Origin of the sequence: Nonomuraea sp. NPDC050691 (assembly GCF_040654455.1) — a bacterium.
GTDB lineage: Bacteria > Actinomycetota > Actinomycetes > Streptosporangiales > Streptosporangiaceae > Nonomuraea.
Window position 1 is genome coordinate 1 of record NZ_JBFAIA010000063.1, and the last position, 40,889, is coordinate 40,889.

39 protein-coding genes are annotated in these 40,889 nt (G+C 73.4%); 24 read left to right on the forward strand and 15 right to left on the reverse strand.

Annotated elements, in window-relative coordinates; all coding sequences use genetic code 11:
* The first annotated feature begins 30 nt into the window (after nucleotides 1–30).
* A complete protein-coding gene (locus tag AB0H81_RS22685; RefSeq protein ID WP_358377875.1) occupies nucleotides 31–633 on the forward strand; it encodes a maleylpyruvate isomerase N-terminal domain-containing protein in 603 nt (200 codons plus the stop codon).
* A gap of 22 nt (nucleotides 634–655) precedes the next feature.
* Here the strand turns inward: AB0H81_RS22685 and pgeF are convergent, their stop codons facing one another.
* On the reverse strand, nucleotides 656–1,363 hold the full coding sequence (pgeF, locus tag AB0H81_RS22690) for a peptidoglycan editing factor PgeF (RefSeq protein ID WP_358377770.1): 708 nt from the start codon (nucleotides 1,361–1,363) through the stop codon (nucleotides 656–658).
* A 114-nt stretch (nucleotides 1,364–1,477) separates the two neighbouring features.
* Here pgeF and AB0H81_RS22695 point away from each other — a divergent pair, with 114 nt between their 5' ends.
* Together AB0H81_RS22695 and AB0H81_RS22700 are read left to right on the forward strand one after the other, a co-directional pair.
* Nucleotides 1,478–2,917 carry an aldehyde dehydrogenase family protein gene (locus AB0H81_RS22695; protein ID WP_358377773.1) on the forward strand — a complete coding sequence of 480 codons (1,440 nt, stop codon included), beginning with the start codon at nucleotides 1,478–1,480 and terminating at the stop codon, nucleotides 2,915–2,917.
* Between the two features lie 18 nt (nucleotides 2,918–2,935).
* Nucleotides 2,936–3,856, forward strand: coding sequence for a tetratricopeptide repeat protein (locus AB0H81_RS22700; protein WP_358377776.1), 921 nt, complete (start codon nucleotides 2,936–2,938; stop codon nucleotides 3,854–3,856).
* Nucleotides 3,857–4,127: 271 nt separating this feature from the next.
* Here AB0H81_RS22700 and ligD read toward each other — a convergent pair whose 3' ends face one another.
* The gene (gene ligD / locus AB0H81_RS22705) at nucleotides 4,128–5,132 is read right to left on the reverse strand and encodes a non-homologous end-joining DNA ligase (RefSeq protein ID WP_358377779.1); all 1,005 of its coding nucleotides are present in this window, start codon (nucleotides 5,130–5,132) and stop codon (nucleotides 4,128–4,130) included.
* A 344-nt stretch (nucleotides 5,133–5,476) separates the two neighbouring features.
* On the opposite strand from ligD, the gene msrB reads away from it, so the two are divergent.
* Nucleotides 5,477–5,878: a peptide-methionine (R)-S-oxide reductase MsrB gene (msrB, locus tag AB0H81_RS22710; RefSeq protein ID WP_358377782.1), complete on the forward strand. Its 402-nt coding sequence runs from the start codon at nucleotides 5,477–5,479 to the stop codon at nucleotides 5,876–5,878.
* Between the two features lie 218 nt (nucleotides 5,879–6,096).
* Here the strand turns inward: msrB and AB0H81_RS22715 are convergent, their stop codons facing one another.
* The 3 genes from AB0H81_RS22715 to hemG all read right to left on the reverse strand — a co-directional run bounded on the left by AB0H81_RS22715 (nucleotide 6,097) and on the right by hemG (nucleotide 9,985).
* A complete protein-coding gene (locus tag AB0H81_RS22715; RefSeq protein ID WP_358377785.1) occupies nucleotides 6,097–7,041 on the reverse strand; it encodes a hypothetical protein in 945 nt (314 codons plus the stop codon).
* Nucleotides 7,042–7,872: 831 nt separating this feature from the next.
* Nucleotides 7,873–8,574 carry a hydrogen peroxide-dependent heme synthase gene (hemQ, locus tag AB0H81_RS22720; protein WP_358377788.1) on the reverse strand — a complete coding sequence of 234 codons (702 nt, stop codon included), beginning with the start codon at nucleotides 8,572–8,574 and terminating at the stop codon, nucleotides 7,873–7,875.
* A 4-nt stretch (nucleotides 8,575–8,578) separates the two neighbouring features.
* Nucleotides 8,579–9,985 carry a protoporphyrinogen oxidase gene (gene hemG, locus AB0H81_RS22725; protein WP_358377791.1) on the reverse strand — a complete coding sequence of 469 codons (1,407 nt, stop codon included), beginning with the start codon at nucleotides 9,983–9,985 and terminating at the stop codon, nucleotides 8,579–8,581.
* A 227-nt stretch (nucleotides 9,986–10,212) separates the two neighbouring features.
* On the opposite strand from hemG, the gene AB0H81_RS22730 reads away from it, so the two are divergent.
* On the forward strand, nucleotides 10,213–11,235 hold the full coding sequence (locus tag AB0H81_RS22730; protein ID WP_358377792.1) for a DUF4349 domain-containing protein: 1,023 nt from the start codon (nucleotides 10,213–10,215) through the stop codon (nucleotides 11,233–11,235).
* Between the two features lie 21 nt (nucleotides 11,236–11,256).
* Here the strand turns inward: AB0H81_RS22730 and hemE are convergent, their stop codons facing one another.
* Nucleotides 11,257–12,279: a uroporphyrinogen decarboxylase gene (hemE, locus tag AB0H81_RS22735; RefSeq protein WP_358377795.1), complete on the reverse strand. Its 1,023-nt coding sequence runs from the start codon at nucleotides 12,277–12,279 to the stop codon at nucleotides 11,257–11,259.
* Nucleotides 12,280–12,814: 535 nt separating this feature from the next.
* Between hemE and AB0H81_RS22740 the strand changes: the two genes are divergently transcribed.
* The 10 genes from AB0H81_RS22740 to AB0H81_RS22785 all read left to right on the forward strand — a co-directional run bounded on the left by AB0H81_RS22740 (nucleotide 12,815) and on the right by AB0H81_RS22785 (nucleotide 21,244).
* Nucleotides 12,815–13,411, forward strand: coding sequence for a DUF3000 domain-containing protein (locus AB0H81_RS22740; RefSeq protein WP_358377797.1), 597 nt, complete (start codon nucleotides 12,815–12,817; stop codon nucleotides 13,409–13,411).
* Nucleotides 13,412–13,456: 45 nt separating this feature from the next.
* Nucleotides 13,457–14,725 (forward strand): ribonuclease D, encoded by a 1,269-nt coding sequence (locus tag AB0H81_RS22745; protein ID WP_358377799.1) that lies wholly within the window; start codon nucleotides 13,457–13,459, stop codon nucleotides 14,723–14,725.
* Between the two features lie 80 nt (nucleotides 14,726–14,805).
* Complete coding sequence (locus tag AB0H81_RS22750) at nucleotides 14,806–15,951, forward strand: Gfo/Idh/MocA family oxidoreductase (protein WP_358377800.1); 1,146 nt, start codon at nucleotides 14,806–14,808, stop codon at nucleotides 15,949–15,951.
* Nucleotides 15,948–17,111 carry a dihydrodipicolinate synthase family protein gene (locus AB0H81_RS22755; protein ID WP_358377803.1) on the forward strand — a complete coding sequence of 388 codons (1,164 nt, stop codon included), beginning with the start codon at nucleotides 15,948–15,950 and terminating at the stop codon, nucleotides 17,109–17,111. Before AB0H81_RS22750 ends, AB0H81_RS22755 begins: the two co-directional genes overlap by 4 nt.
* Nucleotides 17,108–17,974, forward strand: coding sequence for a sugar phosphate isomerase/epimerase (locus AB0H81_RS22760; protein WP_358377806.1), 867 nt, complete (start codon nucleotides 17,108–17,110; stop codon nucleotides 17,972–17,974). Before AB0H81_RS22755 ends, AB0H81_RS22760 begins: the two co-directional genes overlap by 4 nt.
* A gap of 308 nt (nucleotides 17,975–18,282) precedes the next feature.
* Nucleotides 18,283–19,170, forward strand: coding sequence for an MEDS domain-containing protein (locus AB0H81_RS22765; RefSeq protein ID WP_358377809.1), 888 nt, complete (start codon nucleotides 18,283–18,285; stop codon nucleotides 19,168–19,170).
* Complete coding sequence (locus AB0H81_RS22770) at nucleotides 19,167–19,295, forward strand: hypothetical protein (protein ID WP_358377812.1); 129 nt, start codon at nucleotides 19,167–19,169, stop codon at nucleotides 19,293–19,295. The genes AB0H81_RS22765 and AB0H81_RS22770 overlap by 4 nt, the downstream gene beginning before the upstream one ends.
* Nucleotides 19,296–19,405: 110 nt before the next feature.
* Nucleotides 19,406–19,921: a pyridoxamine 5'-phosphate oxidase family protein gene (locus tag AB0H81_RS22775; protein ID WP_358377815.1), complete on the forward strand. Its 516-nt coding sequence runs from the start codon at nucleotides 19,406–19,408 to the stop codon at nucleotides 19,919–19,921.
* Between the two features lie 100 nt (nucleotides 19,922–20,021).
* Entirely contained in the window at nucleotides 20,022–20,759 is a 738-nt protein-coding gene (locus AB0H81_RS22780; protein WP_358377818.1) for an SDR family NAD(P)-dependent oxidoreductase, read from the forward strand.
* Between the two features lie 269 nt (nucleotides 20,760–21,028).
* Nucleotides 21,029–21,244, forward strand: coding sequence for a hypothetical protein (locus AB0H81_RS22785; protein ID WP_358377821.1), 216 nt, complete (start codon nucleotides 21,029–21,031; stop codon nucleotides 21,242–21,244).
* Nucleotides 21,245–21,340: 96 nt separating this feature from the next.
* On the opposite strand, the gene AB0H81_RS22790 is transcribed toward AB0H81_RS22785, so the two are convergent.
* Both AB0H81_RS22790 and AB0H81_RS22795 read right to left on the reverse strand, forming a co-directional pair.
* On the reverse strand, nucleotides 21,341–21,577 hold the full coding sequence (locus AB0H81_RS22790; protein WP_358377824.1) for a DUF6289 family protein: 237 nt from the start codon (nucleotides 21,575–21,577) through the stop codon (nucleotides 21,341–21,343).
* 241 nt (nucleotides 21,578–21,818) lie between these two features.
* On the reverse strand, nucleotides 21,819–22,514 hold the full coding sequence (locus tag AB0H81_RS22795) for a helix-turn-helix domain-containing protein (protein WP_358377827.1): 696 nt from the start codon (nucleotides 22,512–22,514) through the stop codon (nucleotides 21,819–21,821).
* Between the two features lie 38 nt (nucleotides 22,515–22,552).
* Between AB0H81_RS22795 and AB0H81_RS22800 the strand changes: the two genes are divergently transcribed.
* Together AB0H81_RS22800 and AB0H81_RS22805 are read left to right on the forward strand one after the other, a co-directional pair.
* Entirely contained in the window at nucleotides 22,553–22,879 is a 327-nt protein-coding gene (locus AB0H81_RS22800; RefSeq protein ID WP_358377830.1) for a rhodanese-like domain-containing protein, read from the forward strand.
* Between the two features lie 195 nt (nucleotides 22,880–23,074).
* Entirely contained in the window at nucleotides 23,075–23,431 is a 357-nt protein-coding gene (locus AB0H81_RS22805; RefSeq protein ID WP_358377833.1) for a response regulator, read from the forward strand.
* Here the strand turns inward: AB0H81_RS22805 and AB0H81_RS22810 are convergent.
* Nucleotides 23,409–24,062: a response regulator transcription factor gene (locus AB0H81_RS22810; RefSeq protein WP_358377836.1), complete on the reverse strand. Its 654-nt coding sequence runs from the start codon at nucleotides 24,060–24,062 to the stop codon at nucleotides 23,409–23,411. The two genes, AB0H81_RS22805 and AB0H81_RS22810, sit on opposite strands and share 23 nt — an antisense overlap.
* Nucleotides 24,063–24,107: 45 nt before the next feature.
* On the opposite strand from AB0H81_RS22810, the gene AB0H81_RS22815 reads away from it, so the two are divergent.
* The 3 genes from AB0H81_RS22815 (at nucleotide 24,108) to AB0H81_RS22825 (ending at nucleotide 26,875) form a co-directional block, all read left to right on the forward strand.
* Nucleotides 24,108–25,568 carry a CHASE3 domain-containing protein gene (locus tag AB0H81_RS22815; protein ID WP_358377839.1) on the forward strand — a complete coding sequence of 487 codons (1,461 nt, stop codon included), beginning with the start codon at nucleotides 24,108–24,110 and terminating at the stop codon, nucleotides 25,566–25,568.
* Nucleotides 25,569–25,658: 90 nt separating this feature from the next.
* Nucleotides 25,659–26,627 carry a PrsW family glutamic-type intramembrane protease gene (locus AB0H81_RS22820; protein ID WP_358377842.1) on the forward strand — a complete coding sequence of 323 codons (969 nt, stop codon included), beginning with the start codon at nucleotides 25,659–25,661 and terminating at the stop codon, nucleotides 26,625–26,627.
* On the forward strand, nucleotides 26,624–26,875 hold the full coding sequence (locus tag AB0H81_RS22825; RefSeq protein WP_358377845.1) for a TetR/AcrR family transcriptional regulator C-terminal domain-containing protein: 252 nt from the start codon (nucleotides 26,624–26,626) through the stop codon (nucleotides 26,873–26,875). The genes AB0H81_RS22820 and AB0H81_RS22825 overlap by 4 nt, the downstream gene beginning before the upstream one ends.
* On the opposite strand, the gene AB0H81_RS22830 is transcribed toward AB0H81_RS22825, so the two are convergent.
* A complete protein-coding gene (locus tag AB0H81_RS22830) occupies nucleotides 26,812–27,960 on the reverse strand; it encodes a pentapeptide repeat-containing protein (RefSeq protein WP_358377848.1) in 1,149 nt (382 codons plus the stop codon). The genes AB0H81_RS22825 and AB0H81_RS22830 overlap by 64 nt on opposite strands.
* Before the next feature lie 336 nt (nucleotides 27,961–28,296).
* On the opposite strand from AB0H81_RS22830, the gene AB0H81_RS22835 reads away from it, so the two are divergent.
* The gene (locus AB0H81_RS22835; RefSeq protein ID WP_358377851.1) at nucleotides 28,297–28,545 is read left to right on the forward strand and encodes an alpha/beta hydrolase; all 249 of its coding nucleotides are present in this window, start codon (nucleotides 28,297–28,299) and stop codon (nucleotides 28,543–28,545) included.
* 259 nt (nucleotides 28,546–28,804) lie between these two features.
* Here the strand turns inward: AB0H81_RS22835 and AB0H81_RS22840 are convergent, their stop codons facing one another.
* The 5 genes from AB0H81_RS22840 to AB0H81_RS22860 all read right to left on the reverse strand — a co-directional run bounded on the left by AB0H81_RS22840 (nucleotide 28,805) and on the right by AB0H81_RS22860 (nucleotide 36,661).
* Nucleotides 28,805–31,573, reverse strand: a complete 2,769-nt coding sequence (locus AB0H81_RS22840) for a PEP/pyruvate-binding domain-containing protein (RefSeq protein ID WP_358377854.1) — start codon at nucleotides 31,571–31,573, stop codon at nucleotides 28,805–28,807.
* Between the two features lie 246 nt (nucleotides 31,574–31,819).
* Complete coding sequence (locus tag AB0H81_RS22845; protein WP_358377857.1) at nucleotides 31,820–32,866, reverse strand: alkaline phosphatase family protein; 1,047 nt, start codon at nucleotides 32,864–32,866, stop codon at nucleotides 31,820–31,822.
* Complete coding sequence (locus AB0H81_RS22850) at nucleotides 32,863–33,720, reverse strand: sugar phosphate isomerase/epimerase family protein (protein ID WP_358377860.1); 858 nt, start codon at nucleotides 33,718–33,720, stop codon at nucleotides 32,863–32,865. Before AB0H81_RS22850 ends, AB0H81_RS22845 begins: the two co-directional genes overlap by 4 nt.
* Before the next feature lie 400 nt (nucleotides 33,721–34,120).
* Entirely contained in the window at nucleotides 34,121–35,113 is a 993-nt protein-coding gene (locus AB0H81_RS22855; protein WP_358377863.1) for a LacI family DNA-binding transcriptional regulator, read from the reverse strand.
* A gap of 411 nt (nucleotides 35,114–35,524) precedes the next feature.
* On the reverse strand, nucleotides 35,525–36,661 hold the full coding sequence (locus tag AB0H81_RS22860) for a hypothetical protein (protein ID WP_358377866.1): 1,137 nt from the start codon (nucleotides 36,659–36,661) through the stop codon (nucleotides 35,525–35,527).
* A gap of 280 nt (nucleotides 36,662–36,941) precedes the next feature.
* Between AB0H81_RS22860 and AB0H81_RS22865 the strand changes: the two genes are divergently transcribed.
* The 3 genes from AB0H81_RS22865 to AB0H81_RS22875 all read left to right on the forward strand — a co-directional run bounded on the left by AB0H81_RS22865 (nucleotide 36,942) and on the right by AB0H81_RS22875 (nucleotide 40,795).
* On the forward strand, nucleotides 36,942–38,105 hold the full coding sequence (locus tag AB0H81_RS22865; protein ID WP_358377878.1) for a thiolase family protein: 1,164 nt from the start codon (nucleotides 36,942–36,944) through the stop codon (nucleotides 38,103–38,105).
* Nucleotides 38,102–40,195: a 3-hydroxyacyl-CoA dehydrogenase NAD-binding domain-containing protein gene (locus AB0H81_RS22870; protein ID WP_358377869.1), complete on the forward strand. Its 2,094-nt coding sequence runs from the start codon at nucleotides 38,102–38,104 to the stop codon at nucleotides 40,193–40,195. Before AB0H81_RS22865 ends, AB0H81_RS22870 begins: the two co-directional genes overlap by 4 nt.
* 225 nt (nucleotides 40,196–40,420) lie before the next feature.
* Nucleotides 40,421–40,795 (forward strand): SSI family serine proteinase inhibitor, encoded by a 375-nt coding sequence (locus AB0H81_RS22875; protein ID WP_358377872.1) that lies wholly within the window; start codon nucleotides 40,421–40,423, stop codon nucleotides 40,793–40,795.
* Nucleotides 40,796–40,889 lie beyond the last annotated feature (94 nt).

Sequence of the window (40,889 nt, forward strand, 5' to 3'; positions counted from 1 at the left end):
ACGCGGCACGGCGCACCTCCATGTCGCCGAATCCGCTCCTCAGGTTCAGAACAATGGTCGACACCGGCCCCTTGGTCGTCGTCTCGGGCTCCAGCGCACGAGCGGGCCCGCAGCCCTGAGCAGACGCGGCGCGACTGGCGCGCCCAGGCCGACGCGCTCTGCCGGCACCTCGCCGCTCTGGCCCCTGAGACGCCGGCGACGCTCGACGGCATGGAGACGGCGGTGCGCGACCAGGTGCTGGCCCGCACCCTGGAGACGTGGATCCACGCCGACGACGCCGCCAGGGCGGCCCGGCTGCGGCTGCCGCACCCGGTGCCGGAGCACATCCAGCCGACGGCCGACCTGTGCGCGCGGCTGCTGCCGTGGACGATGCTGGTGTCGGGGCTGGACGGCAGCGGCCGGGCGCTCCACCTGACGCTGACGGGGCCGGGCGGCGGCGAGTGGCACGTTCCCCTCGGGGTCGCCGACACCGATGCGCGGGAACCGGAGGCCCGGATCACGGCGGACGTGGTGGAGTTCTGCTTCCTGCTGGGCGGCCGGGGCGAGCCGGAGTCGTTCGCGGCGCAGCTCGAGGGCGACCTGGGGCTGGCGCGCGACGTGCTGCGCACCGCTCCCGCCCTGTCCGGGCCCTGACGCCGCCCGGGACCCGGCGCGGCTAGGCGAGCCAGATGAGACCGGCGAAGCGGCCGCCGGGCTGTTCGCGGCGGTGCGAGTAGAGCTCCCGCGACTCGATCGTGCAGCGCGCGTCGTGGCGCACCTCCGCGACGCCCGCCGCTCGCAGCTGCGCCTCGATGCCGGCGCGCAGGTCGAGGGCGGGGGTGTCCCAGGAGGTCGTGGACCAGGTCGCGGGCACCCGGGAGGCGACGCGCTCGCGCAGCTCGGCCGGCACCTCGTAGCACCGCCCGCAGGCGCCCGGCCCGACGATCGCCGTCATCCGCTCCGGCGCGGCGCCCTTGGCGGTCATGGCCTCGACCAGCGCCGTGGCCACTCCTGCCTCGGTGCCCGGACGGCCGGAGTGGGCGGCCCCCACCATCCGCGCCTCGGGGTCGCCCACCAGCACGGCCGGGCAGTCGGCGCCGAGGGAGGCCAGGGCGAGGCGGGGCTCGGTGGTGAAGACGCCGTCCAGCGGGGGCGGGTCGTCGCCGAACGGCTCGCTCACGTACGCGACGTCGGCGCTGTGGACCTGACGCATGAACACCACGGCCCGCACGCCCAGCTCGGCGGCGACGCCCGCGCGGTTGGCGCGGACGGCCGCGGGGTCGTCGCCGACCATGCCCCCGAGGTTGCGCGACCCGTACGGCGGCGCGCTCACGCCCCCGTGGCGGTCGGTGAACGCGACGTGGACTCCCGGCGCCAGCTCCATGCCCTTGATCCTAGGCCGCGACGAGCGCCGGGGGCCGCCGCGGCCGCCCGAGGCGATCGCCGGTCCTCGCGAGCGCGCTGGCACCCCAAGTCAAGCAAGCATATGCTTGGTCGAGTGAGCGACTATCGCAACCTCATCGGCGGCAGGCTCGTCCCCGCGGCCGACGGCAGGACCATGGACTCCGTCAACCCCGCCACCGGGGAGGTGTGGGCCCGCGTCCCCGCGAGCGGCCCCCAGGACGCCGAGTCGGCCGTGGAGGCGGCGGGCAAGGCGTTCCCCCGCTGGTCGGCCCTGCCCGCCCTGGCCCGCGCGCACGTCCTGCGCCGGGTGAGCGCCGTCTTCACCGAGCACGCCGAGGAGCTGGCCCGCCTGGAGACCCGCGACAACGGCCGGATCCTGCGCGACACCCTCACCCGGGACCTGCCCGGCATGGCGCACCTGTGGCAGCTCGCCGCGGGCCAGTGCCTGGACGCCGTCAAGGGCGACACCGTGATCCTGGGCCCCGACGCGCTCGGCATGACCCGGCGCGAGCCGTACGGGGTGGCCCTGTGCGTCATCCCGTGGAACTCCCCCATCTCGACCTTCTCCGCCAAGGCCGCCTACGCCCTGGCGGCGGGCAACACCGTGATCGTCAAGCCGGCCGAGCAGGCCGGCGTGTCGGTGCTGCGGCTGGGCGAACTGCTGGCCGAGGTGTTCCCGCCCGGCGTGCTCAACATCGTCAGCGGCGTGGGCGAGGAGGTCGGCGACGCCCTCGTACGGCACCGCGGCGTGCACAAGATCAGCCTGACCGGCTCCACGGCCACCGCCCAGGTCATCACCCGGGCCTCGGCCGACGCGCTCAAGCCGATGACGTTCGAGCTGGGCGGCAAGTCACCGAACATCGTCTTCCCCGACGCCGACCTCGACGCCGCCACCCAGGGCCTGACCGTCAACTCGATCTACACCGGCAACGCGGGACAGGTCTGCGTGGCCGGCTCCCGCATGCTGATCCACCGGTCGATCTGGGACGAGATGCTGGAGCGGATGGAGCGGGTCGCGTCCGGCCTGGTCCTCGACGACCCGCTCGACATGGACACCACGATGGGGCCGATCGTGTCGCGCGGCCAGTACGAGCGGGTCACGTCGTACCTGGAGCTGGCCGAGAAGGAGGGCGCCGAGCTGGTCTTCGGCGGCCGGAGGGGCGCCGAGGTGGTGCCGCACCTGCCCGGCGGCTACTGGGTGTCGCCCACGCTGTACACGGCCACCGACAACGGGTTGCGCGTCTGCCAGGAGGAGATCTTCGGGCCGGTCGCGGTGGCGATCCCGTTCGAGACGGACGAGGAGGCGCTGCGCGTCGCCAACGACTCCCCGTACGGGCTGGCGGCCGGCCTCTGGACACGTGACCTGGGACGGGCCCACCGGTTCGTGCGGGACCTGCGGACCGGGACCGTGTGGGTGAACACGTTCCGGCAGATGCCGCCGGGCCTGCCGTTCGGCGGCGTGAAGGACAGCGGGTACGGGCACGACGGAGTCCTGGAGTACACCCGGGAAAAGGCCGCCGTCATTCAGATTTAGTCAGATAGATTCCCGGCCATGAGCGAGGGGATCATCAGCGAGGGCATCGACGCCGAGCCGGCCGGGACGGGCGCCCCGGCGCCCGCGGAGCTGTCGGAGGAGGCGGCGCGGTCGCGCGCGTCCGTGCTGCGCAGCCGGGCCGAGTCGTACATGGCGCTGTCGCGCCACGACGCCGCCATCGCGGACCTGACCGAGGCGGTCGCCCTGGACCCGGACAGCGCCCGGGCGTGGCGGCTGCGAGGCGAGAGCCATCGGCTGGTCGAGCGGTACGACGCGGCCCTGACCGACTTCGACCAGGCGTTGCGCCTGGAGCCCGACAGCGCGTACGCCCTGGGCTCGCGCGGCCAGGTGTACGCGGCGCTGGGCCGGCCGGAGGAGGCGCTGACCGACTTCGACCACGCTCTGACGCTGACGCCCGAGTCGTTCTGGGTGCTGGAGGGCAAGGCCGACGCCCTGGCCGACCTGGGCCGCATGGAGGACGCGCTGGACGTGCACGCGCGCATGATCGCGCTCAACGAGGACCAGGCTTACCCGTGGCTGGCCCGGGCCGAGCTGTACCAGCGCTTCCAGCTGTACGCCGAGGCCATCGACGACTACACCCGCGCCCTCGGCGTGGACCCGGGCTACGTGCGGGCGCTCAGCAGGCGCGGCGAGGCGTACCGCATGATCGACCGCTTCGACGAGGCGCTGGCGGACCTGACCCGCGCGATCGAGCTGGACCCGGACAACGACCGGGCGCTGGGCAGCCGGGGCGCGGTCCTGAGCGAGCTGGGCGACGACGAGGGGGCCCTGCGCGACCTGGACCGGGCGATCGAACTGGACCCCGATTACGTGTGGGCGTTCCGGGTGCGCGGCGAGATCCTCCAGGATCTGGACCGCCACGAGGAGGCGGTCGCGGACTTCACCCGGGCGCTGCGGCTGGAGTTCGGCGACTCCTGACACCTCCCGGGCTCCTGACGCCTCCCAGAAGGGGAGAACTCCACCTCTTGGGAGAAGTTTGTCCTCCTCGATAGAAGGTCTCTCAACCCAGGCAAGCCTCCATAACCCTGGGCGCTGGGTTACCTTCCAGGCACGCGCCCGCACTCCGGGCGCGGCGGAAAGGCCGCACGGCCGGTGGAGCACGACCGCCCCGGCGATCGGAGGGGGCCGGCCGTGCGGAACGACGCTCGGCGCGACCAACCGCTGTCGCGCGGAGCGGCGCTCGCGGCGATCAGCCGCCGTCGGGGCGGGCCTTGCTGGGCTGCACGCGCCGCGGCTCGCCGGGCATCTTGGGGTAGTTCGGCGGGTACGGCATGTCGCCGCGGCCGTCCTCGGCGTACCGCTCCAGGAGGGGCTCGATCGAGTACGCCCGGTCGTCGATGGCCGCGTGCACGTCGCCCATCTTGGCGAAGCGGGCCGGCATGGTGCGGACGTCGAAGTCGGCCGGGTCGGCGTCCTCCAGCTCCTCCCAGGTCAGCGGCGCCGAGACGGTCGCGGCGGGCCGGGCCCGCACCGAGTAGGCGCTGACGACCGTGCGGTCGCGGGCGTTCTGGTTGAAGTCGACGAACACCCGCTCGCCCCGCTCCTCCTTCCACCACGCGGTGGTGACGAGGTCGGGGGCGCGCTCCTCGACGGCCCGCGCGAGGGCGACGCCCGCGTGCCGCACCTCGACGAAGTCCCAGCGCGGCTCGATGCGGACAGCGATGTGCACGCCGCGGTTGCCCGAGGTCTTCACGAACCCGGTCATGCCGAGGTCGGCCAGCACCTCGCGGGTCAGGAACGCGGCCCGGCGCGCCGCGTCGAACCCGAGCCCCGGCTGCGGGTCGAGGTCGACGCGCAGCTCGTCGGGATGCTCCACGTCGGCGGCGCGCACCTGCCACGGGTGGAAGTCGACCGTGCCGAGGTTGGCGCAGTACGCGACGGCGGCGACCTCGGTCACCCGCAGCGAGTCGGCCTTGCGCCCGCTGGGGAAGGTGACCGTCACGGTCCGCAGCCAGTCGGGGTGCTTGGGGGGCATCCGCTTCTGGTAGATCGCGTCGGTGTGGATGCCGTCGGGGTGGCGCTTGAGGTTGGTCGGGCGGTCCCGCAGTGCCCGCAGCACGCCGTCGCCGACGCTCACGTAGTACTCGACCAGCTCACGCTTGGTGACCCCGATCTCCGGGAAGTACACCTTGTCGGGGTTGGTGACCTTGACGGTCCTCTCCCCCACCTCGAGCTCAATGTACGGCGATGCCATGCCCCCGAACCTACCCCCGCCGACCGACAAAGCCGGTGACCCAGGTGGGCGGGTCCGTCCCGGAGCCCGCCTCGGTGGCGGGACCGAGGGCTCGACGGGACGGACCGCAAGATCACCCGCCTGCGCGGCTCGAACGGGCGCTGGCGCGCCGCCCGGACGAGCGCGGACCGTACCGCGCGGCGCCAGCACGGGCGTGGGCTGTGCCGCTCGGGTGATCCGGCGAGTGATCCCACCCTGAGCAGGAGGCGATGACACCCCCTTGCCTACAAAGACGCGAATACCCCCCAGAACGGATGCTTCCCCCAACGGAGATCTCTTTTTGCCGCATCTCGTACGCTTGACGCATGGACAAGGTGGTCAAGAGCGAAGCCGAGTGGCGGGTCCAGCTCTCTCCCGAGGAGTTCCACGTCCTCCGGGAAGCCGGCACCGAGCGGCCGTTCACCGGGGAGTACGTCGACACCAAGACCGAGGGCGTGTACTCCTGCCGCGCGTGCGGCGCCGAGTTGTTCCGGTCGGACACCAAGTTCGAGTCGCACTGCGGCTGGCCGAGCTTCTTCGAGCCGTCGGACTCGGACGCCGTGCGGCTGATCGAGGACCGCGGCCACGGCATGGTCCGCACCGAGGTGCGCTGCGCCCGCTGCGACTCGCATCTCGGCCACGTCTTCCACGGCGAGGGCTACGCCACGCCGACCGACGACCGCTACTGCATCAACTCCGTGTCGTTGCGGCTCCAGCCCAAGGAGTGAAGGGGCGCCGACAGCGCGTACCGTCCGTGCGGCACGGGTAGGAGCGCGTGGTGACCCTAGTGCATCTGCGTCACCGGTGGGTGACGGTCGAGGCCATCGGCCGGGTCATCACGCAGCGCTGCCATGTGTGCTGGAAGACCCGCGTCCGCGTGCGCTGATCGGCCTCGGGGTCGCGGGGGTTCAGGGCACGTCCCGGCCGGGAACCCGGGGTCGGCCGTTCAGCCGGGGTCGGGGTGCGTGACGCGGCAGCTGGTGTCGCCGGGGCCCAGGATGTTGGCCAGCACCGGGTTGCCGTTCTCGCCGAACCTCGCCTGGACGAACACCACGGGGTGCGCCGCGCCTGCGCGGCGGAGGTATTCGAGGCCCCGGCGGCAGAGGGTGAGGGCGGCGGCGGAGTTGGCGGCCGACTCCGGCAGGTTCGTGTAGATACGGAGATATCCGCCGATGGTGCGGATGTCTGTGAGGTGCCGCGCCGCGCTGTCCCCGGAGCCCCACCGGGCGCGGAAGTACTCGGCCGCGGTCTGACCGGCGGTTCCGGTGCCGCCCGGCCCGGGCGTCGCGGAGGCCGCCCCGGCCGCCGGGGTGCGCTCGGCCGGCCGGGCGGCCGGGGCCCTGGACGCCGACGGGCGGGCCGGACTCCTGGACGTGGACGTGGACGGGACGGCCGGGGTCGCGGACGTCGGCGAGGTACCCGGACGGATCACCGACCGAGGGATGAGGGTGGTCGCCTGGCGGGCGAGGGTATCGGTCGCCGGGTCCACCTCGGAGTCGACCGCGGGCGATGAGGATGGGCCAGGCCCTCGCGGGGCCACGGGCGGGGGCGCCGCGAGGGCGGTCGAGCGGGCCGCCGCGTGGGCGCTCGACCGGGGCGCCGCCTGGGCGGTCGAACGGGCCGCCGGTTCCTCGCCCGTCACGGCCGGAGCTCCTCCGGTCTCGTCCTGCTCGGCGCCGTCCGGGAGCACGCCGTCGCCGGAGGTCGCACCGCGCGGGCCGTCGCCGCCTTCCGGGCTCAGGGCTCGGGCCGCGGTACGGCTCGCACCGGGCGCAGCCCCTCGGTCACCGTCGCCCCCACCGGCCTCCCCTGCCGTGGCGAAGACCCCGCCGAGGGGCCCGCCGCCGAGCAGGCCCACCCCGCCCACCAGCACCACCGAACCGGCCGACACCCACACCAGCCACGCCCTGCGCGCCGCGCCCCGCCGTCCCCGCCCCCCGGACGCCCGGCCATGCCGCCGCCCCCGCCCGAACGCCCGCCCACGCCCGTCCACCCGCCCGCTTCGGGAAGCGGTCCCATGCACGGACGCGTGGCCATGTCCCGACGCGTGGCCATGTCCGGACGCGGGCCCATGCACAGACGCGTGCCCATCTCCGGACGCGGGTCCGTCGTCGCTCGCGTGTCCGCCCCCGGCGGCATGCGCGCCCTCACCGGCACGCCATCTTCTCCACACCGGGCCCCACACCGAGCTCCACATCGGGCCCCACACCGGACCCGCGCCCCGCCGACCGATCCGCCGACCGATCCGCCGGGCGGCGCGACGGGCGATCCGGCCGGTCGCGCGCCTCTCGTGTCGTCCGGTCTCGCCGGACGCGCCTTCCCGCCGGGAGGGCGCGTCCGCCGGGTGACGCGACGGACGGTCCGGCCGGTCGCGCCCCCGGGAGGGCGCGGTCACCGCGGCCCCCTCCAGGGCGGGCGAGGCGCCCCCCTGCACCCCCTCGCACTCCCCGTCGTCATCGACGGCGCCGCCCCTGTGGTCCCACCCCACGACGAGGCGGTCCCACGCCCTGGCCACCGCCCCGTCGTCGCCGTACGGGAGATCCTCCGGCAGCAGCCCGTGCGGGAGCTCGTCCCCCTGACCGTCACCGTACGGATGCTTTCCGTGCCTGCCCCAGCCCATGGTCACGACGCCCCCCTGGAACGTGACAACCCGCCGTCAACCCCGAGTCTGACAAAGCAGGTAGATCAATGCAGGGGGATCGCCAACTTCCCGTTGACCGTTCTACGGCAGCGTGGCGACCAGCTCGGTGATCGGCTTGCGGGCGCCCGTGTAGAAGGGGATCTCCAGGCGGGTGTGCCGCCGGGCCTGGGCGCCGCGCAGCTCGCGCATGAGGTCGACGATGCGGTGCAGCTCGTCGGCCTCGAAGGCGAGCATCCACTCGTAGTCGTTGAGCGCGAAGCAGGCGACGGTGTTGGCCCGCACGTCGGGGAAGTCGCGGGCCATGCGCCCGTGCTCGGCCAGCATGGCGCGCCGCTCGGAGTCCTCCAGGAGGTACCACTCCAGGGAGCGGACGAACGGGTAGACGCTCACGTACGCCCGGGGCTGCTCCTCGGCGAGGAACGCGGGGATGTGCGACTTGTTGAACTCGGCCGGCCGGTGCAGCGCCATGGCCGACCAGACCGGCTCGCTGTGGCGGCCGAGCGCGGTGCGGCGGAAGCGGGAGTAGACGTCCTGGAGGTCCTCGGGAGTGGGGGCGTGCCACCAGAACATGTAGTCGGCGTCGGCGCGGAACCCGGCCACGTCGTAGACGCCGCGGGTGACCACGTCCTTCAGCGCGGCCTGTTCCAGCAGCTCGCCGACCTCCGCGCCGATGCCCTCGCGGCCGGCGGGCAGGGGCCCGGACGCCTTGAAGACGGACCACATCGTGTAGCGGATCACCTGGTTGAGATCGCGGGCCTTGAGCCGCGGTGCGCCCTCTGTCATGCCCCTATTCTCCCCGCAGGGAGAGGTGGTCCAGAATCCGGGCGGCGGCCGTGCGGGCCGTGGCGACGCAGGCCGGGACGCCGAGACCGTCGTAGGCCGCCCCGCACACCGCGAGGCCGGGCAGCACGGCGACGGCGGCGCGGACGCGGGCGACCCGGTCGAGGTGGCCCACGTTGTACTGGGGCAGGGAGCCGCCCCAGCGGGTGACCCGGGTGTCGATGGGCAGCCCGCGCACGCCCATGACACCGGCCATCTCCGCCATGGCGAGCGCGATCAGCTCGGTGTCGTCGCGCTGGAGCAGGTGCTCCTCGCCGACGCGGCCGATGGAGCAGCGCAGCAGCACGAGGCCGTCGCCGGCCAGGTGGGGCCACTTGACGGAGCTGAACGTGACGGCCTTGACCGGCCTGCCCTCGACGGGCGGCACCAGGTAGCCGCTCTCGCCGGGCGGCTCGGGGAACGCCTCGGCGGCGTAGGCGAGCGTGACGATGGCCATGCTGGCGTACTCGATGCGCGCCAGCTCGGCCGACGCCTTGGGCGCCTCCGTCCTGAGCAGCCGGGCGGCGGCGGGGGCGGGGGTGGCGACGATCACGGCGTCGGCCTCGACCACCTCGGGCCTCGGCACCGGCCCGGTCACCAGCCGCCAGCCGTCGGCGGTGCGGTGCAGCTCGCGCACGGTCACGCCGGTGCGGATCTCCGCCTCCGACGCCCTGGCGACCGTCTCCGGCAGGCTGCCGAGGCCGCCGCGCAGGGTGGCGAACACGGGCCCGCCGGCGATGGGCGCCTCCTCGACGATCTGCCGGGCGGCGTTCAGCAGCGACCGCTCGGAGCGGGCGGCGGCGGCGACCCGGGGCATCGTCGCCTCCAGCGACAGCCGGTCGGAGCGGCCCGCGTAGACGCCGCCGAGCAGCGGCTCGATGAGCCGGTCGAGCACCTCGCCGCCCATGCGGGCGCGGATGTAGGCGGCCACGGACACGTCGGTGCGGACGAGGGTGGGCGGCAGGATCTGGTCCATCGGCACCCGCAGCAGCCCGGCCGGCGAGACGATGCCGGACTTGGCCAGCTCGGTCAGGTCGGCGGGCACGCCCATGACCTGCGCCTTGGGCATGGGCCGCAGCGAGCCCCTGCTGAGGATGGCGGCCCGCGCCGAGCTGGGACTGACCAGGTCGTCGCCGAGCCCGACCGCCTTGGCCAGCTCGGTGCCCTCGGGCCGCCGGGCCAGCACGGCCTCGGCGCCCGCGTCGACGGTGATCCCGGCGACCTCGGAGGCGTGCAGCTTGCCGCCGACGCGGGGGGCGCCTTCGAGGACCGTCACCCTGATGCGATCGCCGCCCGCCTGGCGGAGGTGCCATGCCGCGGCCAGACCGGAGATCCCGCCGCCGACGACGACCACGTGCGCCCGATTCCGTTCCACGCCTCCAGACGCTACCGTCTCCGCGGCCCGCCCGGCCGTCCGGGGCACGGACCGGCGCGGGGTCCGAGGCCCGACCGGCGCGGGGTCCGGGGCGCGGACCGACGCGGGTCCGGCGCCGCCGTTTCCGGCTCCGGCGAGCTCCCGCGCGCCGGCCGCCGACACCAGCACGTGACCGTACCGTGACGGATCCGATCAAACCCCTCCAGCGCGTGATCCGTCACAAGGGCATGAGGAGATTCCAGTACGGCATGGCGCTGTCGGCCGCGTGCGCGGCCCTGCTGCTGACCGGCCTGACGGGCTGCGGCGGCAGCGGCGGCGCCTCGGAGGTGCAGTCCGCCTCCCGCGCGGAGTCCGCCCCGGCGGACGCGCCCGCCATCGCGGCGGACGGCGCCGCGAGCGCGAAGCCGCGGCGCCCCGAGGCCCAGGACCAGTCCGGCCGGACCGCCGGCAAGAACATCACCTCGGACGTCACGGTCACCGCCCAGGAGCGGCAGGTCGTCTACGTCGCCAGGATGACGGTGCGGGCCAAGGAGGTCACGGCCGCGGTCCAGAAGGCCAAGCAGGTCGTCACGGGCGCGGGCGGCTACCTGGCGAAGGAGCAGTCGAGCTCGTCCGACGGCGGCGAGGGCAGCGCCGAGCTGGAGTTCAAGATCCCGCCGGCGCGGTACGCGGAGGTGCTGGCGAGCCTGGGCAGGGACCTCGGCGAGCAGCTCTCGCTCAACCAGGGCACCGAGGACGTCACCCTGCAGGTGGCCGACGTCAACAGCCGCCTCAAGTCCGCCCAGCAGGCGCTCGACTCGCTGCGCACGCTGCTGAAGAAGGCGGACACGATCGGCCAGGTGCTGGAGGTGGAGCGGGAGATCTCGGCCCGCGAGGCGGACCTGGAGTCGTTGCAGGCGCAGCAGAAGGAGCTGGCGACCCAGGTGAGCATGGCCACGCTCACGCTGAACGTGGTCGGCCCGGTCACGGTGGTCGAGCCGCCGTCGGAGGAGCCGCCGGGCTTCCTGTCGGGGCTGGCGACGGGCTGGAAGGCGCTGGTGTCGTTCGTGAAGGTGGCGCTCACCGTGCTGGGCGTGCTGCTGCCGTGGCTGCTCCTCGTGGCGCCGGTGGTGGCGCTGATCGTCTTCCTGGCGGGCCGGAGCGCCCGCCGCCGGGCCACCCCGCCCTCGCCGCCCACACGTCCCGGGGGCGGTACCCCGGCGCCTCCTCCCCCGGCTCCCCCTGCTCCCCCCGCTCCCGCCGAGTCGTGAGCGGGCGGGCGGGCGCGCGGGTCAGGACTCGTGGACCAGGTCGGTCAGGCGCTTGAGCTGGTCGGGGTCGGTGGAGGGCAGCACGCCGTGCCCGAGGTTGAACACGTGGCCCTCCGCCTGCCGCCCCTCGCGCAGCACCTCGCGGGCCTTGCGCTCGACCGCCTCCCACGGGGCGAGCAGGATCGCCGGGTCGAGGTTGCCCTGCAGCGCCTTGCCGGGGCCGACCCGGCGGGCGGCCTCCCCGAGCGGCACCCGCCAGTCGACGCCGACCACGTCGGCCCCCGCCTCGCCGAGCAGGCCGAGCAGCTCGCCGGTGCCGACGCCGAAGTGGATGCGGGGCACGCCGAGGTCGGCCAGGCCCTCGAAGATGCGGCGCGTGTGGGGCAGCACGTACTCGCGGTAGTCGTCGGGGGCGACCGCGCCGACCCAGGAGTCGAAGAGCTGGACGGCCGAGGCGCCCGCCTCGACCTGGAGGCGCAGGTGGGCGAGGACGATGCCGGCCAGGCGGTCCATCAGCGCGTGCCACAGGCGCGGCTCGCCGTACATCATGGCCTTGGTGTGGTCGTGGTGGCGGGACGGGCCGCCCTCGATGAGGTAGGAGCCGAGCGTGAACGGCGCGCCGGCGAAGCCGATGAGCGGCGTGCCGCCGAGCTCGCCGGTCAGCGCCCGGATCGCCTCGGTGACGTAGGAGACGTCATCGGGCTCGAGCGGGCGCAGCGCGGCGAGGCCGGCCTCGTCGCGGATGGGCTGGGCGACGACGGGGCCGACGCCGGGCTTGATGTCGAGGTCGACGCCGATGGCCTTGAGCGGCACGACGATGTCGCTGAAGAAGATGGCCGCGTCGACGCCGTAGCGGCGGACCGGCTGCATGGTGATCTCGACGACGAGGTCGGGCGTGGCGCATGCCTGGAGCATCGGCACGCCCTCGCGGACCTTGAGGTATTCGGGCAGCGACCGGCCGGCCTGCCGCATGAACCAGACCGGGGTGTGCGGGACGGGCTGGCGGCGGCAGGCGCGCAGGAACGCTGAGTCGGCGAGATTCACCCTCCAAGGGTGCCACGACCTCCCGCCGGTCCCCGCATCGGCACGAGCTGTCGGAAAAGTATGCATTGAACACCCCAAATCATGATCGAATAGCCAGATGGAGGTTTACCGGCCGACCGGGCCCTGGGCGCTCACGCGGGTCGAACACACCCCATGGGCGACCAGAATGCCGGTCTTGACTGGACCAAATGTTCGCCAAGCGACCGCGCGGCACCGATTCAGCATCCACTTTCGGGACACGCCGAGCGCGTTGCGGGGAATTGTCGGTGAGGCGTGCCAACGTCGGAGCCACGATCCGAAGAAAGGCCCCGTTGCGATGACAGGTGCGATGACCGGCGCCGCCGCAGGCGCCGTCCCCAGTGCCGTCCTTGATGCCGTCCCCAGTGCCGCGTCCCGGCCTGTGACCGGCGCCGCCGCCGGGTCGTGGCGCACCCCGTCCGGGTCCGCCCCCCAGCGGGTTGCGGCAGCGGGTTGAGCAGGCACGATGAGCACCCCCGTGGCCCCGTTCCCCCAGGCTCCGGCCTACGCTGCGACCATGACCTCGAGTGACCGGCCGCCGGCTCCCCCGGCTTTCAGGCGCGCGGCCGAGAGCCTGCGCCTGGCCGAGGTCAGGCCGGAGATCGAGCTGGAGGACCTGCCCGCGCCCCAGCGGCTGGCGCCCTACTCCGCCGCCGTCGGCGCGTCGGTCTACCGCGACGACGACGAGCTGGCCGTGGGCCGGCTGATCCTGCTCTACGACCCCGACGGGCAGCGCGGCTGGGACGGCCCGTTCCGGCTGGTGGCCTACGTGCGCGCCGACATGGAGCCGGAGATCACCTCCGATCCGCTGCTCGGCCCGGTCGCGTGGAGCTGGCTGACCGAGGCCCTGGACGCCCACCACGCCGACTACTCGGCGGCCGGCGGTACGGTGACAAGAGCGGTGTCCGAGGGCTTCGGCAACAAGGCCGATGATCCGGTCACCACCGAGCTGGAGCTGCGGGCCTCCTGGTCCCCCACCCAGGAAGACCTCTCCGGCCACGTGGCCGCCTGGTGCGACCTCATGTGCGTGGCCGCGGGAATCCCGCCGCTTCCGCCCGATGTGGCGCCCCTCCCCCGCAGGCGCGAAGATCCGGAGAGTGACCGTACGAAGTGAGGGCACCAGTCGACACGTCATCCGCGTCATGAGAGCGGTGAACTCATGACAGAAGAAAGAACCGTGGAGAGCGGCGGCCTCGCCACCGGCGCGGACGTGCGCCCGGTCGTGCCGCTGCTGGAGCCGCGCGAGGGCATTCCGCCGGTGGTGTCGGACGCGGCCACGCTGGAGGAGGTGGTCGCGGCGTTCGCCGCCGGCACCGGACCGGTGGCCGTCGACGCCGAGCGCGCGTCCGGTTACCGCTACGGCAACCGCGCCTATCTGGTGCAGCTGCGCAGGGCCGGCGCGGGCACCGCGCTGGTCGACCCGATCGCCTGCCCCGACCTGTCGGGCCTGGACGAGGCCGTGGCGGGCACCGAGGTCGTGCTGCACGCCGCCTCGCAGGACCTGCCGTGCCTGCTGGAGGTCGGCTTCCGGCCTCGGGAGCTGTTCGACACCGAGCTGGCCGGCCGGCTGCTCGGTTACGACCGGGTGGGGCTCGGCACGATGGTGGAGACCGTGCTGGGCCTGCGGCTGGAGAAGGGCCACTCGGCCGCCGACTGGTCGACCAGGCCGCTGCCCGAGGACTGGCTGCGCTACGCCGCGCTCGACGTGGAGGTGCTGGTCGAGCTGCGTGACCGGTTGCACGCCGAGCTGGAGGAGGCGGGCAAGCTGGAGTGGGCGCGCGAGGAGTTCGCCGCCGTGCTGCGCACGCCGCCCGCCGTGCCCCGTTCCGATCCGTGGCGGCGTACGTCCGGCATCCACAAGGTGCGCAACGTGCGCGCGCTGGCGATCGTGCGCGAGCTGTGGACGATGCGTGACCGGATCGCCCGCGAGAACGACCTGGCGCCCGGCCGGGTGCTGCCCGACTCGGCGATCGTGGCCGCCGCCCTCGACGTGCCGCGCACGAAGAAGGCGTTGACGGAGATCGCGCCGTTCACCGGGCGCAGCGCCCGCCGCTACATGAGCGAGTGGCTGAGCGCGGTCAGCCGGGCGCGGGCGCTTCCCGACACGCAGCTCCCGCAGCCGAGCACGCCGGGCGACGGCCCGCCGCCGGCCAACCGCTGGCCCGACCGCGACCCGGCCGCCGCCAAGCGGCTGGCCGCGGCCCGCGCCGTGGTCGCCGCGCTGGCCGACGAGCATCGCATGCCGACGGAGAACCTCCTTCAGCCCGACGCGGTCCGCCGGCTCACCTGGGAGCCGCCGAAGCAGATCACCGAGGAGAGCGTGGCCGAGCGGCTGCGCGAGCTCGGCGCCCGCGAGTGGCAGCTCTCCCTGTCCGCCCGCCCGCTCGCCCGGTCGCTGGCCAGGCTGGAGACCAAGGGCGAGCTCTAACACCAGCCGCCGACGGCACTTGACGCCTCCGGCGGCTCGGCCTTACCGTTCGGGAAAGCGCTTTCCCTGAAAGGACTCCCATGAGCGTGCGCACCATCGGCGTCGTGATGAACGGCGTCACCGGACGGATGGGGTATCGCCAGCACCTGGTCCGATCCGTCCTGGCCATCAACGAGCAGGGCGGCGTCACGCTCTCGGACGGCAGCCGGGTCAAGCTGCGGCCGGTCCTCGTCGGCCGCAACGCCGCCAAGCTGGCCGAGCTGGCCGACCGGCACGGCATCCCCGACCACACGACCGAGCTCGACGCCGCGCTGGCCGACCCCGACAACATCGTCTACTTCGACGCCCAGGTCACCTCGGCCCGGGTCAAGGCGGTGCTGAAGGCGATCGAGGCGGGCAAGCACATCTACGCCGAGAAGCCCACGGCCGAGTCGGTCGAGGAGGCCGTGGCGCTGGCCGAGGCCGCCACGGCGCGGGGTGTGAAGAACGGCGTGGTCCAGGACAAGCTGTTCCTGCCGGGCCTGCTGAAGCTGAAGCGGCTGATCGACGGCGGCTTCTTCGGCCGGATCCTGTCGGTGCGCGGGGAGTTCGGCTACTGGGTGTTCGAGGGCGACTGGCAGGAGGCGCAGCGCCCGTCGTGGAACTACCGGGCCGAGGACGGCGGCGGCATCGTGCTCGACATGTTCCCGCACTGGCACTACGTCATGGAGAACCTGTTCGGCCGGGTCCGCTCGGTCTACGCCCAGGCCGTGACGCACGTGCCGCGCCGGGTGGACGAGAAGGGCCACCCCTACCAGGCCACGGCCGACGACGCCGCGTACGGCGTGTTCGAGCTGGAGGGCGGCGTGATCGCGCAGATCAACTCCTCCTGGACCGTGCGCGTGAACCGCGACGAGCTGGTGGAGTTCCAGGTGGACGGCACGGAGGGCAGCGCGGTCGCCGGCCTGCGCAACTGCCGTGTCCAGCACCGCGCGGCCACGCCCAAGCCCGTCTGGAACCCCGACCTGCCCGTCACGGCCCGCTTCCGCGACGACTGGCAGGAGGTGCCGGACAACGCCGAGTTCGACAACGGATTCAAGATCCAGTGGGAGCTGTTCATCCGGCACGTCCTGGAGGACGCGCCGTTCCCGTACGACTTCGCCGCCGGCGCCCGCGGCGTGCAGCTCGCCGAGCTGGGCCTGCGCTCGTCGGCCGAGGGCCGCCGGATCGAGGTGCCGGAGCTGTGAGGATCGACCTGCCCGGCGGCGCGTACGAGCTGCGCGAGCCGGTCACGTGGCCGGTGCCGGACGGCCCGCCCGCGAGCCGGGTCGTGTACGCGGCGGCGCACGTGGTGGCCGACCCGCTCGGCGACAACACGCCCGGCTCCCCGGCCGCCGTCGACTGGGACGCCACGCTGCGCTTCCGCCGCCACCTGTGGTCGCACGGCCTGCGCGTCGCCGACGCCATGGACACCGCGCAGCGCAACATGGGCCTCGACTGGGCCGCGACGAAGGAGCTCATCCGGCGCAGCGCCGAGGAGGCGCGCACGTTCGGCGACCCGGCCGAGCTGGTGGCCTGCGGCGCGGGCACCGACCATGCCCCCGGCGCGGACGACCTGAAGGCCATCACCGCCGCGTACGCCGAGCAGATCGAGACCGTGCAGGCGGCCGGAGCCGGCGTGATCGTCATGGCCTCGCGCCAGCTCGCGCGGGCGGCGGCCGGTCCCGAGGACTACCACCAGGTGTACGGCGAGCTGCTCGGCCTGGCCGAGCGGCCGGTGATCCTGCACTGGCTCGGCGAGATGTTCGACCCGCAGCTGGCCGGCTACTGGGGTTCGCGCGACGTGGCCGCCGCCACGGAGGCGTTCCTCGAGCTGATCCACGCCCACCCGGCCAAGGTGGACGGGGTGAAGGTGTCGCTGCTGGACGAGGAGCACGAGGTCGGGCTGCGGGCGGCGCTGCCGGAGGGCGTGCGGCTCTACACCGGCGACGACTTCAACTACCCGTCGCTGATCAAGTCGGGCTCGCACGCGCTGCTCGGCATCTTCGACGCCATCGCGCCGGCCGCCGCCGCGGCGCTGCAGGTGCTCGACGCCGCCGAGGCAGCCTGCACGGGCGAGGCCCGCGACCGGCTGCTGGTCCACTACGACGAGATCCTGGAGCCGACGGTCCTGCTGTCGCGCAAGATCTTCGAGACGCCGACCTACAACTACAAGACCGGCATCGTCTTCCTGGCCTGGCTGAACGGCCACCAGGACGCGTTCGCCATGGTCAACGGCGCCCAGTCGGCCCGCTCGCTGACCCACCTGTCGGAGGTGTTCCGGCTGGCCGACCGGGCCGGGCTGCTGGCCGACCAGGAGCTGGCCGTGCGCCGCATGAAGGCGCTGCTGGCGGTGAACGGGCGGTGAACCTCTCCCTCAACCAGTGGACCACCAGGCGCTGGACGGTGGCCGAGGCCGTCGACGGGTGCGTGCGGCACGGCCTGGAGGCCATCGGCCTGTGGCGGCAGGAGGTCGCCGCGCAGGGCCTGGCCGAGTCGGCCAAGCTGGTGCGCGAGGCCGGGCTGCGGGTGTCGTCGCTGTGCCGGGGCGGTTTCCTCACGGCCGGCGGTCTGCCCGGCGAGGAGGGCCGCCGGGCCTTCGCCGAGGCCCTGGACGACAACCGGCGCGCCGTGGACGAGGCGGCGGAGCTGGGCGCGGCCTGCCTGGTGATGGTGGTCGGCGGGCTGCCCGGGGTGGTGCCGGGCGAGCCGATGACCGGCCCGGTGTCGCGGGACGTCGCCGGCGCCCGGGAACGGGTGGCCGAGGGCCTGGCCGAGCTCGCGCCGTACGCGGGCGAGCGGGGCGTGAAGCTGGCCCTGGAGCCGCTGCACCCGGTGTACTGCGCGGACCGGGCCGTCCTCTCCACCCTGGAGCAGGCCGTGGACCTGTGCCTGCCGTACCCGGTGGAGCAGGTCGGGGTGGTGGTCGACACCTTCCACGTGTGGTGGGACCCGCGGCTGTTCGAGCACATCGCCCGCGCCGGGGAGCGGATCGCCTCCTACCAGGTGTGCGACTTCCTGCACCCGCTGCCGGCCGACGTGCTGCTGGGACGCGGCATGATGGGCGACGGCGTGATCGACTTCGCGCCGATCACCCGGGCCGTGCTGGAGGCCGGCTACACCGGGGACGTGGAGGTCGAGATCTTCAACGCCGACGTGTGGGCGGCCGACCCGGACGAGGTGCTGGCCACCATGAAGGCCCGCTACGCCGAGGTGGTCCTGCGGTCCTGACCGGCCGTTCGGTCCATCTGTTCGGGCGCCGCTCCCGAGGGGACGGCGCCCGCAAAGTGACGGCGCCTGTGCCCTTGTGACACGCTCAAGGAGAGGGGCACCTAACCGTCCTGCCGCCCCTCCGAAGGCGAGAAGCGGTCCGTGACTCCTCCGCACCCTGAAGGGAGCGGCTTCTCGCTTTCCCCGACTGCGGCAGCCGGAGTAGGCGACGGCCAAGCCCTGACCGGCGTTTTCGGAGAACGCGCAAGAACAGTATCAGGGAAGCCATTTCCTTGCTGGTCAAACAAGCGATAGCCTCGCGGAACCTTATGGCACATCCCACGACGGTCGACCACCTCCTCCCCGGGGACCACGTCTGCTGGACGTTCGACGACCACGAGCGGCATCTGGCGGCCCTGGTCCGTTTCCTGCGCGGCGGCCTCGCGCGGGGTGAGCAGGTCCTGTACTTCACCGACACCTTCCTGCCCGACGCGTTCCTGGCGGCGGCGCAGGCGTACGGGGTGGAGGTGCGCGAGCCCCAGCGCACCGGACAGCTCCAGGTGACCACGGCCGAGGAGTCCTACCTCGCGGGTGGCGCGTTCGAGGCGGAGCGCGCCCTGGACGGCTGGCGGGCCGCGATCGCCCGGGCGCGCGGTCAGGGCTACAGCGCGCTGCGGGTCGCCGCCGACATGGGCTGGACGGTCCGCGCCACACCCGGGATCAAGCGGCTGGCCTGGTACGAGGCGCAGGCCAACCGGATCTTCGCCGGCGGCTACGCGATGGCGTTGTGCTGCTACGACCGGCGGCTGTTCACCAGCGCCGAGCTTGACCACATCAGCGCCGCCCACCCGGCGACCGCGCGGGCCGGGGCGGGCGCCCACGAGGAGTGGGCGCCGATGCTGCGCCTCCGCCGGGGGTCCGAAGGGCTGAAGCTTGCGGGGGCGGCCGACCGCAGCAACAGCGAGGCCCTGGCCGGCGTGCTGCACGATCTCGTGGCCGACGCCCGGCTCCTGTCCGACGGGGCCCTTCCCCTCGTCGTGGACCTGGCGGAGCTGACGTTCGCCGACGCCGCGATCGCCCGCCTGCTGGTGGGCGCGGTCGCCGCCACGCCGGGTCGGCTCCTGCTGCGCGGGGCCCGCCCGGCGCTGGCCGAACAGCTGGCGGTGATCGACCCGGGCCAGGCCCGCGCGGCCTGCTCCAGCGGGAGCCCGGCATGACCGCCCCTCCCGCCACCGCGCATCGGCGCACCTTCGAGACCGTCGGCGAGCCGGGGGACGTGCGGTCCTTCGTCACCGGCGTCGCCCGGTCGCCGGCCTGCCCCGCCTCCGCGTCGGACGCGTGATGCCGGGCTGAAAACATGACACAGGGTGTCTGGTTTCTGGTCGAGCATGGCTTCACCGGCCGGCGTCGATGATGGACGTCGGCCCTGCCCACGCACAGACAAGGACCTCGATGCGCGAGACGCCAGAAGACCTCAAAGAGCTCCAGGAGCTCCTGGACTCCTCCCTCTCCCGCTCCACCTCGCACCTCCGCTCGATCGTCACGGGGCACACCATGACCGCGGAGCAGCTCACCCAGATCCTCACCGGCATGCGCACCCTCGCCCTGTCGACGGTGACGGCGAAGGGCGAGCCGCGGATCAGCGGCGCGGACGGGCACTTCCTGCGCGGCAGGTGGCACTTCGGCACGGCGCGCGACGCCGCCAAGGCCCGCCACCTCGCCGCCCGCCCGGCCGCCAGCGTCGCGCACATGCGCGGCGAGGACTTGGGCGTGTTCACGCACGGCACGGTGGAGATCCTCAACCCCCGGGACGGCGAGCCCGCCGCGGACTGGCCGGACCTGCTGGCCTACTTCAAGGACTTCTACGGCGAGACCGCCTTCGACTGGGACGACGACGTGGTGTTCTACCGGCTGCATCCGCACTGGATGACCGTCTACGCCCCCGACGTCGCCAAGCTCACATCTTGAGGGTTCCCTCAAGTTTGTGTTAGCGTCCGCATGCCACACAACTTGAGACTATCCTCAACTTACCGGGTGTGGCCGCAGACGCGCAGAAAGGGACTCCCCCATGTCCACATCTCCCTCCCGTGGCCCGGCCGTCGTCGTCGGAGCCGGGCCCGGGCTCGGCATGTCCATCGCCCGGCGGCTCGGCCGCGAGGGCCACCCGGTGGCGCTGGTGTCACGCAACGCCGCCCGGCACGCCGGATACGTGGCCGAGCTGGCGGCCGAGGGCGTCGAGGCCACCGCGCACGCCGCGGACGCGCGGGACCTCGGCGCGCTCCCCGGAGTCCTCGGCGCGATCGCCGACCGGCACGGGCCCGTCGAGGTGCTCTACTTCGGCCCCGGCGCGGCCGACCCGGCCACCATGCCCGCGCCGATCACGCGGGCCGACGTCACGAGCGTCCGGGAGTCGGTGGAGGGCTGGGTGTACCCGGCCGTCGCCGCGGTGGGCGAGGTGCTCCCGGGCATGCTCGAACGCGGGCGCGGCGGGCTGCTGTTCGCGGGCGGCCTGAGCGGCGCCGTCCCCATGCCGCCGCTCGGCGCCCTGGCCGTCTCCTCGGCGGCCCTGCGCGGTTACGTCCTGACCCTGAACGCGGGGCTCGCGGGGACCGGCGTGTACGCGGGACTGCTGACCATCGGCGGGCTGGTCGAGCGCGGCGACATCCACCGGATGATCACCTCCCGGCCCGGGCCGCTCAGCGGCCTGGCGGCGAAGACCCTCGACCCCGACGACATCGCCGACACCGCCTGGAACCTCCTGACGAAGCGGGAGGAGCCGGAGGCCACCTTCTCCACCCTGAGCTGAGGCCCCCCGGCACGACACAGTGGGGCCGGCCGGCGTCCGGGAGTGTCGGCCCACAGGCGTCCAGGAGCGTTCTCGGAAATTGTCGGTGGCGTCCGGCATGGTGAGCACGTGACCCATATGCCGCTCCGTGACGCCGGCGCAGGCGACATCGCCCCGCACCGGCACCGCGCAGGACGGGCGAGGCGTGTGGCGACCGACTCCCCGACGAGGAACAACGGCGCGCGGTGGCCGGCCACGACTGCCCGCGCGAGGACAGTGAAGGGTCTTTCATGACAGCCGATCAGCCGCTCAACTGCCCGAGGTGCCAGGGCGTCACCGTCGCCGTGGATGCCACCGCCTACACACCCGCCCGCGGACGGCTGATCGTCACCCACGGCTACTGCCGAGGCGATTGCACCGACCCCGCCGAGCCCACCCCTGGCCACGAGGCGCCCACCAAGGCCGCCACGACCTCGGACCAGTCGACGCCCGCGACCGTCTCATGACCCTCGCGGCCCGCCGGCCACCCTCGGCCGAGGCAGGTCACGCATGCGGAGAAATCCGGCAGGGCCGCAGGCGCGCGCCCTGCCGGATGCGTCGTCTCAGGTGCAGGGACTCGTGGACCACGTGATGTAGCCGTTGAGCCTGCCCCAGGTCGAGACCTCACCACTGCAGAATTCCGTCTTGACCCCGACCAGGTTGGTGCGCGCGGCGTCGGAGAAGTACTGGGTGTTGCACATGTAGCCGGCCCGGCAGGCGGGGGCGGCCTGCGCGCCGGCCGGCACGGTGGCGAGCGCGGCAGTGGTCATGGCGGCGACGGCCAGTACGCGACGGATCATGAATCGTCCTTCCTGAGCACGAGACAGCACGAAGGTCACGCGACTTCTTGGGCAGCCCAACCGGTGATCGAAATGATCCGTCCCCCAGGAAGGAAACACAAGAGGAGCTCACGTTCCACCACGCCCCGTACAGCGATGATCACGTTCACCGCATGTGCCGCCGACACGCCGGCACCGGGCGGTCGGCAGGTTCGTCACCACGAACGACCGCCCGTCCGCCGTCCTGGCGAGATGACCCAGGTCACTCACCCTGGCTCCTCCTGAACGAGACGCGCGGCGGCGCGCCGCCCGCCCAGGAACGCCCAGGAGTACCGCCCCCCGTACGGCGCAGGGAGCGGGCCAGCCGGAGCACCCCCTCACGGATGCGGCGTTCGCCCAGCTCGGGCAGGAGCGCCGTCACGTGCACGGCGGACAGCGCGGCCAGCAGCGCGTGGGCGGCGTGCTCGGGGTCGGGGGTGCCGTCGAGCAGGATCGCCACGTGCCGATGCCAGAACCGGTACGCCCCCAGCCGGTAACGGGCCCCCGGCGAGCCCGCCTCCGACATGCGGATCACCGCCAGGTGCTCCAGCAGGTAGTCGAGGTACGCGTCGACGAAGGCCGCCAGGCGCTCGGCGGGCTCCGCGCCGGGTCCCAGCGGGGGCGGCCCGTGCAGGATCCCTTCCTGCAGCACCCGCTCCCGGGCGTCCAGCAGCGCCACCGCCAGCCCCGCCTTGTCACCGAAGCGGCGGAACAGCGTGCCCTTGCCGACACCGGCCGCCGCGGCGATCTGGTCCATGGACACCCCCTCCACCCCGTGCTCGGCGAACAGCCGGGCGGCGGCGTCGAGCACGGCGGCCCGGTTGCGTGAGGCGTCCGCCCGTTCCTTGGGCGGGCGGGTCATCAGCAGTTCCAGCGACCTTGCAGAAGCGGACTGCGGTCCGGTATTGTCCTTGGCCATAGCCGGACTATAGTCCGTTTCCTCTCGGAGGTGGAATCATGACCGCACTCATCACGCGTGACGAGCTGAAGGCCGCGATCGACGCCGGCGCCGTGACGGTCGTCGACGCGCTCGGCGGGGAGTACCACGCCAAGCAGCACCTGCCCGGCGCCCTGCCGCTCGCCCCGCCGGACGTGGACGCCCAGGCGGCCACGCTGCTCCCGGACCGCGACGCGGCGATCGTCACGTACTGCTCCAACGAGGCGTGCCCCAACAGCGGGCAGGTGGCCAACCGGCTGACCGCCCTCGGCTACACCGACGTCCGCAAGTACAAGGAGGGCATCCAGGACTGGGTCGAGGCGGGCCTGCCGACCGAGTCCGCCTGACCCGGCGCCGGCGAGGGCGTTCGGGGTCGCCTGTCACCGGGGGCGTGCCGGTGGCCCCGAACGCGGTCCACCAGGGCTGCGGCCACCAGGGCTGCGGCCACCAGGGCTGCGGCCACCAGAGGCCGGGTGACGCGGACGAGGAGCTTCCAGCTAGCGGGAATGTCCGGCGCCGGGTGCGAGTGGCACCCTGGAGCCGTGGAGTTGCGCTGCCTGATCGTCGATGACAGCCGGCGGTTCATGGAAGCCGCGCGCCGGCTGCTGGAGCTGCAGGACGTCCGCGTCGTCGGCGTGGCCACGACCGGCGCCGAGGCGCAGTCCCTGGCCTCGGCATTGCGGCCGGACGTGGCGCTGGTCGACGTCGGGCTGTGTGAGGAGAGTGGCTTCGACGTGGCGGGCCGCCTGGACCGCGTTCCGGTCATCATGATCTCCACCCGGGACGCGGCCGACCTGGACCACCTGGTCGACGAGAGCCCGGCGATCGGGTTCCTGCCCAAGTCCGGGCTGTCCGGGCCGGCCATCCGGCAGTTGCTCAGCGAGCCTCCAGGAACGTGAGGACGGCCAGCACCCTGCGGTGGTCGTCGTCGGTCTCGGTCAGCCCGAGCTTGGCGAGAATGCTCCGCACATGCTTCTCCACGGTCCCCTCGGTCACCCACAGCCGCCGGGCGATGCCCGCGTTGGAGCGCCCCTCGGCCATCAGCGACAGCACCTCGCGCTCCCTGGCGCTGAGCACGTCGAGCGGGTCGTCGCGGCGCCGGGCCGACACCAGCTCCTGAACGAGCGCCGGATCCACCACCGAGCCGCCCCTGGCGATCCGCCGGGCCGTGTCCACGAACTCCTCCACGTCGGTCACCCGGCTCTTGAGCAGGTAACCGATCCCTCTGCCGCTGGCCAGCAGCTGCATGGCGTGCTCGGCGTCGGCATGCGCCGACAGCACCAGGATGCCGATCTCGGGATGCTGCTCGCGGATCTGCGCGGCGGCGCGCAACCCCTCCACGGTGTTGGTCGGCGGCATCCGGATGTCCACGATGGCGAGCTCCGGCCGTGTCTCGCGCACCAGAGCCAGCAACTGCCCGGCATCGCCGGCCTGGCCGATCACCTCCAGACCTGAGCGCTCCAGGAGGCTGGCGAGCCCCTCGCGCAGCAAGACGTCGTCGTCGGCGAGAACCACCTGCGTACCGGCCATGCGGGCATTATCCGACCTCAACCCCATTATCGGTACACTCCGGGAATGTTCCTCCGTCGGTCACCTCGACGAGCGGACGACGTCCGCCGGGGTCTGACCGCGCGCACGGTGGCGGCCGGAGTCGTGCTCACGCTCATCGTGGGTGGGGCCTTCGCGGTGCTGCTGGCCTCGATCGCCGACCTGCGCGACGCCCAGACTCGCGAGCAGCGCTCCGCAGAGGTCCTGACGAGGGCCAACCGGCTGGAACGTCTGATCATCGACATGGAGACGGGCCAGCGCGGTTTCGCCCTCACCGGCCAGGAGACGTACCTCCAGCCCTGGCGCGATGCCATCGCGGCCTTTCCCGGCCAGGCGAGTGCGCTGGAACACGTCGTGGCCGGCACCACCGCCCAGCGCGCCCAGGCCCGGACGATCACCACGGCCGGCGCCTCCTACATCAACGACTACTCCGTCCCCCTCGTGGAGGCCATACATCGCGACCCGGCAAGGGCGCGGACGGCGGAAACCGCCGAGGGCGAGCGCCGCGTGGACGCGATGCGCGCGGACTTCGACGCGCTGGTGACCACCGAGGTGTCGATGGTGCGGACCGAGCAGCAGCACTCCGACGCCGCGGCGCACCGCGCGAGCGCCGTGGGGGTGTCGGGCCTGATCGCGTCGGTCGCCGTGATCGGCGCCTACTCCGGCTACCTCACCCGTGCGGTGGTGCTTCCGGTACGGCGGGTGGCCGGCGCGGCCGGGCGCCTGGCGGACGGCGACCTCGAGGCACGCGTGTCCGTGCGCGGCGCCGGCGAGGTGGGCGTCCTGGAACGCGGCTTCAACACGATGGCCGCGACACTCGCCCGGCAGCGGGCGGAACTGGCCGCCTCCCGCTCGCGTATCGTCACCTCCGCCGACCAGGCCCGCCGCCGCATCGAACGCGACCTGCACGACGGCATCCAGCAGCGGCTCGTCTCGCTCATGCTGGAGGTGCGCGCCACCCAGGCCGGGCTGCCGCCCGACCGGCCCGGGCTCGCCGAGCCGCTCGACCGGCTGGCCGAAGGGCTGGGCGAGGCGGTCGACGAACTGCGCGAGATGTCCCGCGGCATCCATCCGGCAATCCTGAGCGAGGCCGGACTGGGGCCGGCGTTGAAGACCTTGGCCCGCCGCAGCGCCGTACCGGTGGAGCTGGAGCTGAACGTGCGCGCCCGGCTGCCCGAACCTGTGGAGGTGGCCGCCTACTACGTGGTCTCCGAAGCGCTCACGAACACGGCCAAGCACGCCCACGCCACGACCGTGACCGTGCGGGCGCGCCTGGCGGACGGGATACTACGGCTGCAGGTGACCGACGACGGTGTGGGCGGCGCCTCGACGGACGAGGGCTCCGGCCTGCTGGGGCTCGCCGACCGCGTCGAAGCGCTCGACGGCACGTTCACGCTGGTCAGCCCGCCCGGCGACGGCACCGCGCTGAGCGCCGAACTGCCGATCCCCGGCGACCGGCAGGGCGACGGCATTCCAGCCAGCAGGTAGCCGGAATGGCCGCTGGCCAGGACGACAGCGGCGGCCGCGGCGGACATCCTGGTGGGGGAACCCTGGGACGCTCCCCGGAAGGAGCCTGCGGTGAAGTCATTGTCGATCAGCCATGCCGACGTCGTACCCCACACCTCGACGGGACGGCCGCGTCCAGGCCCGAGCTGGGTCCGGATCTTCCTCGGCGGGTCGGTGCTCTGGGCGGCGACCGTGGTGGTCACGTTCGTCACCGGCAACTCGAATCTGGTCCCGACCATCATCCTGGTCGGCAGCTTCCTGGTTCCGGTCACGTTCGTCGCCTTCGCGTTCCGGCACGGCGACGCCGTGATCACCGCCCAGCGCGTCTTCACCGCGTTCGTGTACGGCGGCGTGTTGGGCGTGCTGGGCGCCTCGCTCCTGGAGTCGGCGTTCCTGACGCACGCGTCGGGCTGGACATACCCGGCGATCGGCCTGATCGAGGAGGGTGTCAAGCTGGCCGCGTTGTGGCTGGTCGCCCGGCGCCTGCCCTTCTACACCCGACGCGACGGCATGGTGCTCGGCGCGGCCGTGGGCTTCGGCTTCGCCGCGCTCGAAAGCGCCGGATACGCCTTCAACGCGCTGTTCACCTCCCGCGGCCTGTCACTGCTCAACCTGGTCGAGACGGAGGCCTTGCGTGCGGTGCTCGCACCCGTCGGGCACGGGCTGTGGACGGCACTGCTGGGCGGCGCCCTCTTCGCGACCGCCGCACGCAGCCGCAGCGGACGGCCCCGGCTGCGGACGCCGCTGCTCGGCTGGTACGCCGTGGTGGTCGCCCTGCACGCCCTCTGGGACGCCTCGCAGGTCCTCGCGGTGTGGCTGACGCTGCTCCTGACCGGCACGCGGGGCCAATGGACGTCGATCGTCCGGCTGGGCGAGCTGCCCGGCGTCACCCAGGCGCAGGTACACACGTTCACCGTGCTGAACTGGGGGCTGCTCGCGGTGGACGCGCTGATCGGGCTGAGCCTGCTCCTGCTGCGGTGGACTCCCCTCGGGCGCGGCCGGGCGACTGCGCCGGTCCTGCCGCTGCGGCACGTGGGGTGACCGCCCGCGGCCGGCGCCTTGCGCCGTACCCGCGGCGGATCGCCGAACTCGGGCTGCTCCGGATCGACGACGCCGACCTCGCCGCCGCCCACCTCACCCTGCTGACCGTCACCGACGTCAACCAACAGACGTTCTACGGCGCCGTCCCCCTCTCTCAGGAGGAGGTCAGCCGGCTCGTCACGGCTCACTCGGCTTCGGTCAGCGGGGCGTTCTCGGCAGTCGCCGCCTTGACGGCGAACTCGTCGTAGGTCCGGGGACGGATGGGCGGCAACGTTCGCGACCGTGTCGGTCTGATCAAGGAGGGGTCGAAGCCGTCGGGCCATGCGGTGCTCTCGTCGAAGACCACCCGTTTCAGCGAAGCACCGGTCAGAACGACGCCGCTCAGCGTGGCCGCGCGGAGATCGCTGTAGTCCAGGCGAGCGCCGCGCAGGTTGGCGTCTCGCAGATCGGCCTTGCTCAGATCGGTGCCCCGGAGGTCGACGCCCTCGGCGATGGCGCCAGTCAGGACGGCGTCACGCAGGTCGGCCTGGTAGAGGGTGGCGTCGGCGAGGATCGCCCCCGCGAGCCGCACTCCGGTGAGATCGGCCCGCGTCAGATCGGCTCCGACGAAGGAGGCTTCGGTCAGGTCACTGAAGTGGAGATCCACATCGCGGAGCCGGGCCGAGGCGAGGTCGGCCTTGGGCAGGACCACGCGATCGAGACGGAGCACCTGACCTCGGACCGGTTCCCGGCGGCCCAGGACGGTCAGCGCCGCGTGGATGTCGGGGGCACGGAGGGAGAGATTGACAGACCCGCCAGGCGCTGCGGTCATGCGGTGCGCGTGCCGGCCACCTCGTTGAGGATCGCGGGCTCGGGTGGCGACGAACGCCGAGAGAATCTCACCGATGGCGCGGCGGTCGGCTGTGGAGGAGCGGGCGATGCGTTCCAGGGCGTAGATGGCCCCCATGCGGACGTCCACGGTGGTGTCGCCCAGATGCGCGATGGCCGCGGCGAAGGACTCGGTGGCCTGCCCGTGGCGACTGAGTTGGAGTTGGCGCCAGGTGAGGTAGGCGCCCATCAAGAGCACCAAGCCCCCGACCCCCTGCAGCAAGGCGGTGCGGATGTTGTTCACGGCGGCGGCATGGTCGGCCGGCGGCTTCGCCGTTCCCAGATCCCACGCCAGCAGATAGCGGGGGAGGAAGAGGGCGCAGGCCAAGGCGGCGATTCCCAGGAGTCCGGTGAGGACGAGGGGGACCGAGATCCGGTGGCGCCAGGAAGGCCCGCCGCGCGCGATCTTGTCCGTTCGGACGGGGTGCCCGGGAAGAGGGGGCGTGCGGTCTTCGATGCGGCTCATGGACTCACCTTGGATCGGGCTCGGAGGTTGTCCGCTGTCCCGCCGGCGAGGCAGTGCGGCGAAGGCGCTCGTGGTCGCGTCGGAGGGTGTCGTCGATCACCTGCCTTCTTACCGGCAACCTCTTCCCATGCCAACCCATCGCAGTGTGCACGCTTCAGACCCAGATCGGGCATGCCTCACCGGCGGAACCGGACACCGTACTTCTGGGCACGCCACCGCGACCCACTACGGCTCACTACGGCTCACGGTGTCAGCGGGACCGGCCACGATGATCTGCATTCCGCACGAAGCGCCGCGGGCCTGGAAAAGGCGCAGGACCAATCCGTCCTCGATGACGTGGTGCTGACCTTCGCGCAGTTCAAGCCACGCCGGGCACGCCTGCCCACGTTCTCCGACGACGCGCTGCGCCGCCTGACCCAGCCGATGCTGGTGACGGTCGGCGACCGCGACGCCATGCTCGACTCCGCCGACACCACCTGGCGCATCCGCCGGTGCGTCCCCCACGCGGCCGTGCGTGTCCTGCCCGGAGTCGGGCACGTGATCTTCGACCAGACCGACTCCATCCTGGCCTTCCTCCGCACCTGACCGGCACACCCCAGGGCCTGAGCGTGTCAAGGTGCCCCAGGCCGCGCTGGAGGCGCCGGCTCTGCGATGAACGCCTGGGTGACCTGGCGTGATCCGGCTCCGATTCGGCGCGGCCCTCGGGACCCCACCTGCCCCTGACGGCACCGGTCCAGACGCCTGCCCGGCGGCGGCCAGGAAGAAGGAGCCTGTCGCACTGGTCCGGGCCTGGGAGCGCGAGGGCCGGGAGGCCCTCGCCCGGGGGTGCGGGGCGGAGCCCCGGTCAGTCGAGGGTGATGGTGCCGGAGGCGCCGTTCACGGTCAGTTGCCGGCCGGTGGTGATGCGGTGGGTGGCGTCGGCCACTCCGACCACGGCCGGGATGCCGTACTCCCTCGCCACCACGGCCCCGTGGGACATCGCGCCGCCCATCTCCATGACCAGGCCGCCCGCCGTGAGGAACAGCGGTGTCCAGCCGGGGTCGGTGGACGGGCAGACCAGGATCTCGCCGGGCTCCAGGTGGGCGCCGACCGGGTCCAGGACGACGCGGGCCGGGCCCGTGACCGTGCCCGCCGAGGCGGCCGTGCCCGTGAGGGCGCCCTCGGTGGCCGTGCCGGACATGGCGGTGGCGACGGCCTCGGGTTCGGTGCCGTCCGACAGCATGACCCGGGGCACGTGGCGGCGCCGCGCCTCCTGCTCGTACGCCGCCCGGCGGGCCGCCACCGGTTCGCGCAGCGCGGCGGGCGCCCCGGGCGAGGTGGCGGGGGTCCCGAGCGAGGTGGGGGGCTTGCTTCCCGGGCTGGAGCCGACGGTCCCCGGCGCGGTCGCGAAGCTCTCCGGCACAGTCGCGGAGGTCCCCGGCGCGGTCATGGACGTGTCCGGTCGCGACGTGCCCCCTTCCGAAGCCCCCAGCGCCTCCCGCACCTCCTGGAAGCGGAGGTAGAAGATGTCCCCCGGCTCGTCCAGCAGTCCCGCCGCCACGAGCCGCTCCCCCACCACGAGCATGCTCTGCCGTACCCCGGCGAGGATCTTGACCAGGTAGAACTTGGGCAGTTCCCGCAGCCCGCCGAGCCGCCTCGTGCGCCGCAGCGCGAAGCGCGTGACCGCCCCTCGCAGGGCGCCCCGGCGGCGGGCCCGGGCGGCGATCGCGTCCACGGTACGGCGCGCCTCCTCGTCGCCCCTGGCGAACAGGACAGACGGGGCCAGATCGCCGGGGTCGGCCATGCGCAGGTAGTTGGCCAGGACGCCGAGGATGTGCGCCGGCTCCTCCGACCAGCGGGGCAGGCCCAGGTCGATCTCGGCGACGCCCCGGTGGCCGTAGCGCCGGAGGAACTCCTCGACGCCCCGCTGGGCCTTCGGCGGCAGCTCGCGTTCACGGTAGCGGCGCACCAGCTCCCCGACCGGGAGCTCCCGGAACGGTTCGGGCTCCACCCGCGTGGCCAGGTCCCACAGCTCCAGGTCCATCTCGGTCGTGGGGTTGCCGGGGAGGCTGCGCAGGACGTTCTGCATGTCGCTGATCGGCACCCCCGACAGCCGCGACGCCAGCGCGAACAGGCCGTACCCCGTGATCACGATCGGCATGATCGAGATGATCGCGGGGAAGGCGCCGCGCAGCATGCGCTCGGCGTGCTCGAGACGCTGGACGGGGGTGGCGTCGGCCGGCACGCGCAGCCGCCGGTCGAGGTCGTCGCCCAGGCGCCGCGTGTACGCCAGGGCGGCGCGCGGGCTGAACAACGCCTCCAGCACCCGGACCGGCGCGCGGACGGTTCGGGCGAAGCGGGCGAGCCCCTTCAGGAACGGCCGGCGCGAGGTGTGGACGACCGACAGCCGGGGGTCGGCGAACAGGCCGTCCAGCACGGCGGCGGTGCGGGCCTCCCCCAGCGTCAGCGCCTTGGGCAGGATGACGCGGCCGGCCCGGCTGCGTACGGCCGTGGTCAGGTCCAGCCAGAGCCGCTCCCCCGCGATGGACATGAACGCGGGCCCCCGGCGCGGGTCCTTGGGGGCGTACCCGAACAGGCCCGCCGCGCCCGACGCGGTGAGCTGGAACCCCGCCAGGCCCATGGGGGTGAGCGGGCCCATGACGCCCTGGGCGACGTTGACGCTGAAGTAGACGCGCAGCCCGTCGCGGGTGGGCGCGGGCAGCGGGAACAGCGTGGTGATGGGCCGTGCCTGGGTGAGCCAGAGGGCGCCGGACGCGTCGACGGCCCACTCCGTGTCCTGAGGGGCTCCGTAGTGGCGTTCGACACGCGCGCCGAGTGTGGCCAGCTCGCGCACCTGCGCGTCCGTCAGGCAGGGCTCGTCCGAGCCGGTACGGTCCAGGCGCTCCGTGCCGCCGCCGGGCAGGGAGCGGATCACCACGCGCTTGTCGCCGGCGCGGCGTTCGAGGATCTCGCCGGTGGCGGGGTCGGCGACGAACCGGTCCGGGTTCACGGCCCCGGAGACGACGGACTCGCCCAGGCCGGGGGCGGCGTCGATGACGGCCCGGTGCCGCCGCCCGGTCAACGGGTCGGCCGTGAACATCACCCCGGCGACCTCCGCCTGCACCATCGCCTGGACGACCACCGCCAGCCGTACCGACGCGTGGTCGATGCCGTTGGACGCGCGGTAGGCGACGGCGCGGTCGGTCCACAGCGACGCCCAGCAGCGGCGGACCGCGTCGAGCACGTCGTCGGCGCCGACGACGTTGAGGTACGTGTCCTGCTGCCCGGCGAAGCTGGCGAACGGCAGGTCCTCGGCCGTGGCCGACGAGCGCACCGCGACGGGGCCGCCGCCGAGCCGCTCGTACGCGGCGGCGACCGCCTTGGCCACCGGCTCCGGCACCGGAGCCCGTAGCAGGCGCTCCCTGGCCGCCGCCGCCAGCCCGGGACCGCCCTCGGCGATCACCTCGTCCAGGCCGGCGGCCTCGGCGACCCGGCGGTACGCGTCGGTCGTCAGGACCCATCCGGGCGGGACCGGCAGCCCGGCCCTGGTCATCTCACCCAGGTTGGCGCCCTTTCCGCCCACCTCGGCCAGCATGGAGGCGTCGATCTCGGAGAACTCCAGTGCCGTGTTCATCTGCATCACCCTCGGTGTTCAGCTTCTCGACATGAGTGTCACCCCTCGCGGCGAGAAATTCAACACCTGATGAAACATAGGCCGGATCGCGAGAGATTCAGGCCGTGACGTGAGCCGACCCGAGGGGCTGTACAGGCACGCCTCGGGGGCCCGGGCCTGGCCGGGTCCGTGTCGCGGGCCAGGCGGGGCGTGTCGCGGGCCAGGCGGGATGTGTCGTGGGCCGGGCGGGGTCTTGGTCGCGGCCGGTCACGGGTGGGGCTTCAGAACGCCAGCGGCACTCCGTCCAGGTCCCAGGCCGGGTCCACGGCGACGCCGAGCCGGTCGAGTGCCGTGGGGGCCACGTCCACCGGCCGGGGATCCTGGAGGCGTACGCCGCCGAGGTCCTCCCCCAGCCGCGCGCCGATCACGAACACCGTCCGCTCCTCGCCCGACACGCCGCCATGACCGCCCGCGTCCACATGACCGTGGTCGGTGGTGACGAGGACCGTCCAGCGCTCGTGCCCGAACGACGGCCGCGCGGATCACGTCGAGGAGGCCGCCGAGGTACGCGTCCTGGAGCAGGAGCGCGTCGGTGTACTCGGGGCACAGGGGGCCGAGGGCGTGGGCCACCTCGTCGGTGTCGCCGAGGTAGACGAACGACAGGTCGGGGCCCGTACCGGCCAGGTGATCGCGGGCCGCGTCGGCGACCTGACGGTCGGCGACGCTCCAGGTGAGGGCGTAGCCGTCGAGCACGAACCGGGTGCCGATGGAGGGGCCGAACGCGCCGTGCTCGGCGAGGGCGGCCCACGAGAAGAACGCGGAGGTGACGAGGTCGGGCCGGGCCTCCTGGGCTCGGGTCAAGAAGTCCGGATATTTCGTGAACTGAGGGGCGGCGAAGCCGTTGTCCACGACGCCGTGCTTGTCCGGCCACACGCCGGTCGCGATCGACGCCCACCCAGGCCCGGAGTCGGTCCGCGCCCGGATCACACGCACGGACTCGTCTTCGGTCGCGCAAGCACCCTCGGTCGCGCGGGCGTCCTTCATCGCGGGCGCCACAGGCCCGATCCTCGGGTCCCCGAACCCCGAGTCCCCGGACACCGAGGCAGCGGACGCCGGGGACGGAGACCCGGCGGGTGCCTCCGGGACGATCTGGCCCGGTGACTCCGTCCGGGGCGCCTCCGGTTCACCGTACGGGAGTGTGCTGGTCCCGTACGCGCCCGTCGACATCAGCGCCGACAGCACCGGCGGCCGGATGGCGACCAGGCGGTCGAAGCGCAGGCCGTCCATCCCGACGACCAGCACCTTGTCCCTCATACAGCGCCCCTCGCCCGATCGTCGCTCGCCCGATCGTCGCTCGCCCGGTCGTCCCTCGTCCGGTCGTCCCCGACCGAAACCGCCGGGGCGAAGCGGGCGACCCAGTCGGCGGCGCCGGGCAGGATCTCCTCCACCGGAGCCACCTGCGGGTACCAGGTCCGCTCCCACTCCAGCGACACCCACCCGTCGTAGCCCGCCGCGCGCAGCAGCTCGCCGCACTCGTCGAGCGGGACCGAACCCGTCCACATCGGCACCGGAGTCGTGTCCTCGGCCGAGACGGCGTCCTTGACCTGCACGTACCGCAGCCACGGCCCGAGCGCGGCCAGCGTGTCGGCGGGCGCCTCACCGTGGCGCCACGGGTGCAGGAGGTCCCACACGACACCGGTCGTCTCGGGCCGGTCGGCCGTCTCCAGCAGCCGGGCCACGGCGGCGCCGGTCGCCATCGCGTCGTGGGTCTCGACCAGCACCGTGACGCCCAGGCGGGCGGCCGTGTCCGAGACCGCGCGGAGCCGGCGCGCGCCCACGGCCGGGTCCTCGCCGCCCGGGAACACCCGGACGCCGGGAGCGCCGAGGGCGGCGGCCAGTTCCAGGTCCGCACGCAGCGCCTCCACGAACGGCTCGTCCGGGCCCGGCTCGCACACCCGCACGTACCCGGCCAGAGCGGAGATCTCCAGCCCGGCCCGCTCCACGCGGTCTCGGGCCGAGCGCCGCTCCCCGGGGGTGATCCCGCCGTGGACGCCGGTGTCGGGATGGAGGCGCAGTTCGAGGCCGTCGCACCGGTGCGCGGTCGCCACCTCGATCGCCCTGTCGAGCCCGTCTCCGGGCATTCCGAGCGTGCTGACCGCGAGCTTCACCGCGTCCCCCTCATGAGCCGTCCTGATTTGTCGTCGTATGTCGCGTGGGTCGTCGTGTACGTACGTCGCCGGCACGCGGGGCGGGCACGCCCCGTCACCGGAGTCACCGGAGACGCCCCGCGCAGTCGCGGAGGGGCGAGGTCTCGGCCCGCGCGTGGGCAGAGGGGCGGCGAGGCCCCGGCCACGCGGAGGGGCAGACGAGCGAGGTCCCGACCCCGCCAAGGCAAGGAGCGGGACGCCGCCATCCCCTTCGGTGCCCGCCCGGGTAAGCGCACGCCCCGAGTCTCCCGCCCCCCTCCAGGAAGCGCGGCCAGGGAAGCTCCACCAGGAAGCGCCTTTCCGGAGGTCTGTCGCGCGTCCTTCGCACGCCGCCGCAGGTCTCATCGAGCGTCCGGCAGGGTCACCGGACGTCCCGGACGCTCTCGCGCAGGACCACCTCGCCCTGGACGTGGTCCACGGTCGGCGTCTCACTCGCGGCCAGCGCCAGCACCAGCGCGCGGGACCCCATGTCGGCCAGCGGCAGCCGCACGGTCGTCAGCGCCGGGACGTGGTCGCGCAGCGTGGCGATGTCGTCGAAGCCCGCCACGGAGACGTCGTCCGGCACGCGCACGCCCCGGTCGCGGTAGGAGGCGAGCGCCCCGACGGCCATCACGTCGTTGACCGCGAACACGCACGTCGCGTCCCCGGTCTCGCCGGCCGCCACATAGCCGCCGTCGCGGTCGAAGGGGCCGTGGACGACGCGCGGCTCGGGCAGCCCGAGCTCCTCGACGGCGGCGACGAAACCGGCGCACCGGTCGCGGGCGGTCATCAGGTGCGGCGGCCCGGCGAGGACGGCGAAGCGGGTGTGGCCGAGCCCGGCCAGGGAGCGGGCGAGGGCCGCGCCGCCCTCGTAGTTGGCGGGCGCCACGGTGTCGACGCCGAGCAGGTCCTGGCCGACGCAGGCGACGCGGCCGCCGCTGGCGCGGTAGCGGTCCAGCTCGCGGCGGAGCCGGCCGGTCACCTCGGGGTCGTCCACGCGGGAGCCGGCCAGGAGGACGGCGCGCACGCGCTGGGCGTTCATGGTGGCGACGTAGGCGATCTCCTGCTCGGGGTCGCGGTGCGTCGTGCCGACCATGACGAGCAGGCCCTCGCCGGCGGCGGCGCGCATGGCGCCGTCGGCGAGGGCGGCGAAGTAGGGGTCGGTCAGGTCGTGGACGACGATGCCGATGACGTTGCTGGCGCCACGGGCCAGGGTCTGGGCGGCCATGTTGGCGCGGTAGCCCAGCTCGTCGGCGGCTCGCTCGACCCGCGCCCGCAGGTCGGCGCCCACCTGGCGGGTGCTGCCGTTCAGCACCCGCGAGGCGGTGGCGAGCGAGACACCCGCCTGCCTGGCGACGTCTTCCAGCGTGACCACGACGAGACCTCCCCGGAAAGCGGTTTCCCAGTCTTGCAGACCGGCCCCCGGGTCCGCATCCTTACACGCCCGACCCCATAAGGCCAGATCGGGCCCCGTGCAGCCCGTCGGCGGCGCCGGAACCAAGATCCACGGGCCGGATCCAGCTCCCGACTCCGGGCTCCACCAGCCGGCTCGCTCCACGAGCCGGCTTTCCGGCCCCCCGGGCGACGAGTCAGCCCAACGGTCCGGGATTCCGGCTCCCCGGCCAAGGAGTCGGCCCAGCCGTCCGAGATCCCGCTCCCCGGCCAACAAGGTCAGCCCAGCCGTCCGAGACACCGGCCGGCCGACAAGTCAGCCCAACGGTCCGAGCTTCCACTTCCCCGGGCGACGAGTCAGCTCAACGTACCGTGTCCGGCCCAGGGGCCGCGATCAGCTCCACGGGAAGAGGTAGTCGAACAGTCCCTTCGAGGTCTCCGACGGGGCCGGGGCCGGCGCCTGGGTGGTGGCGGGCGCCTGGGTGGTCGTCTCGGTGCTGGACTCCTTGTCGGAGGTCTTCGCGTCCACGTCGGCCTTGCGCGTCGTGTCGCCGTCGTCGACAGTCGTCGGCTGCCGGGTGGCCCTGGTGGTGGCGCGGGTCGTCGGCTGGCCCACGCGGGTGCGCGTGACGCGCGGCGCGGGCGTGCGCGTGGCGCGGACCTTGACCGCGGTCGGCGTCGGGGCGGCGGTACGGGACGTGGACGGCTCCGGCGTCGCGGAGTCCTCCGGCTCGTCCGCGGCCTCGCCGGTGTCCTCGGGCTCCGGTGCGGCCGACTCGGTGGGCGGCGCGCTGACGCGGCCGGCGCTGGCGCAGCGCTCCGTCGCGCAGGGGTCGTCGGAGGAGGTGCCGGTCAGCATCCAGCCCGCGCCGGCGCCGAGCAGGACGACGGCGGCCGCGGCGGCCACCAGCACCTTGGTACGGCGGCGCACCTCCTTGTCCCCCGCGGCGGCGTCCCGGCTCGCGTCGGTCCAGCCGGAGCCCAGGAACCCGCGCCGCGTGTCGCCCGCCTCGTCGCCGTGGGACCCCTCGTAGCTCTTGTCGAGGGGAAGGTAGGCGGGGTCGCCGTGGTCGTCCGCGTCCTGGACGCGGTGGGAGCCGCTGTCGGCGTCGGCGTAGCCGCCCGCCTCACCGGCGTACAGGTGGGCGCCGCTGTCGGCGTCGGCGTACCGGTGCGCGCCGCTGTCGGCGTCCGTGTACCGGTCGTCGGCGGACTGGAGCTCGGCGTACGCGGCCGCCGCCCCCTCCTGCGAGCCGTACGAGGACGTGCCGTCCTGGGAAACGTACGAGGACGTGCCGTCCTGCGAAGCGTAGGATGACGAGCCGTCCTGCGGGGTGTGCGAGGACGAACCCTCCTGCGACGCGTACGCGGAGGAGCCCTCCTGGGAGGCGTACGCGGAGGAGGCGTCCTGGGAGCCGTCCGACGGCATGATGTACGTCTCGCTGCCCGAGACCACGATGGCGGGCTGCTCATCCGTGTCGTCGGTGCTCCACCGAGGTGACAGCACGTCGCCGGTCAACTCCGGGTTCAACGGTCGTGCCTGACCGTCCTCGTACGACCTATCGTTCTCGTCGCGCGACACTCTGTGACCTCTCTAGTGCATAACTGTGCGCGACCTTTCCTAACAGACTCGACCCACCTTTGTCCGGAAATTTCACAGCAAGCCCGTAGATTGTTCTCAACCTCATACGCACCAGCAGTTTCAGCGCGCGTGGCCGCCCGCGTCCACTCCCTAGTTACCGACGAGTAGCATAGGCGCGACAGCAGTCCAGCAACGAGGAGCGAACCCCGTGCCTTCCTCTCGTGACGTCGTGTTCGTCGACGGCGTGCGCACCCCCTTCGGCCGGTCGGGGCCGAAGGGGCTGTACGCGGAGACCCGCGCCGACGACCTGGTCGTCCGCGTCATCCGCGAGCTCATGCGGCGCAACCCGGCCCTGCCGCCGGAACGCGTGGACGAGGTCGCGATCGCCGCGACCACCCAGATCGGCGACCAGGGCCTGACCATCGGCCGCTCGGCGGCGGTGCTGGCCGGGCTGCCGAAGTCCGTGCCCGGCTACGCCATCGACCGCATGTGCGCGGGCGCGATGACCGCCGTCACCACGGTCGCGGGCGGCATCGCGTTCGGCGCGTACGACGTGGCCATCGCGGGCGGCGTCGAGCACATGGGCCGCCACCCGATGGGCGAGGGCGTCGACCCCAACCCGCGCTTCCTGTCGGAGAAGCTCGTCGACCCGAGCGCGCTCGTCATGGGCATGACGGCCGAGAACCTGCACGACCGCTACCCGGCGATCTCCAAGGAGCGCGCCGACGCGTACGCGGTGCTGTCGCAGGAGAAGGTGGCCAAGGCGTACGCGGACGGCAAGATCCAGCCCGACCTGGTGCCGACCGCGATCAGGACGGCCGAGAAGGGCTGGGGCCTCGCGGTGGAGGACGAGGCGCCGCGCCCCGGCACCACCCTGGAGGGCCTGGCCGCGCTGAAGACGCCGTTCCGGCCGCACGGGCACGTGACGGCGGGCAACTCCTCCGGCATCAACGACGGCGCCACCGGCTGCCTCGTGGCGGCCCGCGAGGTCGCCGAGGAGCTCGGGCTGACGGCGAAGATGCGGCTGGTGTCGTACGCGTTCGCCGGCGTGGACCCCGAGGTGATGGGCGTCGGCCCGATCCCGTCCACGGAGCGGGCGCTGCGGCTGGCCGGGCTGTCGATCTCCGACATCGGGCTGTTCGAGATCAACGAGGCGTTCGCGGTGCAGGTGCTCGCGTTCCTGGAGCACTTCGGCATCGCCGACGACGACTCCCGGGTCAACCCGTACGGCGGCGCGATCGCCTTCGGCCACCCGCTGGCCTCCTCAGGCGTGCGGCTGATGACACAGCTCGCCCGCCAGTTCGCCGAGCGTCCCGACGTGCGCTACGGCATCACCACCATGTGCGTCGGCATGGGCATGGGCGGCACCGTGATCTGGGAGAACCTGGCATGACGAACATCGACACCTGGCGCGCCCTGCTGAGCGAGCGCAGCACCGACGAGGTGGTCACCAAGGCGCTCGTCCGCGATGTCGAGCTGCCGTACGGCGCCGGCACGATGGCGCTCATCACGCTGGACAACGGCTTCGACCACACCAAGCCCAACACGTTCGGCCCGCACGGCCTGTTCGCCCTCAACGGCGCGCTGTCGGAGATCGCGGCCCGCAACGACCTGGTGGCGGTGGGCGTGACGGGCAAGCCGTTCATCTTCGCCGTCGGCGCCGACCTCAAGGGCGCCGCCTCGGTCACCTCGCGCGAGGAGGCCCTCGCGATCGGCGCGCTCGGGCACCACGTGTTCCGCCGGCTGGGCGAGCTGGGGATCCCGTCGTTCGCGTTCGTCAACGGCGCCGCCATGGGCGGCGGTCTGGAGATCGCGCTGCACTGCGCGTACCGGACGATCTGGTCGGGCGTCCCGGCGGTCGCGCTGCCGGAGTGCTTCCTCGGCCTGGTGCCGGGCTGGGGCGGCACGCAGCTCCTGCCACGCCTGATCGGCCCGGCGAACGCGATCAAGCTGATCATCGAGAACCCGCTGTCGCAGAACCGCATGATCAAGGGCGCGCAGGCGTACGAGCTGGGCGTCGCGGACGCCGTGTTCGAGCCCGCCGACTTCCTGGAGGAGTCGCTGCGCTGGGCGGCCCGGGTCGTCAAGGGCGAGGTCACGGTCGAGCGGCCCTCGCGTGACGGCGACGATTGGAACAAGGCGGTCGCCGACGCCCGCTTCCTCGTGGACATGAAGCTGCGCGGCGCCTCCCCCGCGCCGTACCGGGCGCTGGACCTGGTGGCGCTGGCCCGCACGGCCTCGCGCGACGAGGGCTTCGCCGCCGAGGACGACGCGCTGGCCGACCTGCTGATGAGCGACGAGCTGCGGGCCGGCCTGTACGCCTTCGACCTGGTGCAGCGGCGGGCCAAGCGGCCGGCGGGCGCCCCCGACAAGTCGCTGGCCCGCAAGGTGACCAAGGTCGGCGTGGTGGGCGCGGGGCTGATGGCCTCGCAGATGGCGCTGCTGTTCGCCCGCCGCCTGGAGGTGCCGGTCGTCCTGACGGACCTCGACCAGGCGCGGCTGGACAAGGGCGTCGGCTACGTCCACGCCGAGGTGGACAAGCTGCTGGCCAAGGGCCGGGTCTCGGCCGACCAGGCCAACCGGCTCAAGGCGCTGGTGACCGGGTCGCTGACCAAGGACGCGTTCGCGGACGCCGACTTCGTCATCGAGGCGGTCTTCGAGGACATGGCGGTCAAGAAGAAGGTGTTCGCCGAGGTCGAGGCCGTGGTGCCGGCCGAGTGCGTGCTGGCCACCAACACCTCGTCGCTGTCGCTGACCGAGATGGGCGCCGATCTGGCGCACCCGGAGCGGCTGGTCGGCTTCCACTTCTTCAACCCCGTGGCGGTGATGCCGCTGCTGGAGATCATCCGGGGGGCGTCGACCGACGAGGCGACGCTGGCCACCGCGTTCGCCGTCGGCAAGGCGCTGAAGAAGTCGTCGGTGCTGGTCAAGGACGCCCCGGCGTTCGTGGTCAACCGGCTGCTCACCCGGTTCATGGGCGAGGTCATCGCGGCCGTGGACGAGGGCACGCCGCTGGAGGTGGCCGAGCACGCGCTGGACGACCTCGGGCTGCCGATGACGCCGTTCGCGCTGGTGCAGCTCGTCGGGCCGGCCGTCGGGCTGCACGTCGCCGAGACGCTGCACGCGGCCTTCCCCGAGCGGTTCGGCGTCTCGGAGGGCATGGCCAAGCTGGTCGCCTCGGGCAAGCCGGGCGTGTACGCGCCCGACTTCTCGCTCGACGCGGAGGCCGTGGCGCTCTTCGCGGGCGGTGACGCGCCGTCCACCGCCGAGGAGGTGCGGCGCCGGGTGCTGGAGGCGCTGGCCGAGGAGATCCGGATCATGCTGGACGAGGGCGTGGTGGCGGCCGCGCAGGACATCGACCTGTGCATGATCCTGGGGGCGGGCTGGCCGTTCCACCTCGGCGGCGTCACGCCGCTGCTGGACCGGGCCGGGTTCGCGCGGCCCCGCTTCCTGCCGCCGGGCGTGGCCTCCGTGCCCGCCTGACCGGCGCGTCGCACCACGAGAGGGGACCCGCGAGAGCGGGTCCCTTTTCTGCGTCCTTTGCCGGCCGGCCCCATCACATGGCCGAATCGGGGACGATCCATGGCCGCCGCCGTCGGGGCCGACGGGTACGACTCGAGTGCACAGACGGCACATCAGCCCCCTCGGTCACATCGTTCACCCACGTCGTGGGCCGGGCGGGCCGTGCCACCGACGGAGAGGACAGGCATGAGATCGCTCAAGGTAACCGCGCTGTGCGGGGCCTTCCTGATGGCGGCCGCCCTGCCGGCCATGGCGGCGCACTCGCGGGCGTCCCTGCGGATCACGGTGACGGAGCACGGCCACGCGCCCGTGACGTACGAGCTGGAATGCGACCCCGACGGCGGCGACCACCCGAGCCCGGAGGCGGCCTGTGACCGGCTGCGGGCGGTGGAGGGGCGGCTGTCGGCGCTGCGCCGGTCCAACGGCGCCTGCCCGCTGTCCTCCGAGCCGTACAGGGTGGCGGTGGAGGGCAACTGGCGCGGGCGCAACGTCGCCCTGCACTCGACGTTCGCGAACCGGTGCCGGGCCAAGGCGGCGGGCGCCGGGGTGTTCGCCTTCTGAGCCGACGGGCGCGGCAGCCGGGGGCGGGGGGGGGGGGGGGGCCCGCGCCGCGCCCGCCGCGGCCCGGGCGACATGAGCGGCGAGGGGGCGAGAG

Coding starts and splice junctions, on each gene's coding strand:
- AB0H81_RS22840 (WP_358377854.1), bottom strand. CDS start 31,573: ATGAACACGGCACTGGAGTTCTCCGAGATCGACGCCTCCATGCTGGCC.
- AB0H81_RS22790 (WP_358377824.1), bottom strand. CDS start 21,577: ATGATCCGTCGCGTACTGGCCGTCGCCGCCATGACCACTGCCGCGCTC.
- pgeF (WP_358377770.1), bottom strand. CDS start 1,363: ATGGAGCTGGCGCCGGGAGTCCACGTCGCGTTCACCGACCGCCACGGG.
- AB0H81_RS22765 (WP_358377809.1), top strand. CDS start 18,283: ATGGCACATCCCACGACGGTCGACCACCTCCTCCCCGGGGACCACGTC.
- AB0H81_RS22795 (WP_358377827.1), bottom strand. CDS start 22,514: ATGGCCAAGGACAATACCGGACCGCAGTCCGCTTCTGCAAGGTCGCTG.
- msrB (WP_358377782.1), top strand. CDS start 5,477: ATGGACAAGGTGGTCAAGAGCGAAGCCGAGTGGCGGGTCCAGCTCTCT.
- hemQ (WP_358377788.1), bottom strand. CDS start 8,574: ATGACAGAGGGCGCACCGCGGCTCAAGGCCCGCGATCTCAACCAGGTG.
- AB0H81_RS22830 (WP_358377848.1), bottom strand. CDS start 27,960: ATGAGCCGCATCGAAGACCGCACGCCCCCTCTTCCCGGGCACCCCGTC.
- AB0H81_RS22780 (WP_358377818.1), top strand. CDS start 20,022: ATGTCCACATCTCCCTCCCGTGGCCCGGCCGTCGTCGTCGGAGCCGGG.
- AB0H81_RS22740 (WP_358377797.1), top strand. CDS start 12,815: ATGACCTCGAGTGACCGGCCGCCGGCTCCCCCGGCTTTCAGGCGCGCG.
- AB0H81_RS22770 (WP_358377812.1), top strand. CDS start 19,167: ATGACCGCCCCTCCCGCCACCGCGCATCGGCGCACCTTCGAGACCGTC.
- AB0H81_RS22875 (WP_358377872.1), top strand. CDS start 40,421: ATGAGATCGCTCAAGGTAACCGCGCTGTGCGGGGCCTTCCTGATGGCG.
- AB0H81_RS22700 (WP_358377776.1), top strand. CDS start 2,936: ATGAGCGAGGGGATCATCAGCGAGGGCATCGACGCCGAGCCGGCCGGG.
- AB0H81_RS22785 (WP_358377821.1), top strand. CDS start 21,029: ATGACAGCCGATCAGCCGCTCAACTGCCCGAGGTGCCAGGGCGTCACC.
- AB0H81_RS22845 (WP_358377857.1), bottom strand. CDS start 32,866: ATGAGGGACAAGGTGCTGGTCGTCGGGATGGACGGCCTGCGCTTCGAC.
- AB0H81_RS22730 (WP_358377792.1), top strand. CDS start 10,213: ATGAGGAGATTCCAGTACGGCATGGCGCTGTCGGCCGCGTGCGCGGCC.
- AB0H81_RS22800 (WP_358377830.1), top strand. CDS start 22,553: ATGACCGCACTCATCACGCGTGACGAGCTGAAGGCCGCGATCGACGCC.
- AB0H81_RS22745 (WP_358377799.1), top strand. CDS start 13,457: ATGACAGAAGAAAGAACCGTGGAGAGCGGCGGCCTCGCCACCGGCGCG.
- AB0H81_RS22775 (WP_358377815.1), top strand. CDS start 19,406: ATGCGCGAGACGCCAGAAGACCTCAAAGAGCTCCAGGAGCTCCTGGAC.
- ligD (WP_358377779.1), bottom strand. CDS start 5,132: ATGGCATCGCCGTACATTGAGCTCGAGGTGGGGGAGAGGACCGTCAAG.
- AB0H81_RS22750 (WP_358377800.1), top strand. CDS start 14,806: ATGAGCGTGCGCACCATCGGCGTCGTGATGAACGGCGTCACCGGACGG.
- AB0H81_RS22815 (WP_358377839.1), top strand. CDS start 24,108: ATGTTCCTCCGTCGGTCACCTCGACGAGCGGACGACGTCCGCCGGGGT.
- AB0H81_RS22810 (WP_358377836.1), bottom strand. CDS start 24,062: ATGGCCGGTACGCAGGTGGTTCTCGCCGACGACGACGTCTTGCTGCGC.
- AB0H81_RS22870 (WP_358377869.1), top strand. CDS start 38,102: ATGACGAACATCGACACCTGGCGCGCCCTGCTGAGCGAGCGCAGCACC.